45 protein-coding genes and 1 pseudogene (1 of these 46 only partly in view) are annotated in these 57,671 nt (G+C 39.0%); 25 read left to right on the top strand and 21 right to left on the bottom strand.

All coding sequences use genetic code 11. The features are described from left to right. Positions 1-108: 108 nt before the first annotated feature. The gene (locus tag H6G74_RS14395) at positions 109-318 is read left to right on the top strand and encodes a type II toxin-antitoxin system HicA family toxin (protein WP_190968324.1); all 210 of its coding nucleotides are present in this window, start codon (positions 109-111) and stop codon (positions 316-318) included. A gap of 96 nt (positions 319-414) precedes the next feature. On the opposite strand, the gene H6G74_RS14390 is transcribed toward H6G74_RS14395, so the two are convergent. Both H6G74_RS14390 and H6G74_RS14385 read right to left on the bottom strand, forming a co-directional pair. Continuing rightward, a complete protein-coding gene (locus H6G74_RS14390) occupies positions 415-1,197 on the bottom strand; it encodes an RDD family protein (protein WP_190968306.1) in 783 nt (260 codons plus the stop codon). A 16-nt stretch (positions 1,198-1,213) separates the two neighbouring features. Next, positions 1,214-2,068: a DUF975 domain-containing protein gene (locus H6G74_RS14385; RefSeq protein ID WP_190968305.1), complete on the bottom strand. Its 855-nt coding sequence runs from the start codon at positions 2,066-2,068 to the stop codon at positions 1,214-1,216. Between the two features lie 264 nt (positions 2,069-2,332). Here H6G74_RS14385 and H6G74_RS14380 point away from each other — a divergent pair, with 264 nt between their 5' ends. Continuing rightward, entirely contained in the window at positions 2,333-3,286 is a 954-nt protein-coding gene (locus H6G74_RS14380; RefSeq protein WP_190968304.1) for a stage II sporulation protein M, read from the top strand. 35 nt (positions 3,287-3,321) lie between these two features. Here H6G74_RS14380 and H6G74_RS14375 read toward each other — a convergent pair whose 3' ends face one another. Continuing rightward, complete coding sequence (locus H6G74_RS14375; RefSeq protein ID WP_190968303.1) at positions 3,322-3,768, bottom strand: DUF1269 domain-containing protein; 447 nt, start codon at positions 3,766-3,768, stop codon at positions 3,322-3,324. Positions 3,769-4,167: 399 nt separating this feature from the next. After that, entirely contained in the window at positions 4,168-4,998 is an 831-nt protein-coding gene (locus H6G74_RS14370; protein ID WP_190968323.1) for a dienelactone hydrolase family protein, read from the bottom strand. Positions 4,999-5,515: 517 nt separating this feature from the next. On the opposite strand from H6G74_RS14370, the gene H6G74_RS14365 reads away from it, so the two are divergent. Continuing rightward, positions 5,516-6,481, top strand: a complete 966-nt coding sequence (locus tag H6G74_RS14365; RefSeq protein WP_190968322.1) for an IS701 family transposase — start codon at positions 5,516-5,518, stop codon at positions 6,479-6,481. A 1-nt stretch (position 6,482) separates the two neighbouring features. Further along, positions 6,483-6,782 (top strand): hypothetical protein, encoded by a 300-nt coding sequence (locus H6G74_RS31825; protein ID WP_390849878.1) that lies wholly within the window; start codon positions 6,483-6,485, stop codon positions 6,780-6,782. Positions 6,783-7,014: 232 nt separating this feature from the next. Here H6G74_RS31825 and H6G74_RS14360 read toward each other — a convergent pair whose 3' ends face one another. Beyond that, on the bottom strand, positions 7,015-7,446 hold the full coding sequence (locus H6G74_RS14360; protein ID WP_242051228.1) for a 3'-5' exoribonuclease: 432 nt from the start codon (positions 7,444-7,446) through the stop codon (positions 7,015-7,017). 60 nt (positions 7,447-7,506) lie between these two features. Here H6G74_RS14360 and H6G74_RS14355 point away from each other — a divergent pair, with 60 nt between their 5' ends. Continuing rightward, positions 7,507-8,130 carry an FMN-dependent NADH-azoreductase gene (locus H6G74_RS14355; protein ID WP_190968302.1) on the top strand — a complete coding sequence of 208 codons (624 nt, stop codon included), beginning with the start codon at positions 7,507-7,509 and terminating at the stop codon, positions 8,128-8,130. A gap of 163 nt (positions 8,131-8,293) precedes the next feature. Here H6G74_RS14355 and H6G74_RS14350 read toward each other — a convergent pair whose 3' ends face one another. After that, positions 8,294-8,596, bottom strand: coding sequence for a hypothetical protein (locus H6G74_RS14350; RefSeq protein ID WP_242051227.1), 303 nt, complete (start codon positions 8,594-8,596; stop codon positions 8,294-8,296). A gap of 433 nt (positions 8,597-9,029) precedes the next feature. Between H6G74_RS14350 and H6G74_RS14345 the strand changes: the two genes are divergently transcribed. Beyond that, the gene (locus tag H6G74_RS14345; RefSeq protein ID WP_190968301.1) at positions 9,030-9,479 is read left to right on the top strand and encodes a Fur family transcriptional regulator; all 450 of its coding nucleotides are present in this window, start codon (positions 9,030-9,032) and stop codon (positions 9,477-9,479) included. A 157-nt stretch (positions 9,480-9,636) separates the two neighbouring features. Here H6G74_RS14345 and H6G74_RS14340 read toward each other — a convergent pair whose 3' ends face one another. Next, entirely contained in the window at positions 9,637-12,729 is a 3,093-nt protein-coding gene (locus H6G74_RS14340; RefSeq protein WP_190968300.1) for a pentapeptide repeat-containing protein, read from the bottom strand. A gap of 103 nt (positions 12,730-12,832) precedes the next feature. On the opposite strand from H6G74_RS14340, the gene H6G74_RS14335 reads away from it, so the two are divergent. The 3 genes from H6G74_RS14335 to H6G74_RS14325 are packed head-to-tail and all read left to right on the top strand — an operon-like array spanning position 12,833 to position 16,689. After that, positions 12,833-14,608: a DUF3685 domain-containing protein gene (locus tag H6G74_RS14335; protein ID WP_190968320.1), complete on the top strand. Its 1,776-nt coding sequence runs from the start codon at positions 12,833-12,835 to the stop codon at positions 14,606-14,608. Positions 14,609-14,657: 49 nt separating this feature from the next. Beyond that, positions 14,658-15,971: a cytochrome P450 gene (locus tag H6G74_RS14330; protein WP_190968299.1), complete on the top strand. Its 1,314-nt coding sequence runs from the start codon at positions 14,658-14,660 to the stop codon at positions 15,969-15,971. Between the two features lie 7 nt (positions 15,972-15,978). Continuing rightward, complete coding sequence (locus tag H6G74_RS14325) at positions 15,979-16,689, top strand: hypothetical protein (RefSeq protein ID WP_190968298.1); 711 nt, start codon at positions 15,979-15,981, stop codon at positions 16,687-16,689. A 167-nt stretch (positions 16,690-16,856) separates the two neighbouring features. Here H6G74_RS14325 and dacB read toward each other — a convergent pair whose 3' ends face one another. Next, complete coding sequence (gene dacB, locus H6G74_RS14320; RefSeq protein WP_190968297.1) at positions 16,857-18,326, bottom strand: D-alanyl-D-alanine carboxypeptidase/D-alanyl-D-alanine endopeptidase; 1,470 nt, start codon at positions 18,324-18,326, stop codon at positions 16,857-16,859. Between the two features lie 107 nt (positions 18,327-18,433). Continuing rightward, positions 18,434-20,347 carry a heavy metal translocating P-type ATPase gene (locus H6G74_RS14315; protein ID WP_190968296.1) on the bottom strand — a complete coding sequence of 638 codons (1,914 nt, stop codon included), beginning with the start codon at positions 20,345-20,347 and terminating at the stop codon, positions 18,434-18,436. On the opposite strand from H6G74_RS14315, the gene H6G74_RS14310 reads away from it, so the two are divergent. The 7 genes from H6G74_RS14310 to H6G74_RS14280 all read left to right on the top strand — a co-directional run bounded on the left by H6G74_RS14310 (position 20,346) and on the right by H6G74_RS14280 (position 29,800). Further along, positions 20,346-20,609 (top strand): hypothetical protein, encoded by a 264-nt coding sequence (locus tag H6G74_RS14310; protein WP_190968295.1) that lies wholly within the window; start codon positions 20,346-20,348, stop codon positions 20,607-20,609. The two genes, H6G74_RS14315 and H6G74_RS14310, sit on opposite strands and share 2 nt — an antisense overlap. Then, positions 20,593-21,342: a glucose 1-dehydrogenase gene (locus H6G74_RS14305; RefSeq protein ID WP_190968294.1), complete on the top strand. Its 750-nt coding sequence runs from the start codon at positions 20,593-20,595 to the stop codon at positions 21,340-21,342. Before H6G74_RS14310 ends, H6G74_RS14305 begins: the two co-directional genes overlap by 17 nt. A 381-nt stretch (positions 21,343-21,723) precedes the next feature. Further along, positions 21,724-24,669, top strand: a complete 2,946-nt coding sequence (locus H6G74_RS14300; protein WP_199340999.1) for an eCIS core domain-containing protein — start codon at positions 21,724-21,726, stop codon at positions 24,667-24,669. 395 nt (positions 24,670-25,064) lie between these two features. Further along, a complete protein-coding gene (locus tag H6G74_RS14295; RefSeq protein ID WP_190968293.1) occupies positions 25,065-25,502 on the top strand; it encodes a hypothetical protein in 438 nt (145 codons plus the stop codon). A 179-nt stretch (positions 25,503-25,681) separates the two neighbouring features. Further along, the gene (locus H6G74_RS14290) at positions 25,682-26,269 is read left to right on the top strand and encodes a hypothetical protein (protein WP_190968292.1); all 588 of its coding nucleotides are present in this window, start codon (positions 25,682-25,684) and stop codon (positions 26,267-26,269) included. A 1,002-nt stretch (positions 26,270-27,271) separates the two neighbouring features. After that, complete coding sequence (gene bchE / locus H6G74_RS14285) at positions 27,272-28,855, top strand: magnesium-protoporphyrin IX monomethyl ester anaerobic oxidative cyclase (RefSeq protein ID WP_190968291.1); 1,584 nt, start codon at positions 27,272-27,274, stop codon at positions 28,853-28,855. Positions 28,856-29,167: 312 nt separating this feature from the next. Beyond that, entirely contained in the window at positions 29,168-29,800 is a 633-nt protein-coding gene (locus H6G74_RS14280; RefSeq protein ID WP_190968290.1) for a glutathione S-transferase family protein, read from the top strand. A gap of 366 nt (positions 29,801-30,166) precedes the next feature. Here H6G74_RS14280 and H6G74_RS14275 read toward each other — a convergent pair whose 3' ends face one another. The 4 genes from H6G74_RS14275 to H6G74_RS14260 form a co-directional block, all read right to left on the bottom strand. Continuing rightward, entirely contained in the window at positions 30,167-30,886 is a 720-nt protein-coding gene (locus H6G74_RS14275; RefSeq protein WP_190968289.1) for a dienelactone hydrolase family protein, read from the bottom strand. A 52-nt stretch (positions 30,887-30,938) separates the two neighbouring features. Then, the gene (locus H6G74_RS14270) at positions 30,939-31,610 is read right to left on the bottom strand and encodes a phosphoribosyltransferase (RefSeq protein WP_190968288.1); all 672 of its coding nucleotides are present in this window, start codon (positions 31,608-31,610) and stop codon (positions 30,939-30,941) included. 768 nt (positions 31,611-32,378) lie between these two features. Next, complete coding sequence (locus tag H6G74_RS14265; RefSeq protein WP_199340998.1) at positions 32,379-32,525, bottom strand: CrcB protein; 147 nt, start codon at positions 32,523-32,525, stop codon at positions 32,379-32,381. A 24-nt stretch (positions 32,526-32,549) separates the two neighbouring features. Further along, positions 32,550-34,181 carry a cation:proton antiporter gene (locus H6G74_RS14260; protein ID WP_190968287.1) on the bottom strand — a complete coding sequence of 544 codons (1,632 nt, stop codon included), beginning with the start codon at positions 34,179-34,181 and terminating at the stop codon, positions 32,550-32,552. Positions 34,182-34,797: 616 nt separating this feature from the next. Between H6G74_RS14260 and H6G74_RS14255 the strand changes: the two genes are divergently transcribed. The 7 genes from H6G74_RS14255 to H6G74_RS14225 all read left to right on the top strand — a co-directional run bounded on the left by H6G74_RS14255 (position 34,798) and on the right by H6G74_RS14225 (position 47,777). Then, on the top strand, positions 34,798-37,041 hold the full coding sequence (locus tag H6G74_RS14255) for a peptidoglycan-binding protein (RefSeq protein ID WP_190968286.1): 2,244 nt from the start codon (positions 34,798-34,800) through the stop codon (positions 37,039-37,041). 640 nt (positions 37,042-37,681) lie between these two features. Beyond that, positions 37,682-38,905, top strand: coding sequence for a response regulator (locus tag H6G74_RS14250; RefSeq protein ID WP_190968285.1), 1,224 nt, complete (start codon positions 37,682-37,684; stop codon positions 38,903-38,905). Between the two features lie 474 nt (positions 38,906-39,379). Then, positions 39,380-39,742 carry a response regulator transcription factor gene (locus H6G74_RS14245; protein ID WP_190968284.1) on the top strand — a complete coding sequence of 121 codons (363 nt, stop codon included), beginning with the start codon at positions 39,380-39,382 and terminating at the stop codon, positions 39,740-39,742. A gap of 92 nt (positions 39,743-39,834) precedes the next feature. After that, positions 39,835-40,308, top strand: a complete 474-nt coding sequence (locus H6G74_RS14240) for a chemotaxis protein CheW (RefSeq protein ID WP_190968283.1) — start codon at positions 39,835-39,837, stop codon at positions 40,306-40,308. A gap of 67 nt (positions 40,309-40,375) precedes the next feature. Then, on the top strand, positions 40,376-43,672 hold the full coding sequence (locus tag H6G74_RS14235; RefSeq protein ID WP_190968282.1) for a GAF domain-containing protein: 3,297 nt from the start codon (positions 40,376-40,378) through the stop codon (positions 43,670-43,672). 45 nt (positions 43,673-43,717) lie between these two features. Then, on the top strand, positions 43,718-44,107 hold the full coding sequence (locus H6G74_RS14230) for a four helix bundle protein (RefSeq protein WP_190968281.1): 390 nt from the start codon (positions 43,718-43,720) through the stop codon (positions 44,105-44,107). A 160-nt stretch (positions 44,108-44,267) separates the two neighbouring features. After that, positions 44,268-47,777, top strand: coding sequence for a hybrid sensor histidine kinase/response regulator (locus H6G74_RS14225; protein ID WP_190968280.1), 3,510 nt, complete (start codon positions 44,268-44,270; stop codon positions 47,775-47,777). Positions 47,778-47,820: 43 nt separating this feature from the next. Here H6G74_RS14225 and H6G74_RS14220 read toward each other — a convergent pair whose 3' ends face one another. The 5 genes and pseudogenes from H6G74_RS14220 to H6G74_RS14200 all read right to left on the bottom strand — a co-directional run bounded on the left by H6G74_RS14220 (position 47,821) and on the right by H6G74_RS14200 (position 52,081). Further along, positions 47,821-48,384 carry a Uma2 family endonuclease gene (locus H6G74_RS14220; protein WP_190968279.1) on the bottom strand — a complete coding sequence of 188 codons (564 nt, stop codon included), beginning with the start codon at positions 48,382-48,384 and terminating at the stop codon, positions 47,821-47,823. Between the two features lie 37 nt (positions 48,385-48,421). After that, positions 48,422-49,312 carry an ABC transporter permease gene (locus H6G74_RS14215; protein ID WP_390849887.1) on the bottom strand — a complete coding sequence of 297 codons (891 nt, stop codon included), beginning with the start codon at positions 49,310-49,312 and terminating at the stop codon, positions 48,422-48,424. Between the two features lie 60 nt (positions 49,313-49,372). Beyond that, positions 49,373-50,455 (bottom strand): polyamine ABC transporter substrate-binding protein, encoded by a 1,083-nt coding sequence (locus H6G74_RS14210; protein WP_190968278.1) that lies wholly within the window; start codon positions 50,453-50,455, stop codon positions 49,373-49,375. Between the two features lie 10 nt (positions 50,456-50,465). Beyond that, a pseudogene (locus tag H6G74_RS31740) lies at positions 50,466-50,846 on the bottom strand (four helix bundle protein). 107 nt (positions 50,847-50,953) lie between these two features. Continuing rightward, positions 50,954-52,081: an ABC transporter ATP-binding protein gene (locus tag H6G74_RS14200; RefSeq protein WP_190968277.1), complete on the bottom strand. Its 1,128-nt coding sequence runs from the start codon at positions 52,079-52,081 to the stop codon at positions 50,954-50,956. A 240-nt stretch (positions 52,082-52,321) separates the two neighbouring features. On the opposite strand from H6G74_RS14200, the gene mrdA reads away from it, so the two are divergent. Together mrdA and H6G74_RS14190 are read left to right on the top strand one after the other, a co-directional pair. Then, on the top strand, positions 52,322-54,163 hold the full coding sequence (gene mrdA, locus H6G74_RS14195; RefSeq protein ID WP_190968276.1) for a penicillin-binding protein 2: 1,842 nt from the start codon (positions 52,322-52,324) through the stop codon (positions 54,161-54,163). A 98-nt stretch (positions 54,164-54,261) separates the two neighbouring features. Further along, positions 54,262-54,801, top strand: a complete 540-nt coding sequence (locus H6G74_RS14190) for an adenylate kinase (protein ID WP_190968275.1) — start codon at positions 54,262-54,264, stop codon at positions 54,799-54,801. A gap of 185 nt (positions 54,802-54,986) precedes the next feature. On the opposite strand, the gene H6G74_RS14185 is transcribed toward H6G74_RS14190, so the two are convergent. The 3 genes from H6G74_RS14185 to H6G74_RS14175 form a co-directional block, all read right to left on the bottom strand. Continuing rightward, positions 54,987-55,226 carry a DUF6737 family protein gene (locus tag H6G74_RS14185; protein WP_190968274.1) on the bottom strand — a complete coding sequence of 80 codons (240 nt, stop codon included), beginning with the start codon at positions 55,224-55,226 and terminating at the stop codon, positions 54,987-54,989. A gap of 216 nt (positions 55,227-55,442) precedes the next feature. Beyond that, positions 55,443-57,239 (bottom strand): DUF1565 domain-containing protein, encoded by a 1,797-nt coding sequence (locus H6G74_RS14180; RefSeq protein ID WP_190968273.1) that lies wholly within the window; start codon positions 57,237-57,239, stop codon positions 55,443-55,445. A 168-nt stretch (positions 57,240-57,407) separates the two neighbouring features. Then, positions 57,408-57,671, bottom strand: partial view of a TetR/AcrR family transcriptional regulator gene (locus H6G74_RS14175; RefSeq protein ID WP_190968272.1) — the end only. It continues 366 nt past the right edge of the window; only the last 264 of its 630 coding nucleotides appear in the window; its start codon lies off the right edge, out of view; the stop codon is at positions 57,408-57,410.

Here is a 57,671-nt window from a genome sequence, read left to right as displayed (position 1 = left end):
TTGCTGATTAGTGGGATGATTTTTGTCTCACGCAAAGGCGCGAAGACGCAAAGAATCAATATTTTGCTTTGTACAAAAGTCTCAATTCATCCCGCATTTATGCAACGCCTGAAATCTATTTCTGGTAAGCAACTTTGTAAGATTGTAGAGCAGAAAGGTTGGGTTTTGCGAAGAATTACTGGTAGCCATCATATCTATGAAAACCCAGCAGTAGAACAAATATTGTCAATTCCTGTTCACCGCAATCAAGATTTAAAAGTTGGAACTTTGAGAGCATTGATGAAAATAGCCGAGCTATCTGAGGAAGATTTGCTGTAAATTCTTAATTTTTAGAATGTTTGCGGCTAGAAGATATACAATATTTTAACTTTGATTTTCTATACCTATCAGTCGCCGCTACTGGTTCAGCAAAGACTAAAATTCTTTGTGTTGATAAGCTAAATAAACAGCTTCTAAAAAGATATCAGGAGCAACTGCTGGCAAGTTATCTAAGTTAACGATGGCTGCTACTTGTTGAGTTAACTTAGAAGCAAGGTCGATTCTTGATTTGGTTGCCATTGCTCCACGTCGCTGCAAGTATTCTCGAATTACGGCAAAATCATCTGGTAATAATTGCGATAAATCAGCAATATCTAGCAATTCTGTATACAGTGACTTTGCTTGTTCTGAGATTGTGAATGTTGCCGATGGTGTGGCTATTGCAGATTCAATCACAATTGTACCAGCGACCCAATCACCCAGGCGTTTTTCACGGAGGCTAAAGATAATAAAAAAAGCACCCAGAAAGAAAAATTCGTCTAAAGGTCTTAGTAAGGCGCGTAAAGTTGTCTGTGCTAACCCAACAGGTCTACCATCATCTCGTACGACCCGAATTTTTGCCAAGCGTTTTCCTGGGGTTTGCCCTTGCCATAAGGTTTCAAACAATACAAAATAACCGACGTAAATTCCGAAGAGAAGTAAAAAGGTAATGGCAACTAGCCAAAGTCCTATTTGCGAACTAATAGCCTCTTGTTGTTCCAAAATATCAGCTAACTGACCAGATACATAAATCCAGACATAGATGCACACTAAGATAATTACAGCTAATGCTAGATAGTCAATTAGTAAAGCCCAAGCACGGTTTCCTATGCCAGCGAGGGTAAATTCTAGTTCGACGCTTTCGGGAGTGCGGAATTTAACGCGGTTAAAAAAGTGCATAAATAATATTTTTACTTTAGATTTCGCGATCGCGTAATTGTAAGCCTAACCCTTCACGGCGGCTGCGGAGGTCGTAATAAATCACTGCTTTAATTGCTTGCCATAAGGGTACAATTGCCGCACTACTAGTAAAACTTAAAGCCAGAACTACAACAAAATAAAGCAGTGCAAATAATCCAGAATTGTCTCCACTAATGGCCAAAAAAGCAACCTGAATAATACTAGTAATAATCTGCACGAGAATTTGAATTGGGATGGTAATTAAAAAAGTAATAAAGGAAATTAATAAAATCCGCCACACATAACCTTCGGTTAACTCCCAGCTACGGCTAATAGATGATGTCGCATCAATATTTTCCTCAATAGCTAAAGGTACATCAACCAAGAAAAATCGAGTTAAAAACCAAAAAACTCCTAGGAAAATTCCAATACCGACGAGAAGTGCGATCGCAACCAATAAAATCACACTAGCAGGATTTGCCTGTTGACCAGATCCCCCAATTAAGGCTGCTGACAAAAAACTAAACAGCGCAAATACAATAGCCACTCCCAACACCACACCTAAGCCTAAAAAACCCATTAACAACATCATCAACAAAAACTGCCACATTCTAGAATTGACAAAGCGTTCGCCTGATGACATACTTTCTGGCTGATTAACTAGTTCGCCAAACGCCAAGCGCGAAATCAGCGAGATGAGGGCGTAACATTTTCCCCAGCCATATATAGGTACCAATACCCAGACATAAGCCCTCAATGCCAATAAAAAATAATCTTTCAAATGAGAACGATATAGCCGTATACCTGCACTGACAACATTTCCCACGCTGAGTGGTTGCATAGGACTTGGAGAACCAATATTTCCCGACATGATGCCAAATTTCCTTGAAAGTACAGTTGTGAATTTGTGGCTATCTTAAGGTAGGTTAGAGCAATTCGTAATTCGTAATTTGTAATTCGTAATTAAGAAATGTAGACATAATCGAAGTTTTAGGCTGAGTTGGTGACTAAATTTTAGAAAATGAATCCTAATTGCTCATATCATTTCTTGATGAAGATGCAATTTATAGTTTGTCCCCCTTGTCTCCTTCATCCCCCTTCCCTTCTACCAAGCTACTCCTTACTCCCTTACTCTATGAATATTCAACGATGGATTACCCGCCGAGAACCAAATTGGCAGCGTTTGGATGCTTTATTAAAGCAAGTAGAAAAAAAAGGACTGAAATCTACAAACGCTGGGGAAATTAGGGAATTAGCCAGTTTATATCGTTCCGTAACGGCTGATTTAGCCCGCGCCCGTACACAACAAATTGGTCAAACTTTAATCCAAAGTTTGCAAATTTTAACAACTCGCGGTTACACGCAGATTTACCAAGGTTCGCGGCGACAAGAATGGCGGGCGGCGCTGGAATTTTACCGTTGGGGTTTACCATTAGTTGTGCAGCAGACATTTCCCTATATTGCTTTGGCTACAGGTTTGTTTTTGCTGGGGGCAGTGGTCGGTTGGTGGTATGCTTGGCAAGACCCAACCTTTATGTCATTGGTAGTGCCACAACGCTTAATTTCTCAGGTACGGGATGAGCATAAATTATGGATGGGGTCGATTGTGGGAGTTGAACCGTTAGCATCCAGCAGCATCATGATTAATAATCTTTCGGTGTCTTTTGGTGCGGTTGCTGGGGGAATCACTGCGGGATTATACACAACTTATTTAATGGTGTTTAATGGCTTATTAATTGGTGCTGTTGGTACTTTAGTCGGTCAAAATAATTTAGCTTATCCGTTTTGGGCGTTTGTTTTTCCCCACGGCGCTTTGGAATTACCTGCGATATTTTTTGCTGGTGGTGCAGGTATATTATTAGCTAGAGCAATTTTATTTCCTGGTAAATATCGCCGTGGTGATGCGTTAAAGTTCTATAGTTTTCAAGCAGCACAATTAGTTTTTGGGATTGTACCTATGTTAATTATTGCTGGTACAATAGAAGGCTTTTTTTCGCCTAATCCCAATGTACCAGACCCAATTAAATATCTTGCGGGACTAGGATTATTTGTATTTTTGGTGTTGTATTGTAACCGCAAACATCGTTAGACAATTTCATCTCTAGTCTTTTCCAGTAGAATTAGTTAGACTTTTTGAGGAGTTTTCTTTAGACATTCAATTTGCTCTTTAGACAGAGTTATTCTAATTAACTTGCCTGCAAATCGATGAAATTCTGCAATTATTTTTTCGGGATCGGCATAATTAACCAAAACAAATATAGCCGATGAATTAGGGGTTAAAGCTGCTTCAACTTCGGTTAAAAAACTACTATCAAACACACTTTCTTTAATGGTAAGAGAGCGATGAAAAAAAGTTGCACTAATGATGCCACCCCAAAGTTCATTACTCAGATCACCAGGTTTGACTAAATCATGATAGGGTTTAACCCTGATCTTACCCTGTGCATTTTTTGTGATGACAACTGCATCTTCTAAATCAGCTAAATGCTCTTGTTCCAGTTTTAGTAGTTCTAGTAGCATTTCGTCTGCTTTATATTTATCATTAAAGCTGATTACCGCTAATTCACTCATACTATTTTTACAATGATTTTTTATAATTCTTCGCTGTATCCACTTTTACCCTAGAAATTACTTGTTGTTAAGATGTGTAGGATACAAAACAGAAATATTTATGACGGTAATGAAGTGAATAAGTCAGTAACTAGTTGTGACAATTTGAACTCTGCAAGAGCGAATTTTTTGTGTAAATGCGGCTGATAACAGTTCATTTGCTGTACTAAAATGTTTCCACCCAAGGACATAATTATACTTCCCATGTCCAAGCACTGCGGGGTTGACGAAGAATGTTGAGCTAAGTTTGGGCGATCGCATCAGGATCTAGTAAACTATCAGGTTTATCTGGGGCTTCTTGACGTGTTGCTGAACGAATCACTTTATCAATAATAAAGTAGTATTTGACTGGACATGATATTAAACGCCATGTTGCTTAAACCATGCTTGGAGTTTTTGCCAGCCTTCTTTCGCTTCTTGCTCGCGGTAAGATGGGCGATAATCTGCAAAAAAGGCGTGGGGTGCATCTGGGTAGATGATAATTTGAGATTTGCTGTTACTGGATTTGAGGCGATCGCGCATTTGTTCTACTGTATCTACAGGTATGCCTGTATCTTTACCGCCGTATAGTCCCAGGACAGGTACTTTTAATGTGGAAGCAATATCAACGGGATGTTTGGGTGTGAGTTCTGTAGAATTACCCACAAGTCTGCCATACCACGCTACACCTGCTTTGACTTGGGGATTATGTGCAGCATAGAGCCATGTGATCCTACCACCCCAGCAAAAGCCTGTAATACCGATTCTTTTGGCATTTCCCTTGGCTGATTTTACTGCCCAGTTGACTGTTGCATCTAGGTCTGATAACACCTGTGCATCAGGAACTTTAGCTACTACCTGACGAATTTCGTCTATGTTACTTAATTTTGACACATCACCTTGACGCACAAATAATTCTGGTGCGATCGCTAAATACCCCAACTTGGCAAAGCGACGACAAACATCTTGAATATGCTCATGGACACCAAAAATTTCTTGAATTACCAAAACCACTGGGAAATTTTTCCCTGTTTTGGGTACGGCTCTATAAGCAGGAATTTCGCCATCTTTAACCGGAATTTTCACCGCACCCGCCGTTAAGCTCTTGCTATCGGTGGTAATTACTTTAGCAAACACAGGCTGCACTGCTACAACAAAGCCTGTCGTTAAAGTGGCGGTGGTGATAAATTGGCGACGTGATATTTCTTTCATCATCTTGATATCTGGTTTTGGTCTGATGTTTTAAGGTGAAAAATTACCTGACTGTAACCAGCCATTAGAGAGGGTTAATAGTTAGTTTTACTAACAATCATTATACTAAGTATTACATATTTAGCATTGATATCTATCATCCGGCAATCTGCTGTATTATCACCATCAAGTTTGCCGATAACAGCAATTCCAGGATGATTGATTCAGATATCAATAATTTTTTCCCTGAGCTTCATTTGTATTGCTAAGAAAAAACATCTAAATTCTGTCGAGGTGCGTAGCTAATATTTGCATTTATTGTAGTCTGGTTAACTTGACAGGCTATTTTGTTAAGTCTAAACAGGACTTACGCAACTGGCACAATGCGATCGCTAGTTTATAGTACATAAGTATTAATTAAATCCGATTCCAAAAGCTTTGTCTTCCTAGGGTGTGTCATCCTTTTTCTGTTATTTATGTTTTCTTCAACAGTTTTGATTCCAGTTTATCTAATTGATGACACACCCTAAGTAGTCAAATTAATTATACAATTACCAATTTGGCGGAGCATTTAGAGAGTATTAGCCATGATGCAATTAACTATTATTTGAAAACCGAAAAATTAACACCTCGGTTACTATGGGATAACGTAAAAGAAGTAGTTGAGCTTGATGCGAATGGTTACATAATATTTGATGATGGCGTTTTAGATAAAAGGTATTCTGAAGAAATAGAAATAATCAGAAAACAATATAGTGGTAATGAGCATGGTGTCCTCAAAGGAATTGGTGTAGTTAGCTGTGTGTATGTCAACCCTACTCTTCAAAAATTTTGGGTGATAGATTACCGCATTTTTAATCCTGATGCCGATGGTAAAACCAAGATAGACCACGTGAAAGATATGCTACAAAACCTTGTTTATCATAAGCTTTTACCATTTGATACTGTTTTGATGGACACATGGTATGCCGTACACAGTTTAATGCTTTATATTGATGCAAGCGACAAAATTTATTATTGCCCTTTAAAAGATAATCGGTTAGTTGATGATACATTTGGGCTAGAAAAATATAAACGAATTGAATTATTAGATTGGGGTGAAGAAGAATTAGACTGTGGTAAGATAATCAAAATTAAAGGATTCCCAGCTAATAAAAAAGTGAAACTATTCCGGGTTACTGTTTCTACCAACAGAACGGATTATATCGCCACTAACGATTTATCTCAAAGTTCCACGGATGTTGTACAAAAGGTGTATAAAATTCGTTGGAAAATTGAGGAGTTTCACAGAGAGATTAAACAACTAACTGGCATTGAATCTTGTCAATGTCGAAAAGCTAGACTCCAAAGAAATCATATTGCTTGTGCAATGTTAGTTTGGGTTAGGTTAAAGAATTTAGCCTATACCACTGGTCAAACTATTTATCAAATCAAGCATAATTTGCTTGTCTTATATTTAATTCAGCAACTGAAACGCCCAAGTATTCTTATGTGCTTGGTTTGATTTGAATTGTCACGAGGTAAGGCGTAGCCCTACTCGCTCTTTGTGCCAGTTGCGTAAGTCCTGTAAAATATTGTTATCGTTAATTCGCTCATTCAGTTCGGCTAGTTTAGGAATTTATTTAGTTCATCCAGTTTTTTTAAGCCTTTTGAAAGATGGCTATTTTGGTTTTTCACTTAGTGGTTTTCATGCACATCCTATTTATAGTATTCCATTAACAGCGATTATGACTTTTATTCTTTCATATTTAACAATCTCAATTTTTAGAAAAATAGCAATTATGAGGATACTAATAGGAGAGTAAATATATCTCAATTTATGATGTCTGGGATGGGCAGAATCCTAGTTTTTGAGGTGTCGTTTGGGAAGACAATAACTCTACTACGACAGCCCTATCTCTTCATATTTTTTTTTGGTAAAGGGATTTTTTTAGGAAAATTAAATCCTGAAGATACAGAAATAGGACTTACGCAGACTCTACGATTTCTTGACGTTCTCGGCGACTTGGCGGTACCCTGCGGGAAGCCGCTTCGCGTCTACGATAAATTAAGCTTTTTGCGAATTTTTGCGTAAGTCCTGAGAAAATGCGATCGCTCTTGCCATAACAAAATATGGGATAAAATTTGTACCGCCTGCTTCAGTAGCAGGCAGTTAGGGGCTGCGGGATAGGCAACAAAGATGGGTTTGCCGGGTAATGCTGTTAGCCAAGTATAATATGCTTGCATCACTGATGCTGGTGGTTGAGGGTTGATTCGGCAGGCTTCCCAAGCTTCTGGCTGTTTTGACCACCATTGCATAGTTTTGGGATGGCCTGCTGCGCCTGGTAAGGTTTCCAGGTTTGCCGAAAAAGTGGCGATTAATTGTTTATCTACGGTATAAGCTGCCGAGCCAATACTGAGCATGGAATGAAGCCCAGGAATCGGGACATCTGCTTCTATATCTGTGCTGACGTAGATTTCGATTGTCACCTTTTTTACCGCTCTTTCAACCCAACAAATTGAGTAATAATCTGATTTTAGGCTTTATTTATGGCAAATATCCTACACATTGATTCTAGTCCTCGTGGTGAGCGTTCTATTTCGCGATCGCTCACTTATGAGTTCGTGACATCCTGGAAAAATTCTCACCCTGGTGATACAGTTACCTACCGAGATTTGGGTCATCATCCTGTCCCCCATGTAGATGAATCATGGATAGCTGCTGCTTTTACACCACCTGATGCACGCACACCCGAACTAGTGGAGGCGATTCAGCTTTCAGATAGTTTAATTGATGAGTTTTTGGCTGCCGATCGCTATGTTTTTGGTATACCAATGTATAACTTGAATATTCCTTCTACTTTCAAGGCTTATATTGACCAAATTGTGCGTGTTGGTCGTACCTTTGGAATTGATGCCAACGGCTATAAAGGTTTAGTTGATAGCAGTAAAAAAGTATTAATTATTACCTCTCGCGGTGGTTCGTTTCCTCCAGGTACACCCTTTGCGGCTTACGACTATCAAGAACCTTATCTCCGCGCTATTTTGGGTTTTATTGGTCTAACTGATGTCACATTTATCCATGCTGACAGCCTCAACTTAGGTGATGATGCTCGTCAACAATCATTAGCGGCTGCTAAAGAAGCGATCGCACAGGCTATAACTAGTTGGTAAAGGTGTAAGTTTTATCAAAATAGAATTCAGGAGTCAGGAGTAAGAATTCAGCATAAATTCTGTACGCAGCCGCGAATAAATAAATGGTGAATTACTACAATAAATCTCAATGAGTGTCAGGTTTTTCTCCTTCACTCATTGATTCTGACTTCTGAATTCTTCTTCAACCAATTGTTAAATCTGGTTCTTCACAAAAGTTAAATAAGGCTGAATCAGATTCTGATTCATCTTCAAATACGGCAGATATGTACCATTCACAAGGTGAATCATTGGTATATTCAGCCCAAACAATTGTTGTGGTTTCACCTGATGGAATTCCCTCATCGCTCAAGGTGAATGGCAACCACTCATCTTCATCAACAGATACCCACAACTCTGTAATGGCTAGATCGGTTTGATTGGTAACGGTAAACGTAAATTGATCTGACATGGATAACCTTTTAGCGATAACTAAATTGTCAGTCATCGATTATACTCGCTCTTTTTTCGATGCTTGTCTATTTAAATGCTAGAAGCATTATCTAGACAAGATTTACAGCTTTTTTAGGTCAATTTTCGTTGAAAAGAGAGGATTAAAATTTTACCTAAATTAGTTATTTACACAGGGTAGGATGCCCAGTGCAACGGCATTATGTTGCGTCATATAAACTACACCTATCCCAAGGTAGACATTAATTTGAATTTTAAGCTAAAGTTGTAATGAGTTTGCTTTAGCGAGGAAGATGATGAATCAACCCTAAACAAGCTGTAAATACCGTTGTTAGAGAGTGATAGTTATTGAGCGATCGCTAACCACAACACAGTTAGAAAGAAAAAGCATCATATAATATTTTTTTATATCAAAAAACAAAAATAAACCTGGAAATCACCAATTTCCTGAATACTTAGCGAAATCTAATATGGAAAAACCAACAATAGCTAAAAAACCAATTCGTTCTCTAGAAGATGCGCTAGATCGGTGTCAAACGCTGGGTATGCGCGTTAGTCGCCAGCGCCGTTTTATTTTAGAACTGCTATGGCAAGCAAATGAGCATCTATCTGCAAGAGAAATTTACGATCGCCTCAACCAAGAAGGCAAAGACATTGGTCATACCTCTGTATATCAAAACCTAGAAGCCTTATCCAGTCAAGGCATTATTGAATGTATCGAACACTGTGATGGTCGCTTATATGGCAACATTAGCGACGCTCACAGCCATGTCAATTGTCTTGATACTAATCAAATTCTGGATGTACATATAGAATTGCCAGAAGAATTGTTACGTCAAGTTGAACAACAAACGGGTATCAAAATTACAGAATATAGTATTAACTTTTATGGCTATCGCCATCCATTAGAAGATGTGTAGGGATATGGAATTAAAAACCATTGACCGAACAAGGTAAAAGTAAAAAGTAAAAAGTAAAAATTGAGCTTCACTAGCTTGGGCTTGTGACCATTATTCTTTTTACTTCTTTTGCCTTTTAACTTTTGCCTTTTAACTTTTTCCTTTTTACTTCTTAACATCAATCATAATCACTGGGATTCACACTAAATACAGTTTCATCTTCCACATCATCATCATATAAATCAATTGAAGCAACTGGCTCTCCTTCTAAGCCGTTAATTGTGCCGATGTTGGTATCGCTTAACCAAGCTGCTGTTTGATCGCCTTTGTCGCTGCTACTCATTACAGATGTTTGTGAGAGTAATTTTTTCAGAGTGTAGAACTGTTCTAAAGAGAATACAGCACCATTCATCGTGGCAATTTCGCGGTCAGCATCAGTCAGGATGGCATCAAATAAGCAGGCATTGACAAGATTGACATTTTCCAAATTAATGCTGCTAAGATTAGCACCAGTCAAATTAGCACCAGTCAAGTTGGCATAACTTAAATTGGCATTGGTTAAATTGGCATAACTTAAATTGGCATTAGTTAAATTGGCATAACTTAAATTAGCATTGGTTAAATTGGCATAACTTAAATTGGCATTAATCAAATTAGTCTGCTCCAAATTGGCTTTAACTAACATCACTTGTAGTAAGGATGCGCCAGAGAGATTCAGTTTAGTTAAAGATTGGGGAAGAATGCGTTTAAGCCAAACAGAATGGGATAAAATTGCGGCTTTACCCATTAGCATTGTTAAAACTTCTGGGTAGAATTCAGCAACATTTTCCGGATTGCCGCAAGGAGAAAAAGCAACTTTAGTAAAGCGATAACCAGCAGATAATAGTAAAAATACATTTATGCCTACACTGGCATTAATTTGCTCAACATTGATGGGATTGCCGAGTGTGTGAAAATAATTCCAAGCTTGATGTGCGATTCCTTCATTTAACCAACGACCTTGACAATAACCACGCCAAAATAATTCTAGACGTTGTAATAAGAAATCTAAAGAAAAATCACTTTGAGGCTGGTGGAGTAAAGTTTCAATTACTAGTTGCTTAATTTCTGTAGTGATGACACCATAACCTAGTAGTTTATATAAATGTTGAGCAACACTCTGCGGCGAATCAAGAGCGAAAATTAATGTTCCGTAGTCATCTTTTTGCTGCTGTGTCAGAATTTTTAGTTGATAAGCAATGGCTTCTGCACAGAGATATTCGCCTAATTTGGGGTGAGAAAATTCTGTGAGGAGTGCTGGGTGCTGAGTGTTGGGTGCTGAGTGCTGAGTGTTGGGTGCTGAGTACTGAGTGTTGAGTGTTGAGTGCTGAGTGCTGAGTGCTGAGTGGGAAGTTTTGAAGTAGAAAGCGGGTAAGGGATGGGGAGGGGAAGTTGCTGTAAGATTAACTTGATAGCGATCGCTGTGTAAAATTTGGAGAGCGATCGCCTGGATTTGGTTTAATAAATCTTGGGGATGACAACCAGAAAGTAAATTGGCGATCGCTTCTTGTGTACGATGAATGTGAGCCGAACCCGAACGCAATAGCATGGTTTTAATCCCACCAATTACCGGATAGCCTAATAACCAACGACTCAGGCGATGATAAATTTCCCAAACTACTTTAGTAGTACTAGGTGATTGCGCTAATTGCCAAATTTCATCATCTATAAGTGCATCACGATGTAAAACACCTAGCAAATACAGCAACAACGGTTGGCGCACCAAAGCCGAAAGTTCGGGAAACTTGGAGTTACTGACAAATAACCCAGATTGCTTTAAGAAGGTAAATAAATTTTGAGCGATGGGTAATGATTGTAACATTGCCCACTGTTGAAACCATTGTTTTAATTGTTCTTGTTCTAATGGTTGAATAATAATTTGTGGTAACTGCGATAAGATATCTGGCTCAATTTCTTCTAAAGCATTTTTGCGACTAGTTAAAATAATTTTATGTTTACCTTGAGCTTGGAATGCTATTAACTGCTGAATAAAAATTGTCTTGGCTCTTGTGCCTAAATTAGCAGCAGGTAATTCATCCAAACCATCAAGCAGTAACAAACAACGGGGATGTTCTTGTTCTAACCAATTACTTAAATTAGTTTGAGCATTCAAAGCAAAACCAGAATTCAAAGTTTCTGCTAAAGTTTGACCATATTTAATATCCCGTAGGCGAATAATCACAGGCATCCAATTAGGATAAAGTTCTCTGGCTACTTCTGCTGCCCAAATTTGACAGAAACTGGTTTTACCATATCCTGGTTCGGCTGCAATCACAGCAATATTTTCACTATCTGTTAACTGTTCTTGCGCCCATTTTTTGATATCAACAGATGGAGTATTGGTATTTACTACTAAACCTTTGAGGGTGATATAAATATCCTTGAGGGCAAAAGACTCGATAAATAAAGGTTGGCTGAGATTTTTTAGTAAAAATACTCGATAATTCTCTCGGCATAAATCAATTTTTTCTCCTACAGATGACTTTTTAGATGTGTCTACATTACCTAATTCTGGGGGATAAATATTACTTGTAGAACCTAATTGGAAAAATTTTTGTAATTGTGCCAGTTGTGGGGCATTTTCCGCCACAACTTTTAGTAAATAACCACTGAGAGAATGAGTTAAACGCTGGGTTAATAATTTTGCTTCTAAATCTTCTGCGCCATTGGCAATTAACCAAGCAACAGTGGCGTTATTCATTTGTTGGACTAATAAGGAATCTGCCACAATAGAAAGGGCTTGTTCTGCTTGGGTATCAGTTAACTTTCCCTGGGTTAAAGTTTTTAATAATCCTTGGAGTTGTACATCTTGCAGACTGAGTTTGCCAATAATTTCCTGTAAAATTTCTCCTTGACGGGAAATCATCGCTCGGTTCAGCCAAGGTTTTTGTAGGCTGATTTCTTGTTGAATTATTTGATGTAAAGCATAGAGATAAGCAATTTGAAACGCCAGCCATGTGCCTTCGTTACGTTTTAAGGCTTTTTTTTCACTGAGACTACGCAACATGCTTTCTGTTAATCGCGCAATGAGATTGATATCTTGCCAAACAGAACCCAAAGGTAGTTCTAAAACCTCGGCTAAAGTACAGACATCAAGTGGTGCAAGACTTTTAACTTCCATATCTTGGACAATGCGGTAGGCTACACCCGCCAATTGACCAAGGGAAAATTCTCGAATTTGACTGATTTCAATCTGGCGTTCTGCCAACCATTGCCTGATACTGAGGTTCATTTAATTACACAATTAAGACTCCGCCTATGTCATTATGATTCATTTATTGAGTGACGAAAACAGGTAACAATGAGTAGGAATACCCCTTGTATCTCAGCCAATGATGAGCGATCGCCCTCTCAAATTATTATTAATTGACCAAGATCCGATTTTCCGCTTAGGACTGCGGGTAACTTTGGAAGCAATGCTGAATTTGCAAGTTGTCGCAGAAGTAGAAACAGATACTGCGGCTTTGCAAAGCCTAGCAGAACTTACTAATCAAGACCCAGAAGCAGTAAATTTAGTGGTTTTGGACTTAGGAAGCGATCGTGAAGCGACTCCTTTGGAGTTTCGCTCTGTTAACAGTCAGTTACAAGGTTTAGAATTTTGTCGCCTACTCAAAACTTTATACCCCAATTTACCAATTTTACTGTTGAGTGCTGTCCAAAACCGAGAAATTCTGGCTGCTGTTAGGGCAATTGGAGTGAATGGCTATCTCCCTAAAGGTACTCCTGCATCTGAAATTATTGCTGTGATTTCAGAAGTCGCCGCCGGTGCTTCCCATTGGGTATTAGATATTAACCCTCCTTCAGTTCCCATCTCGCCGCCTCCCCAAATGCCTTGGCTGCGGCTATGGCAAAATCAGTGTTTATCGGGAATTAATTATGTTAACGCTTCTCTAGCAAAAGTTACAGTCAAACTACAAACCCCAGGCTTACCAATAATAGACCGGGCTGTGCTGGCGGGACAACGAAGAGAACTGTTAGCGGCGCATTGGCTACTCAATCATTTGTTAATTTCCGCCCCAGAACAATCACCATTGATTTCCCCGACAGAAGAATTACCAGTGATTTCCTCAGCCAGTAGCGTAATTGTGCCAAAAAATGTAGAACCACCTTTAACTTTGCTCCCAGAAATTAACCCAAGTGCCTTGCAATTTGACTTATTTTCAACTTGTATAAAGAAACTACAGTTTTCTTTAGAAAATGTTTCAGATGTCCCGTTAGAGATTGATATTCTCAGGGAAGATAAGAAACGGGAATTACTTTATTTAATATTACAAAAATTAGCCAAACAAATTGAAGATTTACGCGCTTCTCAAATTACAATTGAGCAGTTAGAAGGATTTAAAAATACTATTTTGTTTGATTTATGGCAAGCCACAGTTACAGATTTTTTTGGTAAATTTTCCCAAGTGCCAATCGGGGGACAAAAAATTGAAGTTGTCAAGGTATTGCTGCAAAATCCCAGAATTATTCAAACTGACATCTTCAATAAAATTCCCTTTGTAGTAGAGTTACTCTCTTATTTGCTGTTTCAAACAGATTTCCAGATTGATAATCAGACTTATTTAGCTGACAGTGATGCTGCTAAAACACAGTCATTAACGATTTTAGAAAATTTGTTGATTCAAGTAGGTAATGGAGTATTACAACCACTGTTAAATTACTTGGCAGATGTGGAAGCAATTAAGAAAAACTTTTATACTCGCAAGTTAATTTCAACGCGGGAAATTGAACGATTTAGAAATGATTTGTCTTGGAAATACCGTTTAAATAATTATGTAAATGAAGCTAAAGCAATTTTTGAAAGTCGCTATGAGTTATTTGTGTTAGCACCAAGGGGAATTGCGAAAACATCAGTTTACGCGCCGCGCAACGCAGAATTAGCCAAGCTTTCAGGTGTGCCATTATTTGTGACGCTGGGACTAGAATTTTGGGATGCGATCGCTCCCCGCCTACAATCGCTATTATCTTTTTTAGGCAGTGGTATTGTCTTCGTTTTAACCCAAGTCATTGGTCGTGGTTTAGGTTTAATCGCTCGTGGTATTCTCCAAGGTATCGGTAGTGTGTCGTTCTCAGAGAAAAATTTCAACCGCAATAGCGAAAAACAAAAGTGATATTTAAATTGAAGTTAATTAAAATGAACGAGATGCGATCGCAAGTTTTATGAACAAATTGCAACTACCACCCGGAAGCTTTGGTTTACCTGTTGTTGGCGAAACTCTGTCTTTTTTGGCAGACGTAAACTTTGCCGAAAAACGCTATCAGCGTTATGGGTCGATTTTTAAGACCCATATTTTAGGTAGACCAACAGTAGCAATGATAGGGACGGAAGCAGTTGAGTTTGTCCTTTCTAGCCATATGGAAAATTTCTCTTGGCGTGAAGGCTGGCCAGAAAATTTCAAAATATTGTTAGGTGAATCATTATTTGTGCAAGATGGTGAAGAACACCGTCGCAATCGTCGTTTGATGATGCCAGCTTTACATAGCCCGGCACTAGCAAACTATTTTGCCACAATGGAAGAAATCACTTGCAGCTATCTTAAAGAATGGGCAGTTAAACAAGAATTTACTTGGTTTGAAGAGTTTAAAAAACTCACCTTTGATATTGCCAGCCAATTGTTATTGGGTACAAGTTCTAGTGCGGAAGTTATCCGCTTAAGTAACTTATTTACTAACCTCACCAATGGTTTTTTTGCGCTGAATACTTTACCTTTACCTTTTACGACCTTTAGTAAAGCGATCGCAGCTCGCAATCAAATTTTAGAGCATGTTGCTCAGGTTGTAAAAGCACGCCAGCAAAACCCTACCAAGGATGCTTTAAGTTTATTAATCCAAGCTAGAGATGAAGAAGGTAACAGCTTAAGTGAAACAGAAATTATTGCCCAAGCAGTACTGTTACTTTTTGCGGGACATGAAACCACAACTGCAATGTTAACTTGGTTAGTCACAGAATTAGCACGCCATCCAGAAGTTCTGCACCGCGCCAGAGAAGAACAGTCACAACTTGCTACATCTGGTTCTTTAAATATAGAGCAGTTGGGTAAAATGCCTTACTTAGACCAAGTTTTATGGGAAGTTGAACGACTATATCCACCAGCCGCCGCCGGATTTCGTGGGGTAATTAAAGAATTTGAATACAAAGGTTTCTATATTCCGGCTGGTTGGCAACTATATTATTCAATTTTAATGACTCATAACCTACCAGAAATTTATCCTGAACCAGAAAGGTTTGATCCTGAACGTTTCAGCCCTCAGCGCCAAGAACATAAACAGTATCCTTTCAGCTTAATTGGTTTTGGTGGCGGGCCGCGTGTATGTATTGGGATGGCATTTGCCAAAATGGAAATGAAGATTGTTGCTGCCCATCTTTTACGCAGCTATGATTGGGAAATCTTACCTAACCAAAGTTTGGCTTCAGTCAGAATTCCGACAAATCGTCCTAAAGATGGGTTGCGAGTTCGATTTAAACCTCGGTGAAATTGTTATGACACCTGAAATAAATCTCAGTTTGCCGTCAGGAATGTCTCAAAGTTGGCAAAGCATGAAAAATGTTGTCAACCAAGGGGTTAACTCTGTGAATAATTCTCTGCAACAAGTTGGTGAGTCTTGGCAAGAAACAGCTACAACAACCTTGGAACAAGCTAAATCTTCGATTGGTCAGGGTTTGCAAACTGCTGACCAATTTAAGAATACAACATCAGGTGCAGTGGAACGTGCGATCGCCTCTTCCATGAATGACTGGCTAACACAACATCCCACAATGTTGCGCCTACTGCACGCACTCAATTGGGCTGCAAATCACCCGATTATTAGTATAGTAATTATCCTCTTGAGTCTGGCGATTATTTTTGGTCTTGTGAATGCAATTATTCGTTTATTTACAACAGCCAGTTTTTCTCTATTACAAGCACCATTAAAATTATTACAGGCTTTAATTAAATTTATTTTTATTGGTATAGCTAAATTTACTGGTTTGACTTGGAACAAAATCAGCCATCATCAACCAATAGATAATACCAATACCATTACAACTCTTTACCCAGATAAGCAGCAAAGATTAGCCGAAATTTCTTCTCGTTTAGAAGCCCTCCAACAAGAACAAAAACAACTTTTACAAGAAGCGGCTGAAATCATTGCCACAGATGGTAAAAATCTAGAAATTAGATTCAGCCAAAATCACACTAATGTTGTTTAATCAACCTTCCATCTACATCATATAAAAAGCTATCACCTTGAATGTGATAGCTTATTAGTATATGAATCTTGAGGTTTATGTTGTAGAAAGATGACTGAAATTACAAGCAATAATTGTTTTGCCAACTTCCTATTTTAATACCATAGCATATTGCCGTTTACTTAGAGCTAACAATTACGACGTAACTGTGTTAATAAGACAACAATCTCATCAATTGCTTGGCGAATTGTACTTGCTGGTTGGTCAGATTGATTCACAATAATGCTAAAAACTAACGGTTCATACTGTGGTGAATCTATATATCCTGATAAAGCAACTACTCCTCTTAAAGTGCCAGTTTTAGCTTGTACAATTCCCTGTGCTGATGTGTTGCGAAAGCGACTTTTTAAACTACCACTCACCCCAGCTACAGGTAGAGTAGCACGAAAAACTTTGGCTTCTGGTGATGCTGCGATCGCTTCTAACAATTGTACCAAAGCTTCTGGACTAATTAAATTTTTCCGTGACAAACCAGAACCATCAAATACGCTATAACTGTTGGGATTAACTCCAAATTGAGTTAAGGTTTCTTGCATAACTTTCAAACCAACATCAGCAGTGTTTTGATTTTTAGTTAATTGTTGTTTATGAGCTAAAATTCTTAATAAAGCCTCGGCAAATAAATTATTACTGTTAACATTGGTTTCTGTTAATAAATCAGACAACGGCGGAGACTTAATTGTGGCAACTTCGCGTTCATTATTACCCCCATTAGCACTAGATGTTTGCTGCACAGAAATTCCGGCTGCTGCTAAACTTTGCCGAAATTTACGTAAGAAATTTTGTGTAGGATCAAAAACTGCGATCGCAGTAACTTCTGGTGCTGCATTCACAGGTAATTGTCCTTGTAAATATAGCACCGCCCCTTTTAAATCACGTTTAATTTCTACTAATCCTGATTCATCTTTCTGCACAGTTACAGAATTATTTTCGACTCGCCATTGATACGCTTCTGTAGGATCAGCCCATTTAATTTGTAATGGGTTGCCTACTGTTTGTGGCAACACTGTTAATACAGCAGCATTTTCATTTAAAATTAAACTGTTAACTGGTGCGCCATAATCAGCTTGCACATCTTCCCATTGCCAACTCGGATTTACAACTTCTCCTTGAAAGTAACTATCATCAGCAATTAAATTAGTAACTTGAGTAACTCCTTGTTGGCGTAATTGCTTGGCTAATTCTATTAATTGAGTATTTTTTAAACTCGGATCTCCTCTACCAACAACACGTAAACTACCATCAGCCTCTTGATAAACAGAAGTGCGAATGCGAAAATCTGCACCTAATTGCTTGAGGGCTGCGGCTGTAGTTAATAATTTAGTATTAGAAGCAGGAATAAAATATTTTTCCGCATCATGGCTATAAAGAGTTTGGGTAGAAACTAAATTTTTCACTAAAATTCCCCAACGGGCGCGACTAAATAAGGGACGATTAATAGCAGTATCTATAAGTGTGCCTAATTGAGCAGGACAAACTGATTTTGTATGAGTTGTAGGGGAAATTGGAGTTTGAGCTTTAACTGCTTGTTGGTTTATACCAATATGAGTTCCCAGAAACAGTAGCAGCAAACTCAGAGAAATTTTGCGAGAAAACATACTTAAACTTCTACATTCAAAATTGGCAGTGATATTATTTTGTCGCGTTTGGCGATCGCTGCACAAAATTATTAAAATTTACTACGGCTTAATTCATTCAGAGTTAGTTAAAATCTTCTCAACAATCGCAAGCCGTTAAGAGTAACCAAGACTGTCGAACCTTCATGACCAATTACACCAATGGGTAGGTTAATATTCCCCACAAAGTTAGCCAGCATTAACAAAATAATTGATGTGAGTGCAAAGGCGATGTTTTGTTTAATAATAAATTGCGATCGCCTTCCTAGTTCCATTGCGACAACCATTTTTTCGAGTCTGTCTGCGATTAAAACAATATCTGCGGTTTCTAAGGCGACATCACTACCCGCACCACCCATTGCTATTCCTACAGATGCTTGGGCTAAAGCGGGTGCATCGTTAATTCCATCTCCCACCATCGCTACAGTTTCATACTGTTTCTGCAAGCTGCGGATGAGATTGAGTTTATCTTCTGGTAGGAGTTGGGCGTAAATTTGAGTTATGCCGATTGTTTGAGCGACACTTTCGGCTGTACGCTGATTATCACCTGTCATCATGACAATTTGTTCTACTCCCAACTGACGCAGGCGGCGAATAGTAGCAGCAGCTTCTGGTCTAATCATATCTGCAATGGCGATCGCGCCGATAACTTCTGCATTTTGGGCAACCCAAACTACAGTTCTGCCCTCAGATTCCCAACTATGTGCCAAATCTTGTAATTTATCTGGTAACTGTGTGACATATTGCTGAATAAAAGCAGCATTGCCCAGGGTAATTTTTTGATTGTCAAGCATTCCCACAATCCCCTGTCCTGGTATCGCTTGCACATCAGTACCCCGTTGCCAATTTAAATCACTTGCTGCTTGAACAATGGCTTTGGCTATGGGATGTTCAGAAGATGCTTCTAAAGCGGCTGCTACTTTTAATACATTTGCTTGTGTATATTCCTCGGTGGGCATTACCTGAGATACTTGCACTTGTCCTGTAGTTAAAGTACCAGTTTTATCAAAAGCGATCGCCCGGACTTTACCCATATTCTCTAACTGTGCGCCATTTTTAAACAAAATCCCTTGTTTCGCGCCATTGGCAATACCTGATAATAATGCTGGCATAATTGCCGCCATCAACGCACAAGGAGAAGCCACCACCAAAAAAGTCAAAGCCCGATAAATCGTTGTTTCCCAATCCCAAGCCCAAATAAATGGCGGTAAAATTGCCAGCAATACACCAGAAATTACAATTACCTTGGCATATCCCCGTTCAAATTTTTCGATAAACTCTTGGGAAGGTGGCGCGGTTTCTTGGGCTTCTGCAACTAACTTAATCACTCGCTGAATCAAATTACTCGCAGCAGGTTTATGAACTTGCAACTTCAGCGCCCCATAACCGTTAAGTGTCCCTGCAAACACTTCTTCGCCGACTGTCTTTTCTACAGGTAAAGATTCCCCAGTAATCGCCGCTTGATTAATCGTGCTGTAACCAGACAAAATAATTCCATCGGTAGGAATTAACTCTCCGGGTTTGACAATAATTTCATCTCCCACCTTTAATTGACTAATGGGTAGCGTCTGTTCTTCTCCCTGATGCAAAACCCTGGCTGTATCTGGTGTCAAACTCATCAAACTGCGAATACTCCGTTCTGTGCGTCCCATTGCATAGCCTTCTAACGCGCCACTAATTGCAAAGATGAGAATTAACACCGCGCCATCAATAATTAGGTGGTATTCTCTGCGCCATAAACCCAAACCAGCCGCACCAACAGCCGCCACAATCATCAGCAAATCTACATCTAGTTCTTTTTCTTTAATTAATGTCGTTATTCCCTCACGGGCGCTTTCGTAACCACCAATGATATATGCAGCAGGTAACAACAGCATTGCCCATCCCAACCAACCTAGATGTAAGGCGAACCATCCAAGAAATAACAACAGTCCACAAACCAAGGCTGCTAAGATATCGGCGTGTTCTTTTGTGAATTTGGTGAAATGCTGTGGGTAAACCATGAGAGTGAATTCATTGACGACTGATCTCACGTTAAACCTTGACATTAATGTTAAGGTCAAGCAATTATTTTTCTACAAGACTTATGCACAAAGAATGGGTATAAGGGTGTGGGAGGTGTGGGAGGATGGTGAAGAAATCTTTCCCCCCACACTCCCCACACTCCCCACACTCCCCACACCCCCATACCTCTTCACCCTTCCTAAACCTTTGATTTTTAATTCCTATCTACCAGGAGGCATTGTAAATGGTACGCTTGCATAACAAAACTGCTGTGATTACCGGGGGTACATCGGGTATTGGTTTTGAGACGGCAAAACAGTTTGTGGCGGAAGGTGCGCGAGTAATTATTACTGGGCAAGATGAACAACGTTTACACACCGCCGCCCAAGCACTCAATTCTCAGGTAATTCCAGTATTAGCAGATGTGCGATCGCTTTCTCAACTTGATAATTTAGCAGCACGAGTCAAATCAGAATTTGGCAGTCTTGATATTTTATTTGCTAATGCCGGTGTCGGATTTTTTGCTGCTTTAGAAGCAATGGACGAAACCTTGTATGACAATCAATTTGATATCAACGTTAAAGGTGTGTTTTTCACCGTACAAAAGCTGTCTGGCTTACTGAATCCCGGCGCTAGTGTCATTTTAAATGCTTCATCAGTCAATGAAAAAGGTATGGCGATGGGCAGTGTTTATTGTGCAACAAAAGCGGCTGTGCGTTCCTTGGCTCGCAATTTAGCGGCAGAATTAGGCAATCGCCAAATTAGGGTGAATGCTATCAGCCCTGGTTTAATACCTACTGATTTTCAAACCAAAATGGGTTTATCACCAGAAGCTTTGGAAAATTTTGGCGATTATATTAAGCAAACCGTACCTTTGGGACGTTTTGGTAAACCAGAAGAAATTGCGGCGGCGGTAGTGTTTCTGGCTAGTGATGAGTCATCTTATATAACTGCGGCAGATTTAGTTGTTGATGGTGGCTATATGAACGTTTAGCAACGCAATATATGTACAAATATATGTATTCATAACTGCTTGTAAAATCTTCTTGACTCATCTATCAAGGACGTAGGAGATTAAATCACATAAGTGTTTGTACGTATCAGGACTTACGCACAAAGATTTTCTGTGGAGACTGGGTGTAGGGGTGAAAGGATTTTAGATACATACACACTTATACCCCTACAACTTTTCACCCTTGCCCAAACCCTTGATTTTTTGTTTTCATACGTAAGTCTTACGTATATAAAACATTAAAAAAATCGGCTGGCATATTTGTGGGATGAGTAAGATGCTCATCCCTTGTATTTCTAAAGCAGAAACAAGAGTTTTCTGAAATTTTACTTTTTGAGATGACGGAAATCAAAGGAGAGAAGTATGTATAAATGGGTACCAAGAACTGGTAAACAAGCTGCTGACTCATCAACTTCTAATCCATTTGCACCGCGTCCATTTAAAGTTGAATCTTTACCTGAACCAGAATTAAATCAAAATAAAGCAATACAAAAGCAAGAATTGTCGTCTGAGTCGGGCTTGTCTAGGTTGTCCCAAATCCCCATCTTTCCGCCTGGATATCAACCACCCCCACCGCCACGAGTTCAGATGAAGTTGATGATTGGTGAACCTGGGGACAAGTATGAACAACAGGCGGAAAGAGTCGCCCCAAATGTCATGCAACAGATTAACACATCTTTGCAAGCAGGATATATGCAGAGTCAGCCGATAATGCAGCGTGTGGCAGAAGGTGGGATGGCTGCATCACCTGATGAGGCTATCCAAGCGAAAGGCGAAATTAACGGGAACAGCCAAGAATCAACCGAGAAATTGCATCCCAATCAAACCGGATTACCAGATGAGCTCAAAGCAGGAGTTGAAAATCTATCAGGATATTCCCTAGATGATGTCAAGGTTCATTATAATTCGCCCAAACCTTCCCAATTACAAGCATTAGCTTACACCCAAGGGACAGAAATTCATGTCGCCCCCGGACATGAAGAACATTTACCCCATGAAACATGGCACGTTGTTCAGCAGATGCAGGGAAGGGTAAAACCGACAATGCAGATGAAGGGGGTGCAGATTAATGATAATGAAGGGTTGGAAAAAGAAGCAGATGCGATGGGCAAAAAAGCAGAAATTTATGGAGAATACAACCCTAGTAGTCGAGAAGGACAGAAATTAATTGGCTATAAATTGACTCATGTGGTGCAGCAAAATGGGAATGCGTTTCCCTTAACTATCCAAAGACAATTAAAATACCGAGCAAACAGTTGGACAAATGATGAGAATACGTTGAAAAATGCTGTACAAGCAGGAGGTGGAGCAGAAACACTTTACGATTCTGCACCCAACATAGTTAAGACTTTTATTAAAACAAAACTAGCTGAGCCTCAGCAATGGGGATACTATAATACAAAAGATCCTGAATCTCTTTTTACGTCAGATGCAAACGATAGAAAACCACTTCAAAAAATAGACAATATTCGTGCTTGGATTAAAGCACTGATCGAGTATTATAAAGATTCAAAGACTCAGACAGGTTTTTTTCCAAACTACACATCATCAATTACTGACACAGAAAAACATGAACAGAACTGGCAAAAATGGATTAACGAGCAACTTAGCAAGATAACTGTTGATAAGACAGCATGGACAACTTATGATAACGATAAGCTCGTGGCAGTGACTGCGGCGCAAGAGTTAGATACCGGGATGACTATAGGTAAAGATTACGCTGCTGAAGTCGCCAAGGTAAAATCTTTTGCTGATAAAGTTAAAACTTACAAAACGAACCCTCTTCAAGGAAAACCTATCACCCCTACTTGGATTCAAGATCCTATCTACGGCACAGGAGATTCAGTAGAAGTAGAATATGTCCCTGGTTATTCCATGCCCAGAGGAAGTGGTAGTAAAATTACCACTCCTATTGATGACTTCTATAAAGCACGAAAATATAAGGAGGGGGGAACAACTATGTGGGTCAAAGGACACTTGTTGAATGACCATGTTGGCGGACTAGAGAAACACTATAATATTGCGCCTTTGTATACAGCATTAAACGCTGATATGGAAAAAATAATCGAAGGTAAACTCAAAAGCACAGTGGCTGATATGATCCGGCTTGAGCGAGAAAATGCTCAACGATATCAAAGCATTAAATATACAGTTCAACTGGGGCCGCAAGAGAGTCGAGCAGAAACACAAATATGGAAAAACTTAGCCACAAATATTCAGACGCAATATAATACAGATTCAACAATATCTACTTTAGCTCCTAACGAAAAAGATATATTAACACAATTTAATTGGTGGGGAAAAATCCAGACAGAGGTTAACGCTCTAACGAAGGATATGGCAGATTTGTGGGAAATGGAAGATCAACTCGTACGAGACTGGGCAATTAAATTAGAAATAACTTACACAGATGGTAAAGTAGAATCTATATATAGATACTTGGACAATACAAAATATAAAATTAAAGACTTATATCATAATACTTATGAGCCAATGACAGCAAAGATCAAAAAAGATGATGCACTGTCGATCAATTTGCAACAATCCTTGCAAAAACCTGTCTATTTAGAGGCTCGTTTAGCAACTTTATCAGAAGAGGATTATAATTTTGTTAAAAGCAGACTGAAGGACGCTAATCTAGATCAATTTGATCAGTTCCCCACCTACAACAGTCGAGAAACTGGACTTAAGCAATGGGTTGCTTCCGCTATAGATTTACAATTAGCAAACATCCAAAAATCACTAGAAGACCTAAAAAATCCTGATATAAGAAGAAAGGAACAACGAAAAACGATTCCCCGTTTTAATCAGCTACACAGAAATTTTGATTCACTGAACCCAGAACAACAAACAATGGTAATAGATGAGGTTAAATCACCGTCAACGCAGGAGAGATTAAAGAGGCAGCGAGAAAATAAAGAAAAGGATATACAGCAAGAATACGAGTTACCAGGCACTCCAGAAATGACTACTTTTGTTGAGGAGACAGAAGAATTAATCGAGCGACAGGTGAAGGGACAAAAAAGAGAAGAAGATGAGAAAAACAACAAGGTACTCAACGAAATTTATGAACTGAAAAACATGGTACAAAATCCCAAATGGGAAAAGCTAAAATCCAATATTTTAAACGGTAGTTTAGGAGAGAATGTCAAATTTATAATAGTTGGAATAATGTTTCAGATGCAAATGATTTTCCAGAAGAATCAAAGTGAAGAAGGTTCTGTAAGAACCGATGTTTCCTCTTTAATGAACAACGACAACTATAATGACACAAAGCAATATTTAGAAGAACAATTAAACAGTATCTAACACATTTGATAAGCCTTACACAGCAAAGCTTTTATGCCTGCTCGAAAAATGTGCTAGTACAAAAAGTCTGAAGTGTGAAGTCTGAAATCAAGAAACCTGTGTAGTGAGCTTTTCAGTAATTTATCATAGGTGCTTTATTTCCGCTGACTTGTACTAGTGCGATCGCTTGGTTGTCAAGATTTGTGTAGGCGATCGCAACTTTAATACATTGTCTGGTGTGAGCTGGATGAAAGCAAGCTCATCTAAAGCAGCCATTGGTAGAAGTTGTCACTCTGTTAAAAGAGCGAACTTATCTAATAACTTTTGATGATCAAACCTCTATCTCTAGCACGATTTGGCAAAGTGGAAAAATCCAGTAAATCTTAGGATGCTAAATCTCAAAGAGAAGGTATTCTATGTTAATGAAACGGCTTTCTGTTATCGGTAATTGGATAGCTACCACAGTTCTTTGTTTATCTGCGATCGCTTTTATTTGGCAAGGTGCATTTTTCACTAATAATTCAGCGATGGCGGCTACCTCTGTCAACTTAATTGCATCCTCAGATGCAGGCGATAAAGTTCAAGAAAAAGCCCGTGAAGATGCTGGACGCGCTAAAAATTTCATTCGAGATACAGCCAATAAAGTTGAGCGCACCGCCAATAAAAATGCTAGTAAAGTTGAAGATGCTACCGATAATAGCGGTAACTTTATTGAGCGCAAAGCCAAGCAAGATAGAAACACTATCCAGAAAAGAGCCGAAGAAGATGCAGCCCGGACAGAGAAAGCTGTAGATAACACCAAAAATGCTATTGAACGCACTGTTGATAACATTAAGGATGCTTTAAGTAAGTAGAAAATTAACATAATTATCTTACTTAATTTGTAAGATTCTCTGTTATTTCCTACTTAATACTTACCAATGCTTTAGGAATACTTGCGTATCTTAATATCAATGTACATTACATGAATAAAATAATGTACATTGATTATCTCTTGAAACAATTTATATTTACTCAGTCAAGGTTAAATACTATGCAAGACAATGCTAATTTTATCAGCAAAAAATTCTCGCAAAATACACCAATCTTCATCATATTATTAGTCAGTGGACTGACTGCCTGTACTTCTGAACCAAAGCAACCTGATGTTGTTGTCGTTCCTACGCCGCAAGCCACAGTCACCGTCACTGCAACTCCTACACCAACAACTAATGTAGTTGTCACGCCTAACCCGCAAGTAACAACTATTGTTCAAACTGAACCAATTACAGATGTATTAGTAATTACCAACGCCAATAAACAGACACTTGTCAATAAACCCGTACAGTTTCAAAATGTTAATGTTCAAAGTGTAGTAGGCGATCGCGCCTTTTGGGTTGGTTCAAGTAATACTCAAAGAGTATTTGTGGTTTTAGCCCCTAATCTCGATGCTGGAACTGCGGAAAATCAAGTCGTTGTGAAACAAGGGCAAATCTTAGATTTAGCAGGTGTCCTCAAACCAGTTCCCAGTGTTAAACAAGCCCAACAGCAATGGAAGGGTTTAACCGCAACTGAAGCCCAAGGACTACAAAACCAAATCATTTATCTTGAAGCTAATCAAATCAAGTTCAAGTCAAGCTGATATTTATTTAACAAGTCTCAGGTAATATAGCAATCCTATTTGATATGTGAACAAATGAGGCAAGGGAGAGATGTTTCTTATTCATTTAGGATTGCTATAAGCAAATATTCAGTAGGGTGTGTTACGGCTATGCAAGGATTTCGGAACTTAAGACAGTGAGAATTAGCCGTAACGCACCATCTTTATCGATGCGTTATACCATTTCACGAAAAAAATGATACAAATTCATGGTTTTTTTATTCTTTCCCCTTGCCCCCTGCTCCCTGCCCCCTGCGGTCTATTTGTATCAAACTTAAAGTGAAACAGTATTAAGCGTTGCCATAAAACAATACGGTTCAGTTAAGGTGATGAGAGTTGATTTCTCAATTTCTGCTCTACCTATCAGATAAGGAGAAAGATTTGGGGGATTCTCCCCCAAGCCCCCGATTGGGGGACGGTTGCGTCCCCCAAACCCCCTCCAAAATCATTTTGCTGATTTTGTTGTAATTTATTTTTTTATCTAAATCGTATTGTGCTATTACACCACTGCAACTTATACGTAAGTGCCTGTGTATTGTTTGTGAAGTATTAGCTCATACAAAGATACATTTTGTAATTATTGTTTATTTCCAAATATTAAGTTTTGAAAAATTAGCTATGTACTTTAAAATCATAACTATATAGTTATGAAAGCTAACTTCGGTTAAATTTAAAAGTCAAAAACTTTTAGTCAATTTTAAGTTTTTCTTAAGAATTTAATTGCAAAGCTTTAGCAAGTGTTTGTATTTTAATTAGCAGAAAATTATCGGTAAAGAGTAAGAATTCAGCACCTAGAAGTCAGAGGTGAAGCAGCATAATTGCTACATCGAGTTATCACCTTTTTCCTGACTTTTACAACTATTATAACTCCTGGATTCTTACGATAAATATTTCTGTAATTCTGCACTTGCTAGAAGTAGGCTAACAAAATTACAAGTATAAAATTGTCAGTTCTTCTGATAGGAATTAGAAGGTAGGTAGAACATGCGGATTCTGATGATTCAACCTAATTACCATTCTGGTGGTGCTGAAATTGCGGGAAATTGGCCGCCAAGTTGGGTTCCTTATGTTGGTGGAGCTTTAAAAGCATCTGGCTTCAACAATATTCGTTTCATTGATGCGATGACGGATCATATTGCGGATGATCGTTTAAGGCAAATGGTTGCTGAACATCAACCGGATATCGTATTGGCGACAGCAATCACGCCAATGATTTATCAATCTCAAACAACGCTCAAGATAGTTAAAGAAGTTTGCCCCGAAGCGACAACAATTATGGGTGGAGTCCACCCTACTTATATGTATAATGAAGTCCTCCATGAAGCTCCTTGGGTGGATTACATTATCAGGGGAGAGGGAGAGGAAATTACAGTTAATTTAGTGAAAGCGATCGCTAATGCTACAGTCGAGAGTGAGCGACGCAATATTTTAGGTATTGCTTTCTTAGAAAATGGACAGGTTGTAGCGACACCAGCCCATCCACCAATTGCAGATTTAGATACTCTAACCCCTGATTGGAGCTTGTTGGACTGGAGCAAATATATTTATACTCCCCTGAATGTGCGTGTCGCAGTCCCTAACTATGCTAGAGGCTGTCCTTTTACTTGCCGTTTTTGTTCTCAATGGAAATTTTGGCGCAAGTACCGTTCTAGTAATCCTAAGAAATTTGTCGATCAAATTGAAATTTTAGTCAAAAAACATCAAGTAGGTTTTTTCATCCTGGCAGATGAAGAACCAACCATTAATAAACCCAAATTTATCGCTTTATGTAACGAATTAATCGAACGCAATTTAGGCGTTTATTGGGGAATCAATACCAGGGTGACAGATATATTGCGAGATGAACATGATTTACCACTTTATCGTCAAGCTGGGCTAGTGCATGTTTCCTTGGGTACGGAAGCAGCAGCACAGCTAAAGTTGAATTTGTTCCGCAAAGAAACGACAATTGAACAAAACAAACGAGCGATTCAATTACTGCGGCAAAATGGCATGGTAGCGGAAGCTCAATTTATTATGGGCTTGGAGAACGAAACACCAGAAACCATTGAGCAAACTTATCAGATGGCTTTGGACTGGAAAGCCGATATGGTGAACTGGAATATGTTTACTCCTTGGCCATTTTCGGAGTTATTTGAAGAGTTAGGCGATCGCGTAGAAGTGCGAGATTATTCTCAATATAACTTTGTCACTCCCATTATGAAACCGGAGGCAATGGAACGAGAAGAAGTCCTCAAAGGCGTGTTACGTAACTATGCCAGATTTTACCTGCGTAAAACAATAGAATACTGGTTTGAGAAAGACTCATTTAAGCGTAAATATCTTTTAGGGTGTCTCAAAGCATTTGTAAAAACAACTTTCAACAAAAGTTTCTACAATCTCCAACGAGTCAAATACAAAGGTTTGCACACCGAAATTGAGCTAGGGTTTGATAAATCCAAAATTCTCACCAGCGAACAAATTAATCAACGCAAGCAAGAACATCCAGAATTAATGGCAGATGTCAATTTTGCTGGGAATATTTCTGCTTGTGGCGCTCCTAATGATTTACCAGAATTTATTGAGTAATTACTAATAGGGCGGGTTTATTCACATCTTGCACCAAACGACTGAAGTCGCGGCTACACGAACAAAACCCGCCTACGCGGGTTCAAAACCCTTGATTTGACGTTAGTCCGCGTAGGCGGACTTGGTTTTCTATAGCCGCGATTTTAATCGTCGGGGCTAAGTGCAAGATAGGTGTTTACCCAGATCATCGTTAATCATCTCAACCCGCCCCGAAAATATTGCTTTTGTCTCATTTCAAACCATCACCGCGATCGCATTTGTTGATAAAGTATCTTTGTCCTGATTGGATTTTTGCAGAAAAATCTCAAAATTATGGCAAAGCTTACCGTTTGCGGAACTCCTCTGAGTACTTATGTTCGTACTGTTCTATTGTTACTTGAGGAAGCAGGTGTAGACTATACCGTTCAAGACATTGATATCTTCAAAGGTGAAAATCAGTCGCCAGAGTACCTTGCCAAAAATCCTTTTGGTAAAGTGCCGACACTGGAAGTAGATGGAGAAGTAATTTATGAAACTCCAGCAATTACTGATTACCTGAATACAGTCTTTGCCAATAATCAGTTCAGCCCATCAGAACCGATGCTTCAAGCGCGGATGCGCCAGATTATCACAATTATTGACAACTATTTTTATCCTGCTGCGATCAGTAAAATTGTCATTCAACGTCTGATTGTACCAATTCGCGGCGGCAAGCCAGATAAGGAGCAAATACAAAATGCGATCGCACCTGCACAAACAGCAATACAAGCAATTGAATCGATAACTGTTGGTAGCCCCTATCTACTCGGTAGCCAGCTAACTATTGCTGATTTTTACCTCATTCCTGTTTTTATCTATCTTTCTCAGACTCCAGAGTATGAGACGATTACTGCTCAAACTCCCAAACTGCAAGTTTGGTGGGATGTAGTTAAACAACTTCCGAATGTGAAAAAAGTTTGTGCGTAACCACAGTTAACTAGTACAACAAGGCAAAAGTAAAAAGTGAGCCACTGCGCTGGGCGGGTTTCCCGACTTGAAGCAAGTGGCGAACTCTGAAAGAGTCAAAAGGAAAAAGAAAGAATAGTGATACTACAAGTCTTTTAGCAATTCCTTATGGTCTGTTTATTTACGCCAACCTGTACTACTAACGCCTTATATTCTTACTTGTTCATAGCTTTCTCGGTTGGCTATCTTGCTTGTTGTACTGTTCAGGCAGGCAAGGTACCCATACATTAATAATGTGAAGCATCACATTAACAACGTAAAGCATCGCATTAACAATGTGTTAGATCACATTAAAAACGTGAAGTATTAACTGATAACTGATAACTGTTAATTCAGCAACATACCTTGTAAATCTCTTGCGTCTGAATCAGATGCTTTGAGATAGTGTTTAAACCATTGACTTGCCAATCGTGCTACTTCTTCTAAAGTTCCCGGTTCACCAAACTGATGAGTTGCACCAGAAATCATCTCTAGTTGTTTGTTGAATGCGGGAATATTTGCCAGTGCATCTTCATTCATAGCAATGATGGGCAAGTCATTACCGCCAACAATTAACAAAGTCGGGGTTTGCACACAAGCTAGGGCTTCACTGACTAAATCAGTTTGTCCACTACGAGAAACAACAGCTTTTACAGCCATTGGACGTGTAGCCGCAGCTAATAATGCCGCACTCGCACCTGTATCTGCACCAAAATAGCCAAGTTTGAGATGACGAGTGCAGGGATTTGCTAACAACCAGTCGGTAACAGCAACTAAGCGGTTGCTGAGGAAACCAATATCACTGCGAAAATGTTTGGTACGCTGGTCTATGGCTTCTTCTTCTTTGGTAAGTAAGTCTATTAACAAAGTTCCTAGTTTCGCTTCCTGACGTAGTACATGGGCGAGATAATGGTTACGGGTACTGTAGCGACTACTAGCACTACCATGTGCAAACAATACCAGGCCTTCAGCATTAGCAGGTACAACCAATTCACCTTTGAGCCTGATGTTTGCCAGTTCCACAATGACTATTTGTTCTTCAACGTTGAGTAGTAATGTAGTATTCATAACTTGACCCTGATGATTAATAAAAGTAGATTGAGCCTTTGATTTTGCGTTTTTAGGCGTAAGATTTATCTGCATTGTTAATTACTGACGGTTTGGCTAGTAAATGCCGTACTTCTGCATCAGTTGTTTGCGAAAAGTCTTCATACCACAGACCGATCGCATACAATGACTCTGGCATCACTAAACAAACTATTTCATCAACTTCCGCTTGTAGCTCTTCGCAAGTTATCGGTGCAGCAATTGGTACAGCTACAATTAGCCGTTGGGGTTGCTGTTGTTTAACTACGGCGATCGCAGCACGCATAGTTGAACCTGTAGCAATACCATCATCTACTAAAATTACAGTCCGATTTTTGATTTCTGGGAGGGGACGTTCGCCTCGATAAGCGCGATCGCGTCGTTGTAATTCCCACAATTCTTGAGCTGCAACTTTGTCAATTGTGCTACTATCGATGCCCAAATTATTGATGACATCATAATTTAACACGCGCACACCACCAGCCGCGATCGCACCCATCGCTAGTTCTTCATGACTAGGTACACCCAGCTTTCTGACTAAACAAATATCTAGTGGCGCATTCAGACTGGTAGCGATTTCATAAGCTACGGGAACACCGCCACGGGGCAAACCCAACACTAACAAATCTGGATGGTTAGTATACCCTGTTAGTTTTTTTGCTAACATCTTGCCGGCATCACTGCGATCGCGAAATTTACCTGTCATAATCTCAAGCTCCCGTGGAGAGGGACATATAGCTGACACAAAAGAAAAACCTGCCATTGTCTTCACCCTACTTTGCCTAGAGGGTGAAACGTGCAAATTGCTAGTTCAGCGAAAACTAACTTTCATACAGTTAGATTGATTAAATTAATAGAGATATCTGGAAATTAATCCTCGCCACAGCATCTATAGCGGTAGTCAGATATGTTAGGACAATTTGAAAGCTTGAATGCCAGGAATAATCAGACTTTTCCTCCTGCCTTCTGCCTTCTGCTATCAAAATATCTCTTTCTCTCCCCACACATTCAACTTAACTAGCTATCTTGTTGTTTGTGTGATCAATGCTCAAGGCAATAAAACTTAATGCTATTGATGAACATTTTTCACTTGATGATCACATTTTTCTTATACTTTAATATTATCTCTACCTGAGATTAACTGTTTCAGATTGACACAAATCAACTCAAAAATTTTATATGTTTCAACAATATCAGTCGAGTCTATTACTGCAAATATAAAAAAACTGACTTCTGCATTGCGGCGTATTTTCCGACTATTCCATTCAATATATGAACTTGATTATTGATGTCCCTCTAGCAATTATTTTAGGAGCCGTCCCAGGTGCGCTAAGTCGCTATTACCTAACCATTATTAATAATAAGTGTACTATAGGAATCCGATTTGATTTCCGAATCTAGTTGTGTAGGCAGGGAGTAGGGAATGGGGAGTAGGGAGTAGGAAAAAAGCCTGACCTGGGTGTACTAGTTTTTTTCATAAATCAAATATGAGTCCTATATAAGGAAATTCTGTACCAAAAAGCTGAGTAAACCACAATCCAAAATAATAACGTGATATAGCGCCAGCAATAGCACCTAGACTAATACTAATAGGGGTACGAATCACAGTATTCTGTTGCATAAGCATGAGTTAAATTGTTTGAACTTACTTACTAAAAAGATCATCTTCAACTAAAATGACCGGAATTAAGCTAGATTCCAATACTGCCTGGGAGACAGAACCCACTAGAACCTCATCCCAAGGCTGATGTCCTCGCTTGCCCATAACAATTTCAGCAACTTGATAGTCCTGAGCAACACGGATAATTGCTTCGGGAATTGAGCCTGTAATAGCAATGAACTTATGGCGTATGTCAGCTAAAAGTCGTTGAGTTTTTTCTTTTAGATGCTCTACTTCTTGAGAATCATTTGTGCAAATGATATGCAATACAATCACTTCTGCATCACTACGACGAGCAAGTTCAGCAGTTTTACTCAATACCTGACTAGCTAAAAAGGAAGTATCAATGGCAGCAAGTATAATAACACGACGTGCGATCGCTACTTTTGTGGGATCAACTTCACCCCGTTCTAATAATTTTGGTGCAAAGGTAGGAATTGCCCAAGCGTCTAAAGGTGCAGTTACCAGAATAGATAAGGCTGCAACAGCTAAAATTGTCTCTCCTCCCTCAACACCTTGTGCTAAAGGAATTGCCCCAATTGCTGCTTGAACAGTAGCTTTAGCCGAGTTACCAGGCAGCAAAAATAGGCGCTCTCGCCATTTCCAGTTACTTCCCAGTGTAGATATATACCATCCCAAAGCTCGACCAATCAGCGTTCCAATTGCCAGAATTACCAATCCCGGAAACAGAGTTTTTTCTAAAACTTGTAATTGAATACTTGCTCCTAACAACACAAACAAAATAATTTCTGCCACAACCCACAAGCTATCGAACCCAGAACGCAGCCGTCGTGCTAAAGGAGCATCTAACTCAATCAAGAAAAATCCTGTGGACATGACTACCAGATAGCCGGAGAAGAAGGGGAATTTTTCTGCCACTACTACTAACAACAAAGCTAAACTCGCTGTCACTAAACTTTCCTGCACCGCATTTTGAGTCCAGTTCTGACTCACCAGCAATGAAACTAAAAGTTTTGCTGTTACAAAACCCAGGACAACTCCCAAAACAATTTGGCAAATAATCTGAATAGGTAAAAGTTGAATCGCACTCAAGGTAAGGCCAAAAGGCAATGTCACAGAGTTATTAGTGCCTTGTGCTAAAAAGTTCAATAACAAACTAAACACTAATAGCAGTAGCACGTCTGATAGGGCGCTACCGGTGAGAATGGCATCGGGGATTCCTTTGGTAACTCCCCAACCTAAACTTTTCAGCCGTAGCATTCCTGGCACTATAACAGCTGGCGACTCCGCTCCAATAATGCAACCCAGCAGTAAACCCGTGGGAAAGTCGAACTGGAAAATCCAGATAGCAGCTATGGCAATAACTAAAGCTTCACACGCTGCTGGTAAAAAACCTAATCGCAGTGCTACTGTTCCTTGTTCTACCAGTTTCTCCCGGTCTAAACCTAACCCTGCTTTCATCAAAATTACCATGACTGCGATCGTTCGCAAAGAAGTAGACGCTGTAAGTACATCAGGGCTGATTAAGTCAGCAACTTGAGGCCCTAGTATAATTCCCACTACAACCATACCTACCAGTGCAGGGGCTTTCAGTCGTCGGGCGATCTGTCCTGCAAAAAAGCCAACCAACAAAATTAAAATAAAACTTTCTAGCATCACGCATTTTTCAAATATAGGAATCCGATTTGATTTCCGAATCTAGTTGTGTAGGCAGGGAGTAGGGAATGGGGAGTAGGGAGTAGGAAAAAAGCCTGACCTGGGTGTACTGATTTTTTTCATAAATCAAATATGAGTCCTAATATAAAAGGGTAAGTGTGGCTTTTGGAAAGAAGTATCATAGCTTCGTATTCTATGCTGTGGGAAGCCGTTAACACTTCTATGTATCCCTTGTACCACTCTGCGAGACGCTACTTGCGCGTCTACGTTTTTCATGATTTTGCGTCAGTCCTGTAGATCGTTAACTAAACAATTACTACTTATGTGTAAAAATTTATAGTGTTATTTATAGCATTTTTCCGTATAAAGCGTGAATTTTTTAGTAAAATTATAGTCACACTCATAGTTACTGACAGTTCGGCAAACTCAAGGTTGGCAAACGCATTCAATCGCCAACTTTCCTTTTGTGTCAGTTTTTAATAGTAGATTGATTAAAAGTGATATATGATACTTGTTAATCAGTAAAATTGATGGTTTCCTAGCATCTTGAAAGCTGATTAGCTCACTTAGTGACCAAACATCTTAACTTTTCCTTGATCTTGGGTATTCTCTAACTATGGATACACTTGCTTATCTGCATTTAGCTGAAAGCTACGAAACCTCTATGAATTCAGAATCGGGAAATCTTGCTGATTCTGACTTATGTTATCCGGAACTCAACTGGGTACCAGAAAAGCGTGGAGCGTTCATGCTGTTTCTCTCTTGTGCTTTTGGTCTGAGTTCTTTGGGTTGGAGTAACCCAGCGCAAGCATTAAAAAAAGGCGAAAAAAATTCACAAGTAGCATCACTACAACAAAAACTGCAAGCGGCGGGATATTTTAAACAAGCTGTAACTGGATATTTTGGCCCTGTAACCGAAGCAGCTGTTATCAAATTTCAAAAAGCTCATGGATTAAAAGCTGATGGAGTTGTTGGTTCTCAGACATTAGCCGTACTCGAAGCTGATTTGGGAATAGCTACTCCAGCAGTTGTTAAACCTAAACCTGCGATCGCTAAAACTACTACAAGAAAATCATCACCCCCCAATTCTCAGGTAAGCTCTCAGGTAAGTTTACAAAGAGGTGATCTGAGTTATGAAGTGATGGCAATTCAAAGGAAACTACAAGCAGCAGGATATTTTGACCAACCAATCACAGGAGATTTTAACGCTGCAACAGAAGCTGCTGTTATGCAATTTCAGAAAGCGCATGGACTTGTTAGTAATGGAATTGTTGATCAGCGAACTTTAACAGTATTGGAATCTGGTGCAAGTATCAAAACCACTACACCGCCCCCGCCTACCAAACCTGCTGTAGTCAATTCGCCAAAGTTGCAGACTAACACGCCTAAAATGTCTATGTTACGCAGAGGTGATGTCAATGCAGAGGTAAAATCTGTTCAACAACAACTGCAAGCATCTGGATATCTCAAACAATCAATTACTGGGTCTTTTGATGCAGCCACAGAAACTGCTGTCCTGAAATTTCAAACAGAAAATGGACTGATTGCTGATGGAATTGTTGGGCCAAAAACATTAGCAGCCCTGAAATCGCAATCGAGCAAATCACCTACACCTACAGGTAAAAACTCTGTAGTTCCAAATAAATCGAAAGAACTCAAAACTCCCGTCAAAAAACCAACTCCACTCGCACCAAAAACTAATTCCATCAAATTTGCCACCGAACCAAATCAATCTATAAATCAGCCGCCACAACAAGAACAACCAAACAACGAAAAAGTATTAGCGGCTGCTGTGTCAGAATATGATTTCGCTCAACCTGAGCAATTAGCAACTCAAGATAATATTCAGAAAAATTCATCCAGTCATTTTCAGAAAATGACGCTCAAAAAGACAATTGCTGGGAAGATTTCGCCAAAATCTGTCGTACATTCTGGCAATGGGTTATTTTTTGCTCAAAATATGATGTACAACCATACAATCACTGTTTACAACCGTGAGCATAAATTAGTTAAGGTGATTCCCGACAAAGTTGATTTATCAAAATTTGGTTACTCCAAATTCAAAGGTAATTATCGCGGCGCACCTGTAGAAGCTAGTTTTTCCCAAAATGGTAAGTATGCCTGGATTTCTAACTACCAAATGTATGGCCCTGGATTTAACAATCCAGGTAGTGATCAATGTAGTCCTCAGCAGAAAACAGATAAGAGTTTTTTGTATCGGATTAACACTGATTCTTTAGAAATTGATCATGTGGTTCAAGTTGGTTCAGTACCAAAATTTGTAGCGACAGCTAATGATGAAGGTTTAGTACTAGTTAGTAACTGGTGTTCTTGGGATTTAAGTGTTGTCGATACTGCCAAAAATAAGGAAATTAAAAGAATTCCTCTTGGCCCTTATCCTCGTGGTATAGCAATTGATCCAGCCACAAATCAAGCTTATGTTGCTGTTATGGGTTCTTATGATATTGCGAGAGTTGATCTCAATAACTTTTCAGTCAAATGGCTAAAAAATATTGGTAATGCACCACGGCATTTAAATATAGATCCCACTGGTAAATATCTCTATGCTTCTTTGAATGGAGAAGGAAAAATAGCGAAAATTCAATTACCACAGGGTAAGTTAGTCAATAAAGTCTCTACAGGTAACGCACCACGTAGCATGGTTTTATCAGAGGATGGTCAAAGACTTTATGTTGTTAATTACAGTGACAATACAGTTAGTAAAATTCGGACGAATGATCTAAAAGTCATACAAAAAGTGAATGTTGGTGCTAATCCAATCGGCATTACTTACGATCCACAAACTAAAGAAGTTTGGGTCGCCTGTTACTCTGGTAATATCATGGTATTTCAAGATTAAGTGATTATTGGGGCTAAATTTTAACTGTCTCTTTTTGTGGAATGTTAGCAGCTACAGTATATAGAAGAGACAGTTTTTTCTACTTATTTTTGGCAATTTATCCAATCAAGCGGCCTGTTGATAGCACTAGCACTAGCACTATAAAATCCATATATTTCTGTTATAGCTTGTTTGTAAACATAAATATTTACTAGTCAACAAGTATTTCAAGAAATGTAACACACATATCTTTATGATATTTAACAAATAAAAATATTATCTTGAAAATCTTTAAAAGAATTATATAGTTTTAAAATCAGGATTTACACGGTTATTTCTGCCATTAAAGTTGCTTAAGATAATGTTAATGAGATTTTAGTGTTATATAGCCATTCAACTTTTAAATAAAAAATAAGTTTAGTTGGGTAACATTAACGAAAAGTTTGTATTAGATAGATTTGCTACTAATACAACATTTGCTATGGCTATTTTCTGACTTTGTTCAATCTTACTTAAGGAAGGCTATATATCAATATCCATAAAATAGCCATATAGAAAAGAAGGTTGCAAAATTTATTCCGCCAGCTTTTACATTCTTGGCAAGAGCTATATAGCTAATGTGGATTTAGGCAAGCTGACTTTTGCATTATATAAAAACGGTATGACACACCCGGAACTAATGGTATCAAACAACATCATTCATGAATTTAGAACTTGCACTCAGCTACAATACAACGGTCAGCTAAACATCAAAAGTGCTAAAGGACATCACTGGTCTTTTTATTATCGGCTAGGTCGGATAGTTTGGGCCGCAGGAGGGACTCATCCTTTTCGACGTTGGCGCAGATATATGGCACAATATTGTCCACAAATTGATGTGGAGAAAATTCAGTTTCGCCAGCAAGATTTTGCCGTTTATTACTGGGACTATCGCCTGTTAGAAATTTTATACAAAAGACAGAAAATTAACAGAGAACAAATTCAAGCAATTGTCGAAAATACAATTACTGAGTTGTTATTTGACTTAGCCCAGCATACAGATTTTGAGGCTTTCAGTTGCGATCGCACTCAGGATACCATTTTAGAAACACCAATGAGTTTCACGAGTGCAGATTTATCTGTCAAACAGATGCAAGACTCTTGGAAAAGTTGGTCAGAAGCTGGTTTAGCAAACTTTTCGCCTGACTTAGCACCAATTCTCCGGAGACCAGAACAACTCCAACAACAGGTAAGTCCATCTGTTTACAATAACTTTGTCGCTTTGATGAATGGTAAACAGACACTCCGAGATTTAGCTGCAAAAATGAAGCAGAATGTTTTACCTATAACTCGCTCATTACTTCCTTATATTCTCAAAGGCATTGTTGAATTAATCGAAGTACCAGACTTACCTTTGTTATCTACTGAAAGTGAAAATAACTCTACTTCTGTGCAACCAAAAAATTCTCATTTGCCATTAGTTGCCTGTGTCGATGATAGTCCCCAAGTCTGTAAAATTTTAGAGGACATTGTGACTGCAAATGGGTTTAGATTCATCAAAATTCAAGACCCAATCCAAGCACTCCCGACTTTAATTCAACATAAACCAGATTTAATTTTTTTAGATTTAATTATGCCAGTCGCTAGTGGTTACGAAATCTGTACTCAGTTGCGACGTGTATCTGCTTTTGCTAATACACCCGTGATCATCTTAACTGGCAATGATGGGTTATTAGATAGAGTCCGCGCTAAAGTTGTTGGTTCTACAGATTTTCTGACTAAACCTGTGGCTGCGGATAAAGTTATGAGTGTAATTCGCAAATATCTACAAGTTCAGACACCTGTGAACGTGACACCGCCTAAATCGCAGAGTAAATCTAACTTAGAAATGTCTTTAGGACATTAGTCATCAAACCTAGATACTGACTCTGATTAAACTTGCTAATAACTAGTTAAACTGGATCTTCCTAAAATAGTTATCCAGATTATTCTAGTGTGTTCATTGATTGCTATTTTTCGGAAACTTGATAAATTGTAACATTTTGCTTCCGGATATTTTTGCAGGAAAATCCAAAATGTAAGTGTTTTTTCTCTAACATTTACAAAAATAATCAACCAAAATTGAATCATTGAATGAAGCAGAATTCAGAAGTCAGCATTCAGGAGCGATGTCCTGAGCTTGTCAAAGGATCTCAGAGATTCAGTCCTGTGACTGATTAGTTTTTAAAACCGTTTGTTTATCCACTAGCAGCACAGAATTCTTTTTGAGTTCTGGCTCCTAATTTCTGAATTATGTTTCGATTACAAACTCATATTCATTTGTAGATGAATATTGAGATTTTTTGTCTCTATTTGTAAATGAATCGAGTAGGAAACTTTTATGAATACTGCGTTAATTGTTGAAGATGGTTTGACAGATATGGAAATACTCAGCCGTTACTTGCAACAAGCTGGCTATTCTGTAATTAGTGCCAAAAGTAGTGAAGAAGCTCAAGCCAAGATAGATGGAAAAACGCCAGATGTGATTTTTCTAGATGTAATTTTGCCAGGTAAAAGTGGATTTGAAATTTGTCGAGAACTAAAATCAAATCCGGCGACTAGTAAAATACCTGTGGTTTTTTGTTCAACGAAAAATAGTGATGTGGATAAAATGTGGGGCAATATGTTAGGTGCAGAAGCTTATTTATCTAAGCCAATCGACAAAGAAGAATTGGTAAAAACACTGAAGCAAGTCCTACAATAAAATTGCTTAAATATGTCATTTAATCTATTAGTTGAAACAGTTGACTAATAGATTGATAATTTAAAAATAACTTGTTAAAGGATGAGTTGACGTTGGAAAACCAGCAAAAATTTTTAGGATTTACCCTAGGTAGCAACGATAAAGCAGTCATCTCATTGCAACATATTACCGAAGTTTTACAAGTATCTTTGGCAGATATATGTGGTGTGCCTCAAATGCCTAGTTGTATTTTAGGTATATACAACTGGCGGGGTGAAATGCTTTGGTTAGTTGATTTAGAGGAGATGCTTGGTTATCCATCACTTTTACAAGGAGTGAATTTCCTCTCTAAAATGATGGCAGTGATTTTAGAAATTGATGGCAAAAATCTGGGGTTTTTAGTCAGAAATTTGATGGATATTGAGTGGGTAGATACTGAACAAATAAAGTTACCTGCGGCTGATGTTTTCTCTCCCAAAGTTTCAGCTTTCATCCAAGGTTATTTTATCAATACTCTGGAGGAAATGGTATTCAACCTCGATGCAGCTGCAATTATGAAATCTCCTATGTGGATGAGCCATCATTAAACTCAATATTTTAATATTTGTTGCAAATGGAATTTGTTATTTAATCATCAAAATGAGGGATTTTGAAATGACAATTGCGTATCACAATAGTCAAGATAATGAAGAAGTGTTTCCTGAAGTTGAAGCAAGAGAAAATCAAGCTGTTAATAATCTGACTACCAATAATTATCATATTGCTCAAGATTTTAAACTCTGGAGGCAGCAATTACAAGCTATCAGTAATGTGATGCGTCAAGCTAGAGATGTAGATACATTGTTAAAACTTAGTGCGGCTCAAGTTAGAGAGAAAATTAATTGCGATCGCGCTTTAATTTATCAATTTACATCTATAGATTCTGGTACTGTTTTGGCTGAATCTAGAACCCTCGGTTGGACACCAACATTAGGTGAAAATTTGCCAGGGATGTTATTTGGTTTGTATAACAATCAAGATTATTTAGAACCTGTAGCAATTGAAGATGTCGAGCAAATTCAATCATCTACACCTTATCAAAAACAATTACTGGAAAAGTTTCAAATTAAAGCGAGTTTAAGTTTACCTATTTTAGTAGATGGTAAAGTTTGGGGATTACTAGCAGTTAATACTTGCACCAATACTAGACAATGGCAAGAAACAGAAATTACGTTTCTGTTGCAAGTTACCACAGAATTAGCTTACAAATTCCAGAGTTTTGAATTTCAAAGAGAATTAGACCTGCGAACCCAAGCGAAAAAATCTGTTGCCAAGGTAATTGAGAAGATTATTCGAGTCTCTGATATTGACAAGATTTTTCAAGCAACAACTCAAGAAATCAGACAATTATTACGTTGCGATCGCGTGGCGGTGTATCGCTTTCATGATAATTGGAGTGGTGAATTTGTTGCCGAATCAGTTGGGCATGGTTGGGTGAAACTTGTCGGCCCAGGTATTAATACAGTTTGGGAAGATACCCATCTACAAGAAACCCAAGGTGGACGTTACCGGCATCACGAAAGCTTTGTTGTAAATGACATTTATAAAGCAGGTCATTTTCAGTGCCATCTCGAAATTTTAGAGCAGTTTGAAGTCAAAGCTTATGTGATTGTTCCTGTATTTGCTGGGGAAAAATTGTGGGGTTTGTTAGCAGCTTATCAAAATTCTGGCATTCGTGATTGGCACGAGTGGGAAGTCAGCTTTTTAGAACAAATTGGTTTACAGTTTGGTGTAGCCATCGCCCATGCAGAGTATCTCGCACAAATGCAAGTGCAATCTCAACAATTAGTGCAGATTGCAGAACAAGAAAAAATCTTAACTAAAATTGTCAACCGCATCCGCCAGTCTTCAGATGTGGAAAGTGTTTTTAGAACAACTACCCAAGAAGTGCGACTTTCATTAAAATGCGATCGCGTGGCTGTTTATCAGTTTAGTCCTGACTGGGGTGGTGAGTTTATTGCTGAGTCAGTCGGTAGCAATTGGGTAAAATTGGTAGGGCCAAATATCAAAACCGTCTTGGATGATACTTATCTGCAAGAAACTCAAGGCGGACGATATGCTAGAGGAGAACATTTTGTAGTTAATGATATTTACAAAATTGGGTTAGCTCCTTGCCACATTGAAATTTTAGAACAATTTGAAGCCAAAGCTTATATTATTGTTCCTATCTTTTTTGGTGAACAATTATGGGGTTTATTGGCAGCTTATCAAAACTCTGGTAGTCGGGAATGGCAACCTTGGGAAGTTAACTTTTTAAATCAGATAGCCTTGCAATTTAGTATTGCAAAATCGCAAATAGATTATCTCGCAGAAGTGCGAGTGAAAACTGAAAAGTTAACTCAGATTGCGGAACAAGAAAAAGCCTTTACTAAGATAGTAAACCGCATTAGACAATGTGTAGATTTAGATGAAATCTTCAAAGTTACAACTCAAGAAGTCCGGCAATTATTACGATGCGATCGCATGGCTGTGTATCGCTTCTCTCCTGATTGGAGTGGTGAGTTTATTGCTGAGTCAGTTGGTCATAATTGGGTTAAACTTGTCGGCATAGATATCAAAACTGTTTGGGAAGATACCCACCTCCAAGAAACCCAAGGCGGACGATATGCTAAAGGCGAAAGCTTTGTGGTTCATGACATTTATCAAGTTGGACATTCCCCTTGCCACATTGAAATTTTAGAGCAATTTGAAGCCAAAGCTTATGTAATTGTACCGATATTTTTTGGGGAAACACTGTGGGGTTTGTTGGCAGCTTATCAAAATTCAAGCACCCGTAATTGGGAAGAATCGCAAGTTAGCTTGTTAGCCCGGATTGGTGATCAATTAGGATTAGCACTGCAACAAACAGAATCTCTGCAACAACTACAAGCACAGTCAGCACAACTAGCAGAAGCCGCAGCCAGGGAAAAAGCCGCCAAAGAATTACTCCAACAACGTTCCATTCAACTTTTAATGGCGCTGCGTCCGGCTTTAAATGGTGATTTAACAGTCCGCGCCCCCATCACAGAAGATGAACTCGGCACCATCGCCGATGCTTACAATAATACTCTGCAAGCATTACGACAAATCGTCATCCAAGTACAAGCCGCAGCCCAGCAAGTAGCACAGACTTCGGCTACTAGTAATGCTTCGCTAGAGGGATTGAATAATTTAGCCCAACAACAGTCTGAAGATATTGCCTCGGCATTGGGTGATATTCAACAAATGCTAGACTCTACCCAAGCTGTGGTGGCTAATGCCGAATTAGTGCAAGTAGCAGTCCAAAAAGCCAACCAAACAGTAGAGTCTGGTGATATTGCCATGAACTTGACTGTCAAAGCCATTGAAGGCATTCGAGAAACAGTTGCCCAAACCAGTAAGAAAATTAAGCGCCTCAGCGAGTCTTCGCAAAAAATCTCGAAAGTAGTCAATTTGATTAGCAATTTTGCCACCCAAACCAACGTTCTAGCCCTGAATGCCGCCATTGAAGCAACCCGCGCGGGTGAGTATGGTAAAGGCTTCGCAGTTGTAGCTGATGAAGTGCGTTCTTTATCTCGTCAATCAGCAGCAGCCACAATCGAAATTGAAAAATTAGTGCAAGAAATTCAAGCTGAAACTGGCGAAGTTGCACTAGCAATGGAAACAGGTATTCAGCAAGTTGTTGAAGGCACAAATTTAGTTAGCGAAACCCGGCAAAACTTAAATGCCATTGTTTTAGCAACCGCAGAAATTAGTCAATTAATTCAACAAATTACCGCAGCTACTCAAACTCAAATGGGTCAATCTGAAACTGTGACTAATTCAATGCAAGATGTGGCAGAAATCGCTAATAAGACCTTTGGTGAGTCTCAAGAAATTGCTGCTATTCTCCACAATTTATCAGGAATGGCACAAGAACTATTAACAACTGCTAGTCAATTCAAAGTTAATTAATTGAAAGGGAGTGGTGAGTGGTGAGTGGGGAGTAGGGTAAATGATATGGCAAGTGGTGAAATTCGTTCTTATCAAGATTTAAAAGTTTGGCAAGAGGGTATGAATTTAGCTGAAGCTTGTTATGAATTCACAAAAGGATTGCCAAAAGAGGAAATCTATGGAAGGATTTCACAGATTCGTCGATCCTCCGCATCAATTCCGGCTAATATTGCAGAGGGATATGGACGTGAATATCGTACTGAATATATTCACTTTCTCCGTACTGCACAAGGTTCTTTGAAAGAACTTGAAACTCACCTTTTACTATCAGCCAGGGATAAAGTCGGGCTAACAAATTCACAAACAGTTACTCCGATTCTAAAACAATGTGAATCTGTAGGTAAATTGCTTCGCGCACTCATTCGTTCTCTGCAAAATAAAGGTCATAAGGAGTAGGGAGAAAGATAATTTTTTAACTCCCCAAAGCATTTAAGGGCGGGTTGATGAAGAATTTTGTCTAACCACAGACTCATTCACCTAACCCAACTCCCCACTCCCTATTCCCTACTCCCTGCCGACACAACTAGATTCAGAAATAAAACCGGATTCCTATATTATGATTACAGATGCTGAAATTCGTGAACAAGGTTATGTTTATTTCCTAGCAGAAGCCCCAGAGTTATTACAAACAATTGAACAAGAACTTTTAAGTTTAACTGAAGAAGAAGATAAGCGAAAAAATAAAGTTCATACTTTAATGCGGGCGACTCATACCCTCAAGGGTGGTGCTGCTACTGTGGGACTAGAGGCAATTCAAACTATTGCCCATTCTCTAGAAGATGTATTTAAAGCTTTATATAATCCAGATATAATTATTGATAATGATTTACATACGCTTTTGCTGAAAGCTTATGAATGTTTGCGTCTTGCTTTAACTACAACATTAACCAGTAGTGCTGCTAATGTGCAAGAAGTGATTGAACGAGCCACTAATATTTTTGCCCAATTGCAAGCTAGACTTGGCGATAATTTTGGCACAGATAATTATATACCCACTTCGCAAGAATTAGGCTTTGATGTTGTCAAATCAATTTTTGAAGTTGGAGTTCAACAACGCATTGAAAATATTACTGAGATTATTAATAATCCTCCAGAAGAATCGGAGTTTAGAGATTTTGTCAACTCTCAAGCAGAAGTATTTCTGGGCTTGGCTGAATCTTTAGATTTACGAGGATTAGAAGAACTCGCGCAAAAAATCATGGCGGCGCTGCAAACTAATCCTTCACAAGTGATGGAAATTGCTGAACTGATGCTGCAAGATTTACAAACAATCCAAACAGCAGTATTTGCAGGCGATCGCACTTGCACTAATCTACTTTCTCCAGCTTGGCAAAACCTAACACCAGTCATTGAGTTAGAACAGTTATTGCCAGAGGTTCCAGATAATTCAACAACTGACAATTTACAACAAACTGCGGCAGAATTTTACCAATTTTTAACTACATCAAGCAACTATAAGCATGAACAAATTCAGCCAAACACAGCTAAGTTTTACCTCAAGTTAGTGCAATGTATTTTAAGTTGGTTTCAGCAGCAGCAACAAATACCACCAGCCGAATTAAATTTATCTCTATTAATTCCTAAATTAGATATAGAACAGCAAATAAATTATATTGAAATTTGGTTAAAAGAATTTTTAGCTTTCGTGCAGGACTCAGAAGATAGTTATAGTCTTTGCCTTTATCGGCATGGTATGATTTTAATTGTGCTGCTGGCAATTGCTCAGTTTGAGTATGGTAATGATAAAGGTGATGATTATGTTTTATTAACTCGGTATTTACAAAAACAAATTATCACATTAGCTAAAGAATATAAAAATTATCCCCCTGTCAACAGTCAAGAAAAAAACTGGTTAGAGCATCCCCAGTTCCAAAATATTCCAATTGCGGGTGAAATCGCCAACTCCTTAGAAGCTGAGACTGAGCATCTTTTAGAATCAATCTGGGGAGGAGAAACTTCAAGTGAGCCAGCAGTAATTATTGATGATGCTGTTCCAGAGCCACCAAGTGTAGAGGTTGTTACCGAAGTAGTCAGTAATATTCGTGAGCAGTTAGAAGATAAAAACTCCCAAGTTGTCAAAAGTCAGAAATTTGTCCGTGTTGATGTTGAAAAATTGAGGAACCTTAATTATCTAGCTGGAGAACTGCTCATTTATCACAAGAAGCGCAATCTTTATGATGAACAGATTCAAGAATTAATTGATAAGTTATTACAGCAGATTAATAGACATCAAATAATATTACATCAGTTAAGAGATATACCACTAAATTTACCTACTGTTACACCTCAGTTATCGCAGAATTTTGCCGCAGTGAAATTTGACTCACTGGAAATGGATGTATACACAGAATTTAATTTAGCACTCCACACAGCCATCGAAGAAACTCTGCAATTACAAGAAACCACAGAATCGCTAGATTTAACTGTCACACAAGCAAATCAGACAACTGATAAAAAACAAAATTTAGTTTTCACGATTATTGATAATTTGGTAGAAGCAAGAATGTTACCTTTGGGGGATATTTTGCACCGTTTCCCCCCAATGGTGAAAAAATTAGGCAGTATTTATCATAAAAACGTCGAGTTACAACTCACAGGAACAGAGGTACTAGTAGATAAAGCGATCGCCGAGAAGTTGTATGAGCCACTATTACATTTAGTCCGTAATGCTTTTGATCACGGAATTGAATCTCCACAAGTACGTCAAGAACGTGGTAAACCAGAACAAGGTTTAATTACAATTCGGGCATATCATCAAAGTAGCCAAACTATTATTGAAGTTCAAGATGATGGACAAGGATTGAATTTAGAAAAAATTCATCAAAAAGCAATTGAGATGAAACTAGATATTTCTGGTGACAATGAATCAGAATTATTAAATTCGATGTTTGCACCAGGATTATCGACAGCTGAACAGGTGAGTAATATTTCTGGACGTGGTATAGGTTTGGATATCGTACGTTCTCAAATCGAAGCTCTTCATGGTTCAATTGCGGTGCAAACTTTATCCCAACAAGGGACAAAATTCACACTTAAAATACCTTTTTCTATGACTACTGATAAATTGATGCTGGTACAAGCGGGAGGCGTGGTTTATGCGCTATTGTTAGACAGCGTAGAAAAAATTATCATTCCGGCTCCGCAACAAATTAAAGAATTTGAAGGTAAAAAAGTTTTATATTGGCATACAGAGCAGAATGAAACTTTAATTGGGTTACATCAACTTTCAGAACTAATGTCTTACAGTTGCTCTGTCGTGAAGACTAATAGTTTCAACAATACAGCAACTACTCTTGACACAAAATTAATGAATAATCCTATCTTAATTCTCAAGTGTCATCAAGGTACTTTTGCTTTAGAAGTTGACCAAATAATTGGTGAACAAGAATTAGTAATTAGACCATTAGGAAATGCGATCGCACCACCAAAATATGTTTATGGTTGTAGTACTTCTGCCAATGGTGATCTCATTTTAGTGATTGATGGCGCTCTCTTATTAGACTCTATTAATATACCAGCAACACCTGAACTTGTACCCCTACCAATAATTCCTGCTGCTGAATCTGCTTTATCAATAGCCGAAGACTTATCTATCTCGACTCCTGTAAATTATCCAGCCAAACCATTATCGCCGCAGCTAGAAGCTAATTTTTCAGCACCCAAAGTAGTATTGATTGTCGATGATGCTATTAGTTTGCGCCAAACTCTCTCATTAACTCTGCAAAGAGATGGCTATCAAGTAATTCAAGCACAAAATGGTGTGGAAGCTCTGGAACAGCTACAAAAATACCCAAACATTCAAGTAATTATTTCTGATTTAGAAATGCCACGCATGAATGGATTTGAGTTATTAACAAACGTTCAGCAAATTCCCAATCTTGCTAAAATTCCTGTAGTTATTTTATCTTCTCGTAGTGCAGATAAACATCGTCAACTGGCAAAAGAACTGGGTGCAAGAGCTTACTTAACTAAGCCTTATCTAGAGCAGGAATTTCTATCTACTATTTCATCTTTAATTCCAAAAGCAAGTGTATCGCATAATTTGGTAATGGAGTTAACTGTTTAACTCCTCATCCAACCCTTGCACTCTTCCCTCTTCTCTGTAAAATCTAATTACCCATTTTTAACCAACCAAAAACTTGATTAACAGTTAGTACCAGTTCAATTTCAGGTAACATTGGCAAAATATCATCTCCCTGAAATAACTCTGGTTGCTGTTCTGGTAAAAATACTAAAATACTTAAATCATCAGGATCAATGAACCACCCCAAACGACTACCAAATTTTAAACAATACAGAATATTACCAATTACTTTGTTTGGTTTTTGTTCTGGGGATAAAATCTCAATTGTCCAGTCTGGTGCTAGTTCAAAGTTATCTGGAACTTCGTCATCAACAGTTAACTGTATTCTGCTCCATATAAATACTGCCACATCTGGTACGATTGAGCGATCGCCAAAGCTACACCGTAATTCAGGAAATGCGTAAGCAATTTTTTGCTGTTCAGTAATGTCATTAACTGCACTGCATAATTTACCTTGTAAACGGCTATGTCTCCCTTTTGGCATTGATTTTGGAATAATTTCGCCATTAATGTATTCTAAACTGGGCTTAGTTTCTGGTAGCTTGAGAAATTCTGCCAAGGTGAGAGCTTGAGTTGGAGCAATATTCATAGCTCTGTAAATTTATGTTGATGACTCTAAATTTAGTTTAGCGGCTGGGTGTTGGTTCACCATATTTAATCAGAAAGGCGATCGCTACACTCACTGCTAAAATTAATGCCATACTCAATGCTGAACCAAAACCCCAATTTTGGGTTACACCAAGGAACTGATTGTAAACTAGCCGCGCCGCAGTCATACTGGAAGCACCACCCAAAAGTTCAGGATCAACAAAATCTCCTAATCCGGTAATAAAAACTAAAATTGAACCAGCCGTAATTCCTGGGGAAACTTGTGGTACTGTGACTTTCCAAAAAGTCTGTGTTGGGTTCGCACCTAAATCAGCAGCAGCTTCGAGTAAACGCTTGTCTAATTTTTCTAAAGAAGCATATAAAATTAACACCATATAAGGTAACAAGCTGTAACTCATACCGATAAATACAGCCGGAGGACGGTTAAGTAATTCTAAAGTTGGTAAACCTAAATTACTCAAAATACTATTAAATAACCCAGTGGGGCGCAAAATTGTAATCCAAGCATAGGAACGCAGTAAAGAAGAAGTCCACAAAGGTAAGATAAAAGCTAATAATAGTAAATTGCGCCATTGTTTTGGGGCGATTTGCGCTATCCAATAAGCCACAGGAAAGCCGCAGATTAAACAAATTATAGTTGTGCCTAATGCTAACCACAGCGATCGCAAAATAACTTGCAAATACAACGGGTCAAATATCCGCAGATAATTATCTAATCCGCTAGGATTGACTAAATCTCCTGGGCGAATATTGGGAACTAAACTAAGTTGAAAAATGATGATTGCTGGCAGTACTAGTAATAATAATAACCAAATAGCTGCCGGAGCTAGTAAGATTAATGGTTGTAAAAAGTTAAATTTAGGGCGATGTACTTTTTTCAAGTCGATAATATCGCCTGATTCATTGATTTGCGGAGAATTTTTAATAAACACAAGCTGATACCATTTTGGATTAAATAATCTTCCTATTTAGGCACTAGTTAATTGAGTCCAGAAACGTTCATAAACTTCCTCAAAATCCCCCAGAGGAGTAATCCGTTCGCACTTTTCTAAAATGGCGGTTTCGGGGAATAAATTTTTATTAGTTTTGATTTTTTGGGGTAATTGTTCAAACCCTGCACTATTCGGTGTAGCAATATTTAAATGTTGGCTAACACTGGCTGCAACTTCTGGTTGTAAAATAAAGTTAATCCAAGCATAAGCTCCATCAGTATTAGGGGAGCTTTTCGGCACGACAATTGTATCAGTCCATAAAGAAGAACCACTGCGCGGAATGACATATTTAAATTTAGGGTTTTCTTGAATGACGCGAATTGCATCGGCTGAATAACACATTGCTAAGACTAAATCTCCCGCCAGCATTTGATTTTGCCAAGCATCTGTATCGAAAGCAGCGATCGCTGGTTTTAATTGCTTTAATTTGTTATATGCTTGTTGTAGTTCTTCCTCCTCTTTTGAGTTATAAGAATAACCCAACATTCTTAATACTGCACCCATTACCTCACGCACATCATTGAGTAAGGTCATTCGCTTATTGAGTGTCTCTTGATTTTGCCAAAGATAATCCCAGTCGGCTGGGGCTTTTGGCAGAACTTCAGAATTATAAATTAAACCCGTCGTTCCCCAGTTAAATGGTAAACTGTAGCGGTTATTGGGGTCGTAGCTAGGGTTTTTAAATTGGGGAAATAAATTCTCTAAACCATTGAGGCGAGAGTGATTTAATTCGATTAACAAATTTTTCTCGACCATCTTCTGTACCATATAGTCAGATGGATAAATCACACTGTAAGCACCACCACCTCCGGCTAAAATTTTGGCTAACATCACTTCATTAGAATCATAAGTATCTACAAGTACCTGTAATCCAGTTTGAGTGCTAAAAGCTTGGATTAACTTTTTATCTGCATATTGCGTCCAAGTATAAAGGTACAATTTATCACTTTTACTCGATTGTGTTGCCGCCCGCACATTAGCTAATCTCCAACCACAACCAGTTAAAGATAAACTGGAAAATGCTGCTAATTTTTGTAAGAATTTTCTTCTATTTGTCATTGGTTATTTGTCATTGGTCATTTGGGTTGGAAGTATTGCCTATTGATTTTAAGTATGAGTTTAACTTTGGCGCTAGTTCATTAATAATATTTTTGATACTCTGAGTTTGTTCAAGAGTTAAAAGGTTACGTTTATAAGCATGTCTTAGCCAATGTTACGTTTCATTCAATGAACCTCTTGCTATCCTAACAAAACGTTTATTCTCTTGATAACTACCTCTACCAACTCCCTCCGCTATATTTGCACCAATACTATCTGCTGAACGTACAATTTGTTTACCCACAGTATCTTGAGCTAAAGGTTTCCAACTATGAACAATTTGCCAAATTTCATCGGCTAATTTTTCTGATAATTGATAAACTCGTAAATCTTGAAAGCGTTTAGTTGACATTAGCTCAATATATATATTTGGCTTTGCTAGATTTAGTCAATTATATTTACTAAATTGTCATTTAACAAATAACTAATGACAAATGACAATTGACAAATGACCAATAACTATTGACTAATAGCCAAACAATCACTTTCAGCCCATAAAACATAAATTGGTGTATCTCTGTCTGGTAAATTACCAAAGGTATTGGGTTGGAGAACATTAATATTTATCCCATTGGTTAATTCCACTACATAAGTAACATGAGTTCCTAAATACATAACATTAACTAGTCTGCCTTCAAAGCAGTTAGTTGGTAAATTTGGGGGATAGATTGATAGTTGAATTTTTTCGGGACGCACACTCACCACTACAGATTGAGATAATTCGATGGGTGTATCTTCATAGCGGGTGACGATAATTTTGAGTCCCGTTTTAGTGACAACTTGGATACATTCAGCTTCGACAGCAGCAATTTCTCCGCTAAATAAATTAGTATCACCAATAAAATCAGCTACAAAAGCGGTTTGGGGATGTTCGTAAATTTCGCTGGGTGTCCCAATTTGCTCAATTTTGCCTTGATTCATCACCGCAATGCGATCGCTCAAAGACAATGCTTCTTCTTGGTCGTGAGTCACTAAAATAAAGGTTAAGCCTAACTTTTGATGTAAATTGGATAACTCAACTTGCATCTCTTTCCGCAGCTTTAAATCCAACGCGGCTAAAGGTTCATCTAACAGCACCACAGCTGGATGATTTACTAACGCCCTAGCTAATGCTACCCTTTGCTGTTGACCACCAGAAAGTTGATTGGGAAAGCGCGATCGCAAACTTTCCATTTTCACGAGTTTTAAAGCTTCTGTCACTCGACTTTCAATTTCTGATTTGCGGAGTTTTTTTAATTGCAGTCCAAAGGCGATGTTATCCCAAACATTCAGGTGATTGAACAGCGCGTAACTTTGAAATACTGTATTGACTGGGCGGCGATAAGGCGGAACATTCGTCATCGCTTGACCTTGAATCAACACCTTACCCGCATCCGCAGTTTCAAATCCAGCAATTAAACGTAATGTTGTTGTCTTGCCACAACCAGAGGGGCCTAAAATACTAAAAAACTCCCCTTTGCGGACATCCAAATCGATTCCATGTACGGCTGGTTCTTGCTTGAAGAACTTAAACACATTACGCAGTTCCACATCTAGTGGCTGAAACGACGTAATCCCCCTCTGATTCTGCACAACAGATTGAGCCATAATCCTCAGTAGAATGCTGTGATTTAACCTGATTGTTTCCGTGAATATAGCCTATTAAGCAGACTTAAAAAACACTTTGGTTTATTGTATCCGCCAAAAACCCCAGATCGGGAATATACGTTGGCGATTGTTACAAGCTTAATATCAAGATTGATTTTTGGGCATCCTATAGCAAGTGTTGGGAGTGCGGACTAGAAAGATTATTCAACCTCAAATCTAAAATCTAAAATTATTGGTCTTATGGCGTTATTTTCATCACCCTTATCGAACAGCAAAAAAGATACACGGACTGTTGGACGCGGTATTCAATCAATATTTTTAATTGGGTTCACTTTATTGACGCTGGTTGGAATTGAAGCACGACTGGCATATTTACAAATCGTCGAAGGATCTCAACTGCGAAAACGTGCCGAATCTAACCGCGTTCGCACAATTCTCAAACAACCAGAACGCGGTAATATTTTTGACCGGAATGGCAAGTTGTTAGCCACTACCAGATATCCCCATTCTGTATATTTGTGGCCGCTGGCGAACACTAAACCATCTTGGTCGGTGGTCGCGCCACGATTATCCAAAATTCTGGGTATTTCCCAAGAAGAAATGGAAAAGAAACTGGATGCGGCTGGCGCTAACTCGTCTTCCTTGATTCGGATTGCGCGTGATGTCAGCGAAGCCCAAATTACGGCGTTAAAAGAATACGAAAGTGAACTGAAAGGTGTGGAAATTAATGCAGATGCAGTACGCTACTATCCACATGGTCAAGAACTAGCCCATGTACTGGGTTATACACGAGAACTGACCCCTGAACAGTTAAAAGATAAGCAGAAAGAAGGCTACCGTCTGGGTGATGTGATTGGTCAGATGGGCATAGAAAAAGCTTATGAAACAACCTTACGCGGCGAATGGGGCGGTCAGCAAGTGGAAGTGGATGGTGCAGGTCGCCCAATCCGCATTTTAGGGGAAAAACAAGCGAAAGCTGGCAAGGATTTACATTTAACTATAGATTGGGAACTGCAAAAAGCCGCCGACAAAGCTTTAGGTAAGTATCAAGGTGCAATTGTCGCCATTGATCCCAGAAATGGTGCAGTTTTAGCGATGGTGTCTCATCCTGATTTCGACCCGAATATTTTTTCTAAGCAAAAACTCTCTGAGAAAGATTGGGAAAGTGTGCAAGGAAAAGACCATCCTTTAGTTAATCGGGCTTTAAGTGCTTTTCCACCTGCGAGTACGTTCAAAATTGTCACCACCACGGCGGGGTTAGAATCGGGTAAATTTTCCCCTGGAACAGTGTTGCAAACCTATGGTTCCTTAACTGTTGGTGGCGTGACTTTTGGTGAATGGAATCATGCAGGATTTGGGCTTTTGGGATTTCCCAGGGCGATCGCTATGAGTAGTGATACATTCTTTTATCAAATTGGTAAAGGCGTTGGTGGCCCGACTTTAATTGCATGGGCGCAGAAGTACGGTTTCGGTCAAAAAACGGGAATTGAGTTCCCCAGTGAAGAAACTAAGGGTTTGGTTCCCGATGAAAACTGGAAACAAAAAGCTTGGAAGATACCTTGGACTGTGGGCGACACAATTAATATGTCCATTGGTCAAGGTGCTTTGCAGGTGACACCACTGCAATCAGCAATTATGTTTTCTGTCCCTGCTAATGGTGGATATCGTGTCAAGCCGCATTTTTTGAAAGATAACGAAGAAGCGAAAAGTTGGCGCGAGTCTTTAAATATGAAGCCGTCAACTATTAACGTTCTGCGCGATGGGCTGCGGAAGGTAATTACAGAAGGAACAGGGAAACGCTTAAATCTGCCAACAATCGCTCCCGCTTCTGGTAAGAGTGGTACAGCCGAGGCTGGTGTTGGTCGGCCTAATCATACTTGGTTTGGTGCTTATGCCCCAAGCGATCGCCCAGAAATTACCGTTGTCGCCTTTGGGGAAAATTCTGGGGATCACGGTGGTACAGTCTGCGGCCCAATGGTTTTACAGGTATTGGAAGCATATTTCCAACATAAATATCCAGGTAAATACCAAAAACCAGAATCAGCTAATTCTCAAAATGCTAGTGGTGATAACAGCGACTAATAGTGATTAGTCATTGGTCATTTGTTCTTTGTCCTTTGTAAATACAAATGACCAATAACAGTCTCCACCAGAAAATTAGCACTTAAAGGAGAGTGAAGATGAAAAAAGTAGCAGTATTTGGCAATGCTGGCGGCGGTAAATCAACACTCAGCCAGAAATTATCCAAAATCACTGGTTTACCACTTCATGTCTTGGACAAGATTAAATTTCAACCAGGCGGTGCTGAAGTTCCTCAAGAAGATTATCAGCACACCCATCAGCAAATTTTAGCCACTGACCGATGGATTATTGATGGTTTTGGTAGTATGGAAACCCTCTGGCCACGATTGGATGAGGCGGATACTCTGGTTTATGTTGATTTACCGCTATATGTGCATTTTTTGTGGGTAACTAAAAGATTCATCACAGGTTACTTTCAACCGCCAGAAGGCTGGCCGCAAAATAGTCCAATATTCAAGAGTTCTCTGAGTAGCTACCGCGTACTTTGGTTATGTCATAAATATTTAACCCCAAAATATCGTGAGTACATCAAGCAGGCTCAAAGCACTAAAAATGTCTATCACATTCGCTCGACTCAACAGATTTCGCAGTTTTTGGGACTAATTGAACATGAGACTAAGTTGAAAGATGTACACTAACTTTAGCGAGTGCCTGCTACAGACAAACTCTTAGAGATTTTTTAAAAAGCGATTGGAAATCGCGGCTACACAGACGAAACCCACCTACGTGGGTTTGAAAACCTTGATTTTGTGTTAGTCCACGCAGGTGGACTTTGCTTGTGTAGTAGCGAATTCTATTCGCCCAATACTTTTCAAACATCCTCTTAGGAATTTTCCTTTTGATACGATTCTAAAATTCCACTGCGAATCATTAACTGTGGCCAAATAAACACAAAAAAGCCCATCCAAGTGAGTACAGGAATAGACACAAGAATTGTGAGCCAAATAATTTTAAATAAAAACCAACTACCACTAATCAAGATTACAGATGTCAACACTATAGACCAAGGTTGACACCACCAAGGTTTATAATCCCAAGGATTTAGAGGTTTTTGTTCAGACATAAAACATCATAGATTGTGTGAATGGAACAGAGATGAGAGGCTAGTACCGCTACGCGGAAGTCAAAAGTTAAAAGTCAAAAGTTAAAAAGCTGATATCACAAGCTTTTCACTAACTTGAAATGGTATCTTTACTTCCGCCGCGTTGTAATAGCGATTAGAGTTTTTAGAACTCAATACTTTTCTTACCCTACACCTCTACACCCCTGTGTTTTTTAATTAACCATTCACAATATATTGCGAATCAATCGCCGCTACACGGCCAGCATCAACCAAGGCTTGATAAACCATCACCGCTACCTCCGCCCTTGTGGCATCGCGGGTAGGGTTGAGTTGCTTCAAGTTGGGATGATTGACGATAATTCTTTTATCTATGGCTTTGGCTACCTCATCTTTGGCATAGTCAGGAATTTTGGCTTGGTCATCGAAAATTTTGATAGCGTTGGCAACATTACTAGCTGTACCTAGCCCTAGTCCATTTACGAGAGAAACCAGAACTTGTACACGCTGGATATTTTGGTTAGGGCGGAATGTGTTATCTGGAAAACCAGAAAGAAATTGACCTTGATAGGCTTGCTGAATGACTTTAGCTGCCCAGAAGTTAGCTGCTACATCTTTAAATTGAGTTGCTGCCCGTTTTGAGGATGGTGCAAAAGCTTTGACAATTAATGCTGCATATTGCGCCCTGGTCATTGTGGCATTTGGTCTAAAGGTGCGGTCTGGGAAACCGCTAACTATGTCTTGTCTGACTAATTCTCGAATAAAGGCTGCTGCCCAATGATTAGCAATATCGGTTAAGTCGATAGGTGCAGGTGTAGGCGTTGGTGTTGGTGTGGGTTTTGGTGTTGGTGTTGGTGTGGGTACAGGTACAGGGGTTGGTGTTGGTTCTGGGTCTATTTCCGGTTCTGGGTCTGGGGTGGGTATTGGTACGGGTACAGGTATGGGTTTTGGTGTTGGTGTGGGGGTTGGTACGGGAGTAGGTGTAGGAGTAGGGGTCGGTATGGGCGTTGGTACGGGAGTAGGGGTCGGTACGGGTACTGGTGTGGGTGTTGGTACGGGAGTAGGGGTCGGTACGGGTACTGGTGTGGGTGTTGGTACGGGAGTAGGAGTCGGTACGGGTACTGGTGTGGGTGTTGGTGTGGGAATTGGAGTACTAGCAAACTCGATATTACCGCTAACTTTGCTGGGATCAATTTGATTACCCACAGAAATTAGTCTATTGGAACTAGCATTTTGTAAGTCGAATTTACCGTTATTGCGGAAAATGTTACCGCCAGAACTAGAGGTACTGCCTAAGTCTGGTAGGGCGGTGGAAATTACAGTTAGACCATCGTCGGTATTATTTTCACTAACATTGTTACGTAATACGGGGCGGGCGCTACCAGAAACGACGATGCCAGAACGGTTTTCGGTAAATTTGTTATTTAAAAGTGTGGGTGAGGCTGTATCACTAATCGCTATACCAAAACCTGTTTTAATGCAGGTGTTGTCTTGAATTTGACCTTTGGCATTTTTAGCGATCGCAATTCCATTGGCTGCATTCTCTGTAAATACATTACCCTGAACTACTGGGTTCGCATCACCAGTGGCAAATACTCCCTCTCGCTTATTATTTTTGAAGGTGCAATTGGCAATGGTCGGAGTTGTTGATTCTGACCAAACACCACTACCGCGAGAAGCTGGGTTTGTCACAGTCACTCCCCGCAATTCTGAACCGTCCAACATCACAAAGGTGACGTTTTGACCTGCAAAAGTCCGACTCAGATAGTTACCACTACCTTCAATTAAAATATTGCTGCCTTTGTTGGCTTCGTTACCAATGACTTTCACGCCAAATGGAATCGTTAAGGGAAACACTTCTCCACTAGTAACGCTGTAATTTCCATCCGTGAGTTGAATAATGGTATCAGGTGTGGCAACCTTGAGAGCTTGGGTAATGGTTTTAAATGGCGCTTGCTGGCTACCAGGGTTACTACTATTTCCGGTTAAAGGATTTACGTAAAATTTTTGAGGCATATTTATACCGCTAAAACATAGTCATACTATTAGCTCTAACTGGGAAAATGGCTAGTTATCGCTAAAATTTGCAACATTGACTACCAAATTTAACGGGTAAATTCCTGAAATTCCTTCAATAAGAGCAACATAAAATCAAGTTAGGACTTACCGCACAAAGATTTTCAACTAAAGTGATTTAGACTGGCTCATTACTAAAGTCATCAAACTATCTAACAGGCGATCGCGCGACAAAGACAAAAGTTCTTTTCCATACATAATTTCCTGTAGAATTACATAAGAAACTAGCGAACCCATAAAGATATGAGCGATCGCTTCTGGGTCAGTAATATTTAATTCTAGATGAGATGCAAAATACTGACTCAATAAAAATCGACCACGTTGCACAACTGTTTGATTATAAAGCTTGGCAAGTTCAGGAAAGTTCTGTGA

It is taken from the genome of Nostoc spongiaeforme FACHB-130 (assembly GCF_014698475.1).
In the GTDB taxonomy this organism is placed as follows: domain Bacteria; phylum Cyanobacteriota; class Cyanobacteriia; order Cyanobacteriales; family Nostocaceae; genus Nostoc_B; species Nostoc_B spongiaeforme.
Note: the sequence above shows the minus strand (reverse complement) of the source record. Positions and strands in the feature narration are given on the sequence as shown.

Coding starts and splice junctions, on each gene's coding strand:
- H6G74_RS14260 (WP_190968287.1), bottom strand. CDS start 34,181: ATGCTAGAAAGTTTTATTTTAATTTTGTTGGTTGGCTTTTTTGCAGGA.
- H6G74_RS14305 (WP_190968294.1), top strand. CDS start 20,593: ATGGTACGCTTGCATAACAAAACTGCTGTGATTACCGGGGGTACATCG.
- H6G74_RS14310 (WP_190968295.1), top strand. CDS start 20,346: ATGAGAGTGAATTCATTGACGACTGATCTCACGTTAAACCTTGACATT.
- H6G74_RS14220 (WP_190968279.1), bottom strand. CDS start 48,384: ATGAATATTGCTCCAACTCAAGCTCTCACCTTGGCAGAATTTCTCAAG.
- H6G74_RS14190 (WP_190968275.1), top strand. CDS start 54,262: ATGAAAAAAGTAGCAGTATTTGGCAATGCTGGCGGCGGTAAATCAACA.
- H6G74_RS14250 (WP_190968285.1), top strand. CDS start 37,682: ATGACACACCCGGAACTAATGGTATCAAACAACATCATTCATGAATTT.
- H6G74_RS14275 (WP_190968289.1), bottom strand. CDS start 30,886: ATGAATACTACATTACTACTCAACGTTGAAGAACAAATAGTCATTGTG.
- H6G74_RS14290 (WP_190968292.1), top strand. CDS start 25,682: ATGCAAGACAATGCTAATTTTATCAGCAAAAAATTCTCGCAAAATACA.
- H6G74_RS14375 (WP_190968303.1), bottom strand. CDS start 3,768: ATGAGTGAATTAGCGGTAATCAGCTTTAATGATAAATATAAAGCAGAC.
- H6G74_RS14330 (WP_190968299.1), top strand. CDS start 14,658: ATGAACAAATTGCAACTACCACCCGGAAGCTTTGGTTTACCTGTTGTT.
- H6G74_RS14295 (WP_190968293.1), top strand. CDS start 25,065: ATGTTAATGAAACGGCTTTCTGTTATCGGTAATTGGATAGCTACCACA.
- H6G74_RS14265 (WP_199340998.1), bottom strand. CDS start 32,525: ATGCAACAGAATACTGTGATTCGTACCCCTATTAGTATTAGTCTAGGT.
- H6G74_RS14235 (WP_190968282.1), top strand. CDS start 40,376: ATGACAATTGCGTATCACAATAGTCAAGATAATGAAGAAGTGTTTCCT.
- H6G74_RS14355 (WP_190968302.1), top strand. CDS start 7,507: ATGGCAAATATCCTACACATTGATTCTAGTCCTCGTGGTGAGCGTTCT.
- H6G74_RS14245 (WP_190968284.1), top strand. CDS start 39,380: ATGAATACTGCGTTAATTGTTGAAGATGGTTTGACAGATATGGAAATA.
- H6G74_RS14230 (WP_190968281.1), top strand. CDS start 43,718: ATGGCAAGTGGTGAAATTCGTTCTTATCAAGATTTAAAAGTTTGGCAA.
- H6G74_RS14340 (WP_190968300.1), bottom strand. CDS start 12,729: ATGAACCTCAGTATCAGGCAATGGTTGGCAGAACGCCAGATTGAAATC.
- H6G74_RS14180 (WP_190968273.1), bottom strand. CDS start 57,239: ATGCCTCAAAAATTTTACGTAAATCCTTTAACCGGAAATAGTAGTAAC.
- H6G74_RS14385 (WP_190968305.1), bottom strand. CDS start 2,068: ATGTCGGGAAATATTGGTTCTCCAAGTCCTATGCAACCACTCAGCGTG.
- H6G74_RS14335 (WP_190968320.1), top strand. CDS start 12,833: ATGAGCGATCGCCCTCTCAAATTATTATTAATTGACCAAGATCCGATT.
- dacB (WP_190968297.1), bottom strand. CDS start 18,326: ATGTTTTCTCGCAAAATTTCTCTGAGTTTGCTGCTACTGTTTCTGGGA.
- bchE (WP_190968291.1), top strand. CDS start 27,272: ATGCGGATTCTGATGATTCAACCTAATTACCATTCTGGTGGTGCTGAA.
- H6G74_RS14270 (WP_190968288.1), bottom strand. CDS start 31,610: ATGACAGGTAAATTTCGCGATCGCAGTGATGCCGGCAAGATGTTAGCA.
- H6G74_RS14380 (WP_190968304.1), top strand. CDS start 2,333: ATGAATATTCAACGATGGATTACCCGCCGAGAACCAAATTGGCAGCGT.
- H6G74_RS14280 (WP_190968290.1), top strand. CDS start 29,168: ATGGCAAAGCTTACCGTTTGCGGAACTCCTCTGAGTACTTATGTTCGT.
- H6G74_RS14315 (WP_190968296.1), bottom strand. CDS start 20,347: ATGGTTTACCCACAGCATTTCACCAAATTCACAAAAGAACACGCCGAT.
- H6G74_RS14345 (WP_190968301.1), top strand. CDS start 9,030: ATGGAAAAACCAACAATAGCTAAAAAACCAATTCGTTCTCTAGAAGAT.
- H6G74_RS14390 (WP_190968306.1), bottom strand. CDS start 1,197: ATGCACTTTTTTAACCGCGTTAAATTCCGCACTCCCGAAAGCGTCGAA.
- H6G74_RS14185 (WP_190968274.1), bottom strand. CDS start 55,226: ATGTCTGAACAAAAACCTCTAAATCCTTGGGATTATAAACCTTGGTGG.
- H6G74_RS14300 (WP_199340999.1), top strand. CDS start 21,724: ATGTATAAATGGGTACCAAGAACTGGTAAACAAGCTGCTGACTCATCA.
- H6G74_RS14255 (WP_190968286.1), top strand. CDS start 34,798: ATGGATACACTTGCTTATCTGCATTTAGCTGAAAGCTACGAAACCTCT.
- H6G74_RS14200 (WP_190968277.1), bottom strand. CDS start 52,081: ATGGCTCAATCTGTTGTGCAGAATCAGAGGGGGATTACGTCGTTTCAG.
- H6G74_RS14325 (WP_190968298.1), top strand. CDS start 15,979: ATGACACCTGAAATAAATCTCAGTTTGCCGTCAGGAATGTCTCAAAGT.
- H6G74_RS14370 (WP_190968323.1), bottom strand. CDS start 4,998: ATGAAAGAAATATCACGTCGCCAATTTATCACCACCGCCACTTTAACG.
- mrdA (WP_190968276.1), top strand. CDS start 52,322: ATGGCGTTATTTTCATCACCCTTATCGAACAGCAAAAAAGATACACGG.
- H6G74_RS14210 (WP_190968278.1), bottom strand. CDS start 50,455: ATGACAAATAGAAGAAAATTCTTACAAAAATTAGCAGCATTTTCCAGT.
- H6G74_RS14350 (WP_242051227.1), bottom strand. CDS start 8,596: ATGACTGACAATTTAGTTATCGCTAAAAGGTTATCCATGTCAGATCAA.
- H6G74_RS14225 (WP_190968280.1), top strand. CDS start 44,268: ATGATTACAGATGCTGAAATTCGTGAACAAGGTTATGTTTATTTCCTA.